The sequence below is a fragment of the Leucobacter sp. UT-8R-CII-1-4 genome, from assembly GCF_030010235.1.
GTDB lineage: Bacteria > Actinomycetota > Actinomycetes > Actinomycetales > Microbacteriaceae > Leucobacter.
In genome coordinates this window covers 171,261-228,931 of sequence record NZ_JASCRS010000001.1, presented here as the reverse complement: position 1 = coordinate 228,931, position 57,671 = coordinate 171,261, and the positions used below count along the sequence as shown (strand labels likewise).

Here is a 57,671-nt window from a genome sequence, read left to right as displayed (position 1 = left end):
GCACCAAGTGCTTTTCCGTCTTCTCCGGTGAGCGTCGCGCTTTCGGAGATTTGCAGGGGCGTGCTTTTTGTGGACGGAGCAGTTGGTTCTGCGGCTGTTGCCCCAGCAGGTGCCGTCAGGAGCGCCAACAGGGTGAGTGATAGCGCTGCGGGGGCCACGGTGGCGAAGCCGCGGCGGGTGGATCTGTGCATGTGTAAAAGCCTTTAGTGAAACATCGATGGGCACACGAATTCGCGCCCCATCAGATCATACTAAGGGTTAGCTAACTTAGATCGGACCAATAGTAAAAAATCTCGAGTTTCTGACCTGTTTTGCTGGACTTCCATTGAGAACTAGAAGGTGGACACTTGTCTCTTTGCGCGTAAAATGAACACAGCTGACTGACTGAAAAGCGTAAGGGGCGCTTCTTCACGAGGGACCATCAGCGGGGGAAGTCGAAACCAGATCATTTAGGTTTGACATGTTTCAAAGTGGTGATTTGACCAGTGCGGGGTCACCTCCGGTGATGCCGGTCTGGAACATGCCGACATTGCCTTCATTGCAGGCTCATGACGAGCCAACACAATTGCTTCAAGAAGCACGCAACTCGGGCACTGCGCTCTATACGGTCATCGGGCCTTCCGGTATCGGCAAGACCGTGTGGACCGAACAACTTCACGCAACCGCACAATCTTGGTCCCGAAATCATCTTGAGCGATGGCGCATCGTGCACGTGAGCGCGCTTGAGCACGAACTTCACACGCCATTTTCACTCGCTGAACGCATCGTGGTGACGGCAGGCAAGAGCACTGATATCGAGATGCTCCAGCCACGAAGTGTGCAAGATCCGCTAGTTCTGAAAAGTGACAATGGCCAAAGCCCTGAGAGCGAAGACGCGCAGGCAGACGGGCGGCCAATGTCTATCTCCCTTCGCTTCGCTAGAGCCAGCTATGCGGCATTGACCAGGGGCCTTTCGAGCCGCCGCAGACTGCTCCTGATCGTCGACGACGCTCAGTGGACCGACGAGCAATCAATGCAGGTATTGCGCTCTGTAGTAGCGCAGCCCTGGCCAACGGGGTGCTGCGTCGTGTTCGCAGGCCGCTCTCCTCGGGTTCCAGAAATCTCCGAAGCTGTTGGCAACGCTGCGAGACATCCTTGGGGTATACGCCGCGAATTGCGGCTACTGCCGCTTGACGCCAGGCAGGTTCGCTCGTATGCCTCCGCCGTGCATCACCTTGAGATCTCGTATGCGCTCTCCAAACGCTTGAGCGAAGCATCGTTTGGGCTACCGTTACTGCTCGATCGAGCAGTGAACTCGCTGCACGACGTGTTGGCGCAGCGAGTGTCTGCCCCGACCCGTGAACGCACCCAGTTCGATGAAGATGTTCCTGACGAAATGATCACTGACGCCTTGGCCGCAGCGACCCCGTTCTCAGGCTGGCTGCAAGACCTCTCCGAACCCGCGCGGGTCGCAGTCGAAATAGTGGCGGTGCTGCGCGTGCCATTGACCTACCAAGAATGCTCTGCCGTGAGCCAACGCCTGGGAGTAACAACCTCGTTCGAACAGGCGATTCAAGCTGGGCTGCTGGCGGCCAGCGACTCCAGTGGCAGGCGAACCCGAAGGGGAATCGGTCCAAGTTTTTCGCTCTTTCACGATCTTTTGGCGGCAGGCATCAGCAGAGAACTCGCGACCGAGTATCGTGCCGCAATCCTCAGGGCCGGTGCTGCCACGATTTCAACGCGGGATCCAGAAGGCCGGTACCGGTCTGTTCGCTGGCGTCTTGAGGCGCATCGGATCGAGCAAACATCACCGACGAAGGTGGTACTCGAACAGCTTGACGAGGTTGTGACTGAGTCTGTTCAAGCGAAACACACTGAACGGGTGTTTCGAATCATGCAGCATGCCATCGACGCGACCGCAGATTCTGCCCCGCTGCTCTCCAATGCACTGATTCTCAAGTTGTATACATTGGGTGCTGCCCTGGCCGTCCTCCCGCGGCTGCTGCCGTTTATTCCTCGCATCGAAGCCTTGCCTTCGTGTCCATTACGCGACCTTGCGCTTTTGCACACTCGTTTTCTTCACGGAGATCACGACTGGGCCTACCGGTTTGGCAGCGAATTACTCGCCAGACTCCCGACCGAGGTGCAGCTACGAGCTGCGAAGGTAAATAGCGAGGGCGAACGAGCGCCTGAGTTTTCCGAGTCAGAAGCGCTCCTTATTCGAGCGCATGTTCATCTTGTTCTCGGAATGATGGCCGCACCAGCTAGTGGTGGGCAAGACTTTGGCATGACCCATTTACGCTTGGCCAGAGAGCTCTCCGCAGTACTTGCCGAGATGCCCGAACTATCTGTCGAAAGGTTCAATTCGGCACTGCGTTGGCTGCCAAGTGCGTACGACATTCTGTTGAGGTCGACCGGGCTCCTGCTCTACGGAGCCAGCTCGCTCGGTGACGCTGGATCGGCGAAGCTCGAGTTCGAGGCGCTGACTCGCTACATCGAGGCGGCGCCGGATGAAACCTCTGCGCTTTTTGATGCTCTGGTATTTCGATCCGGTTATTTCACCGATTACGGCAATATTGCGCTTGCATACAACGATCTTGTTCGCACCCGCGAGATGTTCCTGAGAGGTGCAGCGGGGTGGGCGGAAGGTATGGCTCGTGCGCAGTTCATCTATTGCGGCTACCTGCTCGGGAACATCGCTGAGGTTTCGAAGACATTGCAAACCTCTGAAATGGTGATCCTCGATGTGATGGATGTGGCCAGCCGCCCGGTGTTTTATGCGTTGCTAGCGGTTATCTCTGCCGAGGCTGGCACAGAAGCAGGTTGGGAGTCGAGCATTCAAGCGATGGCTCACACCACGGTCACCGATTACGAAACGGTGGGGTGTGAAATCGAGATGTGGGCGCACATTGCCCTCGCCAGGCTCCATGAAGATCCTGATGCGCAACTCGCAGTCTTCGACCCTGATGGCCCATTTGCGACGAGGTTGTTGCGATCGCCAGACATCAGAGCATTCAAGGTCGATGCCCTTGCGTCGCTTGGGCGCGCTGAGGAAGCGGATCGCGAATTGGAATTGTTGCGAAACTGCGCAGCACCAGGGTTTTCAGAAGTGCACGGTTCGCTCAGGTGGCTCGAGGGGCGAGTTTTTGAGGCCTATGGCTACCACCGCGAAGCCATCCGGGCCTACACCGAAGACGTTCTGCGCCCGGCTTCATCTGGCCAATACCCTGCGGCAAAAGCCCGAGCTGCAGCGGATGCCGGCCGTGTCATGCTCCTTGCGGGATCTGACCGGCGTCGAGCTCGAAGGTATCTCAGAATTGCTCTAGATATTTATACGCGAATGGGCATGAAGCCCGACGCGGTTCGTGTGGGGCAACTGCTAGATGCGGCACGAACCGGCCTTGATAGCGCGCCCGGCGCTTCGACTTCGTCGAAGGAAATTCTTTTCACCTCGATCCGCGGAGTTGAACTCTTGACCCCTCGGGAACGCGACGTGGTCATTTTTGCGACTCGGGGTGCATCAAATGCGGAAATCGCTGCGAGTTGTGGAATCAGCGTATCGACCGTCTGTTTTCATATGTCAAACATTTTGAAGAAGCTCGGATTGTCATCGCGGCGTGAGCTTTTGAGCCCCCACCTCTACGCGGATCTTCAATACGCAGCAATGTCGAGTCAACCTCGAAAGAATGCACGACTGACCGCTCGCGAGCGACAGGTCGTTTCGCTCGCGAGGGCAGACCGCAGCAACGCAGAGATCGCAGATGAACTGCGGATCAGCTACAGCACGGTTGCTTTTCATCTGGAAAATGCGCTCCGAAAGCTGGGCCTTGCTAGCCGCAGGCAACTCCTGAGCTAGGTGGCTGCAATTGGCAAGATATTGCCTTCACCTGCGATGCGCTACCGCGCTCAACTCTGCTCGCTCCGAGAAACCTAGAAACGACTAACGGGATTTGGCGCATGCGATAAATCCAGGTGTCCAGAAACCTACTGTTTCCGCATAAGCGGCCCAACAAAACGTTGATTGGCCGTGGAAACAAGGAGGTTTCTGATGCTTATCCACTCACGAAGGTTGTCGCACAGACAATCGGGGTCGAAACAGAGCGTAGCAAGATGGGGCGTTGCTCGCGGCTTCGGTGCGATCACCCTTGTGGCCGCACTTACCTTTGCTCCAGCCGCCGTCGCATTTGCCGATGACGCGCCTGTCGAGAGTTCACTGCCCGCTGCTTCGGAAGCCCTTGAGCCCACTGCTTCTGCACCCAAAGCTGAGCCAATTGCGCCGGTCGAAGTTGTGCCGGAGGCTGCTCCCGAGGCGCCTCCCGAGGCGACACCCGCCGCAGGGGTCACTGAGGAAGCAGTTGTTCCAGAGCAAGCTGGAAGCGAAGCCGCAGATTCTGTTCCTGCTGAGACGCCAGCTTCCGTAACTGTTGCATCCGCTCCGATCGGTGCGACTGCGGCTTCAAACGCACGCGCCCAAGCTCCATCTGGTGACAATGCAAAGAAAGATGATCAGCCTCTCGACCACGTGTGGATCTGTCACGCCCTCGGCAAAGGCAATGGCGGTTACAACCTCATTTATCCCGCGAATATGGGCGTGCTTGAGGGGCATGTGGGCTCGCATCATCAACAAGGACGAGACATTATTCCGCCCATTCCTCAGTACGGGTTCGCCGGCCAGAATTGGAACTCCGAGACCCAAGCCATCTACGAGAATTCCTGCAACGAGCCCGAGGCTCCCACTCCTGTTGTGTCTGAGGCGAGTGTCGATCAGTGCACGACGGTCAGTGATTCGCTGCCAGCCACGGTCGATGTGTCACTCGCTAGCTTGGTGGAGGGCAACAGCTATCGTGTGACGGTCACCAAAAACAGTGTGCTTGTTGACTCCGAAGATGTTTCTGCGAGCGGGGCCACCGCAATGGTTGAGCTTGGCCTGAACGGTTCGGGGGAGTACCTCGTCACCGTGACTGACCTGGATACACAGCAATCAAGCTCGCTTGAGTTCACGGTCTTCCCATGCCCAACTCCACTTGATTTCCCAACTGCGGGCCTCATCGCTACACCGTGCACGGAAATCGGTCAGGTGGCGCCGACAGCAGCCACTCTTGAGATGCAAGGCCTCATCATTGGTGTCAACTACACCGCAGTGGTAACGAATTCCAGCGAAGAGATAGTTCTGGAATACGAGTTCACGGCAACCGCTGCTGTGGCCTCAGCTCCGGTCACTCTAGATGGCGCGGGAACATATGAGATTACTCTGAGCGACGATACGCATGAAGCAAGTTACGGACCTTTCGAGAGTGAGATCGAGCCTTGCCCGGCATCACTTTTTGATCTTTCGATTGTAAAGACCGCGACAGCTAAGGAAGGCGGAGTTTGGAGCGGAGATACGATTCACTACAGCCTCACCGTTGCGAACGCCGGCCCAGCTGCAGCTCCCGATCCTGTGGTGACTGACCTGCTCCCAGCGGGTCTTACGCTTGGTGACATTGTTGACCTTGACGGTTGGACAGTTCAGAGTAGCGATTCTGGCAGTCTTACCCTCGCCTATGACGGAAACTTCTTGGCGGGATCGAGCTCAACGATTGTCTTCGAGGCATCTGTTGGAATGCCTCTGAACGGAGACGCTGAACCGAGCGAAGTGGTGAACACTGCCTGTGTCGACACAGCCCCGCAAGAAGTCGAATTGCTTCGGGTCGTCACCCCGGCGGATTCAAATTCTGAGAACAATTGTTCGAGCGCGACCACACCAGTCACACCACCAGCGGTCGTGCCGGTTCCGGTGACACCTACGGCCACTCCGGTTCACGTGACAAAGCCAGTTCCAAGCCCATTAGCGGTCACAGGCAATGAGCGAAATGACGATTTGCCTCTGGCTCTCGCCGCGGCCTTCCTCTTCTTGGGGATCGGCGCGACGGCACTCGGACACCGCGAATCAAGGCGCATGAGTAAGAGGAGGTGAGTAACACCAAATTCTCATTGAGGGGGCCACATCATTCATCTCTCCCCATGAATGGTGTGGCCCTTCACCAATCGCGAGCGGGCAGTACTCGACAACGTCCACGCGATCTAAAACAAAGAGGTCTCCACCACAAAAGTGATGGAGACCTCTTTTTTCAACTTGTGCCCCCGGAGGGATTCGAACCCCCGACCGCCTGTACCGGAAACAGGTGCTCTATCCCCTGAGCTACGGAGGCGAGCACAAAGCCAAGAATCAGCCTAGCGCACACAAAGCTGCGTGCGTGCCCCGGCCACACAACTAGCCACGGCAAGTTTCCAAAATCAAGACTTTTGCTGCTGCGAAACTCTTACACAAAGAAACAGTAGAATTGATCCTCGTGACCCCTCAAGAACTCGCAGAACACCTCGCCCGCATTCTCAACGACATCATCGCTGAGCGACGACGTGCTGCCGAAACCGAGGGTGTCGAAGCCGAGGCGATCCTCGTAACCGCAGCAGATGCCAGCCCTGAGCGCCCCAAAAACCGTGAGCACGGTGACTGGGCTTCGAACCTCGCCATGAAATTTGCGAAGCGGATCGGAATGAACCCGCGCGAACTGGCCCAGCAGATCACTGCAAAGGTCGACGAAATCGACGGTGTTGCGAAGACCGAAATTGCTGGCCCAGGATTTATTAACATCACGCTCGACGCGGCAAGTGCTGGCGAGACTGCTCGCCGTGTCGTCGAGCAGGGTGAAAACTACGGCCGCACCGACGTGCTTGCCGGGCAGAAAATCAACCTTGAGTTTGTGAGCGCGAACCCCACCGGGCCGCTACATCTTGGTCACACCCGTTGGGCGGCGCTCGGAGATTCGATTTCTCGGGTGCTTCGCGCAGCTGGCGCTGAGGTATCGAACGAGTACTACATCAACGATGCCGGTTCGCAGATGAATAAATTTGCGCGTTCAGTGTTCGCCGCTGCTCTTGGCGAAGAGGCCCCAGAAGACGCTTACCCGGGCGAATACATTGGTGCGCTGGCCCAGAAGGTGCTTGAGCAGATTCCAAATCTTGCCGAGATTGCTGCGAACGACCGCGAGGCAGCGCTTGAGATGACTCAAGAAGCGGCCTACCAGCAGCAGCTTGCCGAGATCAAAGACTCTCTTGAGCGCTTCAACGTTCACTTCGACCTGTACTTCTCCGAGCGCACCCTGCACGCTGAGGGAGCGAACGGCGAGAAGAGCCCAATTGCTGCAGCGGTGGATCGCCTGCGCGAGCAGGGTCATGTCTTCGAAGCAGACGACGCAATTTGGGTTCGCACCACCGATTTCGGTGATGACAAGGATCGCGTCTTCACTCGCGGCAATGGTATTTACACCTACTTCGCTGCAGATGCTGCCTACTACCTCGACAAAAAAGATCGAGGGTTTGGCGAGAAGATTTACCTGCTCGGTGCCGATCATCACGGTTACATTGGCCGCCTCACCGCTATTGCGGGTGCTGCCGGTGACAACATCGAGACTGATATCACGGTGCTGATCGGGCAGCTGGTCAACCTGAACGGCGCGCGCCTGTCAAAGCGTGCCGGCAACATCGTTGAGCTTGATGACCTGCTCGAGTGGCTTGGTAGCGACGCGCTTCGTTACTGGCTCGCTCGCTACCCGGCTGATTCGCCGCTCTCGCTTGAGGGTGAGAAGCTGCGCAGCCGCACCAACGACAATCCCGTGTTCTATGTGCAGTACGCTCATGCGCGCACTTGCGCCGTCGCTCGCAACGCAGAAGTTGCAGGCGTTCGTCGTGATGACGCCTTCGATCCAGCGTTGTTGACTCATGAAACCGAAACTGAATTGCTCGGAAAGCTGCAGCAGTACCCAGCGATTGTGGCCGGCGCGGCGGAACTGCGAGAACCGCATCGTATCGCGCGTTATCTTGAAGAGTTGGCTGCAGATTTCCATCGCTGGTACGACAGCTGCCGCGTTATTCCACAGGGTGAAGAGCCGATCAGTGATCTGCACCGCACCCGTCTGTGGCTGAATGATGCGGCCGGTCAGGTGATTCGTAACGGTCTTGATCTGCTCGGTGTCACCGCGCCAGAGCGTCTCTAAGTACTGAGAACCGAGACTCAGTGAGCACGGCAGAAGTCACGGTCGAGATGCCCGAGGCGCCTATTTCAGCACCGCGAAAGAAGGCCAAGCTCTGGTTGCGCCTGCTCGTCGCGCTGCTTGCGGTGGCGGCGCTTGCGGGGCTCGCCGAGCTTGCTCTGCGCGCCATCATTCCGACCGTGATCGCTGGTGTGGTGCGCGACAATATGGGTCTGCCGAAAGATCATCCGGTCGAGGTTGATCTGAAGGGATCGGCGCTTTTTCCCGCGCTCACTGGGCATGTCAACAATGTCAGCATGAAGGTTGACAGTGTGAGTGTCTTTGATGGCATCGAGGCAAATCTTTTTGCCTATGCAGAGTCGGTGCCATTTGATCCGAGCAAGGGCGAGATTATTGGCGCGCGAGCGGCAGTGACGATTCCCTCGAAAAGTATGAACTCGGTGATGGCGCTTGTCAGCAATGGCCTGATCGACGAGGGATCGGTGCGGGACGGCGAAATCGAGCTCGGTCGAACCATGCAAATGTTCGGCTACGACGTGCCGCTGAAGGCCACTCTCGCAGTATCGGTAGATCGTGGCGATTTGTTGGTGCGACCAACCTCGGTGAGTGCTGCCGGATTCGACTTAAGTACAGAAGAGTTGCGTCCGCTGCTTGGCGAGTCTGCTGCGACATTCCTTGACACCCATGTTGTGTGTGTGCGCGATCAGTTGCCTGCGGGTATCACGCTGTCTCAGGTGGCTTTTAAGTCAAATGTCTTCGGTGGATCTGCGACTGTCTCGGCCAAGCTTTCGCCCGATCTACTCTCAAACGAGCGGCAGCTGCAACCGGGTACCTGCCCCGCTCCGTAACAAGCCTGCTCAGGTATGCGATTCACACTAGAATTGGCCGAGTGAATGACCTGAATTCAATCGACCAGCGCGTGTTTCCGCCTACGGCCCGTCGCGGCCGCGAATGCGGGCGTCTGAAGATTGCCGATGTGCCTGCGACTGAACTTGCCGAACATTTCGGCACGCCGCTCTACGTGATTGACGAGCAGGCAGCACGCGATCGTGCAGTGCAGACCCGCGAGGCGCTGCAGCGTGAATTCGCGCGTGTGGGCACTGAGGCCACTGTTTATTACGCGGGCAAGGCGTTTTTGTGCGTCGAGGTCGCAAAGTGGATGGTCGAAGAGGGTCTGAACATTGATGTTGCAAGCGGGGGTGAGCTCGCTGTTGCACTTGCGGCTGGAGTAGCTCCGGCTCGAATCGGATTCCACGGCAACAACAAGAGCGAGGCAGAGATTGCCCGCGCTGTTGCAGCAGGTGTCGGCACCTTGATTATCGATAGCGAACAAGAGATTACGAGGATCGCCGAAGCTGCGGCTGCTGCCGGTACAAGGCAGCGCGTTCGTCTTCGTATCAACAGCGGTGTGCACGCTGGCGCGCACGACTTTCTTGCGACGGCGCACGAAGATCAAAAATTCGGTTTGCCACTCGCGCGCGCGGTTGAACTCTCGACCAACATTGCGTCATACGACTCACTCGATTTCGCCGGCCTGCACTGCCACATCGGTTCTCAAATCTTCTCAAGCGAAGCTTTCCGCGAGTCTGCTCGCCGCATGCTTGGGGTGTATGCAGAACTTGAATCGGTGCTTGGTGCTCCGGTTCCAGAGCTGAACCTGGGTGGCGGTTTTGGTATCGCCTACACCCCGGATCAGGCCGCGGAAGCGCCAGACATTGAGCTGCTCGCAGCTCAGTTGGCTGACATCGCTGCTGCCACGAGCGCCGAACTCGGTATCGCACTGCCTAAGGTCGCTTTTGAGCCGGGGCGCAGCGTGATCGGTCAGTCCGGTGTTACTCTCTACACGGTTGGCACCACAAAGTCGGTGCAACTTGCTGATTCCGACGCTGCCGGCGACCCCGCAGACCTCGGATTCAGTTCACGTCTCTACGTGAGCGTCGATGGCGGTATGAGCGACAACGCTCGACCAGCTCTCTACGGTTCTGACTACCATGTTCGGCTTGCAAACCGGGCCAGCGAAGCAGAGGCTCAGCTCGTGCGTGTGGTTGGCAAACACTGCGAATCCGGAGATATTGTTGTGCCCCGCGATGTGCTGCCCGCCGATGTAGCACCCGGCGATTTGCTTGCCGTGGCAGCAACGGGCGCCTACTGCTGGTCGCTTTCGAACAACTACAACTACTTGCCGCGTCCTGCGGTAGTCGCGATTCGTAACGGCGAAGCCCGCGTCATTGTGCGTGGCGAAACCGAAGAAGAACTTCTCGCACGTTCGGTCTTTTGATCCTTCGCTGCGAAAACCTCACCCCCCTTCACCTGAAATGAATGGAGATATCCACGTGAACGCATATCGCGACCTCCGCGTCGCGCTGCTCGGAAGTGGTTCGGTTGGCTCACAGGTAGCTCGATTGCTGCTTGACCAAGGCGATGAACTCGCTGCCCGAATTGGCGCTCGTCTGCAGCTGATCGGTATTGCCGTGCGTGATCTTGATGCGAAGCGCGATGTTGAGCTTCCACGAGAGCTTTTCACCACTGACGCTGAGCAGCTGGTGCTTGGGGCAGACATTGTGATTGAGCTGATGGGCGGCATTGAGCCAGCGCGCAGCCTGATCCTGCGTGCCATCGAAGGCGGCGCTGATGTCATCACCGGCAACAAAGCTCTGATCGCGGCACACGGCCCTGAGCTTGCGCAGGCAGCTGAGCAGGTCGGCGCGCAGCTGTCGTATGAGGCTGCTGTTGCTGGCGCTATTCCTATCATCCGGCCGCTGCGTGAGAGCCTCGCTGGCGATCATATTGTGCGCGTCATGGGTATCGTGAATGGCTCAACGAACTACATTCTCGACCGCATGGATCGTTTTGGCGATTCGGCTGAAGAAGCAATGCGAGTGGCTAGTGAACTCGGTTACCTTGAGGCAGACCCAACTCTCGATGTTGAGGGCTACGACGCTGCGCAGAAGGCAACTATTCTTGCGCGTATCGCCTTCCACACCGATGTGCCGGTTGATTCAGTGCACCGTGAGGGCATCACGAAGGTAACGCTGGATCAGATCGAGGCTGCTTCGCGAGCCGGATATGTGATCAAGCTGCTTGCTATCGCTGAGCGTCTCACCACTGCTGATGGTCTTGAAGGCGTTTCGGCTCGTGTCTACCCGGCCCTGATTAGCCGCGAACACCCACTGGCAGCTGTGCACGGTGGTAAGAACGCGGTGTTTGTTGAGGCAGAAGCCGCTGGGGAACTGATGTTCTACGGTGCCGGTGCCGGCGGTGTCGAGACTGCTTCGGCCGTGATGGGTGACCTGGTGACAGCGGCTCGCCGTCACGTCGCCGGTGGCCCGGGCATCCCTGGCTCAGCGCACGCGGAGTTGCCACTTTTGCCGGTGCAAGAGGTCACCACGCGCTACCAGGTGATGCTGCGCGTGCACGACGAGCCTGGTGTGCTTGCCACGATCGCTGGTCTGCTCGCTGACCACGGGGTGTCGGCTGCAAGTGTTGAACAGGCGGTGCCTGAAGACGAGGCCGCTGGCCACGCCTCGCTGGTCATCGGTACTCACAGCGCACGCGAAGCTGAACTTGCGGCAACTGTTGATGCTCTGCGCGCCAACGACGCTGTCGTTGCTGTGACGAGCGTGCTCCGACTCGAAGGAAACTCATGACTCAGCTGCGCGTTCGCGTTCCCGCCACGAGTGCCAACCTTGGTCCCGGCTTTGACACCCTCGGTATCGCTCTCGCTTATGGCGACGAGCTCACCGTTCGCACCATCGAGAGCGGTGTGCGCGTGAGCGTCACCGGTATTGGCGAGGGCGAAGTGCCTACCGACGAGACCAATCTGGTTGCTCGCTCTGCGGCGTACGTCTTCGAGCAGCTTGGTCGTGCCATGCCTGGTATCGAGATTGAGACGCACAACCGAATTCCGCATGGTCGGGGTATGGGTTCTTCGGGTTCCGCAATCGTTTCTGGTGTGATGCTTGCAGCCGGTTTGCTCGCTGCTGATACCGACCCGATTGAACTCAGCGAAGACGACCTTTTGCGTTTCGCTACCGACCTCGAGGGGCACCCTGACAATGTGGCGCCAGCCCTGTTTGGTGGGCTGACCATTGCCTGGGTGAACGCCGAGGGCACCCCTCGCTTCAAGCGGCTCAATGTGCACCGTGGTGTATCGCCTCTCGTGTTTGTGCCGAACTTCACGATGTCTACCGAGTTTGCGCGCAGTCTGCAGCCGAAGCAGGTTCCGCACGAAGACGCCGTGTTTAACGTGTCGCGTTCTGCTTTGCTTGTTGCCGCACTGACGCAGAGTCCGGAGTTGCTTTTTGAAGCAACCGAGGATCGCCTGCACCAGAACTATCGAGGCGAAGCTATGCCGGCCACTCGTGATCTGATCAGCGCATTGCGTGAAGCAGGATACGCCGCGGTCGTTTCTGGTGCCGGCCCGTCGGTGCTGGTGCTTGCCGAGGATCCGGGGGAGCGCATCGCTGCTGCCGAGCTCGCTGCACAGGTTTCTGCGGATTGGTCACCGCTTTTCCTGGCTGTTGACATCAAGGGTGCTACAGTAGAGGTGATCCCCGCGTAGTGGCTTTCGCTCGCACGCGTCGTGGATTCTTCCCTCACCGTCTCGGTGATTGAAACTTTTTGTTGTGCGTATTGCGTGCCGCGTTTGCGGTGGTAGCACACGCGCACCATTGTCGAAAGGACGACCGTGGAGCAGAACTCCATTTCGGAAGAGAGCCAGGAGCAGAACACTGCGCCTCAGGTAGCTTCCAGCGAAGCAGCGCCAGCCGCTGACCAGAATCCAGCAGCAGAAACCGCTGCACCGGTACGCCGACGCGCATCGCGTCGTGTTACCGCCGCTTCGACCGATGAGGCGCCAGCCGCTGCCGTCGAAGCACCTGCAGTTGAGGCACCCGCAGCTGAGGCTCCCGCAGTCGCAGCTGAGGCTGACGCCGCCGAGCCAGCTGCGCCAAAAAAGCGCGTCTCTCGTGCGCGCAAGAAGGCTGAGTCGGTCGAAGATGAAGCCGCAGTAGCAGCTCCCGAGGCCGTAGCTGCTGAGGCCGAGAAGGCCGCTGAATCAGCTGCGGAGGCTCCCGAAGACGCAGCACCAAAGAAAGCTCCGGCAACTCGCCGTCGCCGTCAGGCCAGCGCAGCTTCTGAAAACGCTGACTCTGCCAAGAATGAGCAGCCAGCTGCCGACGCAGGCGACGATGCTCAGGCAGGCGCGGCAAAGGCAGGCGCGGCTAAGGCAGGCGCGGCAAAGGGTGACGCAACTGAGGCTCCAGCCGCAGAGAACGCCGAAGAAGCGGCTGAGAGCACCCCACGCAAACGCAACACCCGCACGCGTAGCCGCAAGGCCAACACCGACAATGCCGAGCAGGCTGCAGATCAGAATGATCAGAAGGCCACCGACGCTGAGTCAGCTGAAAAGCCAGCCGAAAGCGAAGAGCAGAGCGACAAGGCTGAGTCGAACGGCAACAACAGCAATAACGGCAATAATGGCCGTAATAACAACGGCAATAACGACGGCCAGACCCGATCGAGCCGTACGCGCCAGCGTGACCGCAAGCGTCGTGGCGGCAGCGACGACGAGCCAGAGATCACCGAAGACGATGTGCTGCTGCCAATCGCAGGCATCCTCGACGTGCTCGACAACTACGCATTTGTACGTACCAGCGGCTACCTGCCCGGTACGGGTGACGTCTACGTTTCCCTCGGCCAGGTCAAAAAGTACGGCCTGCGCAAGGGCGACGCCGTTGTTGGCGCAATTCGCCAGCCACGTGAAAACGAGGGCAGTGGCCGCCAGAAATACAATGCAATCGTCAAGGTTGATTCGATCAACTCGAAGCCAGTCGAAGAAAACCAGACTCGCCCAGAGTTCGCCGACTTCACTCCGATTCACCCGAATGAGCGTATCCGGCTTGAGACTGATGCCACCGAGCTCGGCTCACGCGTAATCGACCTCTTTGCGCCAATCGGCAAGGGCCAGCGCGGCCTGATCGTTGGCCCACACGAGTCCGGCAAGAGCACAGCGCTTCGCCAGGTTGCTCAGGCAGTTGCGCAGAACCAGCCTGATGCCCACCTCATGCTTGTGGTTATTGATGAGCGACCAGAAGAGGTTACCGAGCTGCAGCGCACCATCAACGGTGAAGTGATCGCTTCGACCTTTGATCGCCCCGCTGAAGACCACGCCACGATCGTTGAGCTCGCCGTAGAGCGCGCAAAGCGTCTCGTGGAACTGGGCCACGATGTTGTCGTGCTGATCGACTCGCTGACCAGCCTCGCCCGTGCATACAACTTGGCAGCACCGGCAGCTGTTCGTGTGCCTGCAGGCAGCCTTGATGCTGCAGCTGTCTACCCAGTGAAGCGACTGCTGAGCGCAGCCCGCAACATTGAAAACGGCGGCTCACTGACTCTGATCGCGACTGTCTCCGCCCAGCCAGAGTCGAAGCTTGACGAGGCGCTGCTGAGCGAACTTGAGGGAGTTGCAAACATGCAGCTTCGTCTGAGCGGTGACGCTGCAGATCGCCGTATTTTCCCAGCCGTCGACCTTGCGCACTCGTCAACTCGCAACGAGGCCCGCCTCACAAGCGATGCTGAAGCGCGCGTTATGAACCGGATTCGCCGAGCACAGCAGGGTCTTCACCCGGCTGCAGAGCTTGAGCAGCTGCTGAGTCAGCTCGAAAGCACTTCGTCGAATGTTGAGTTCCTGGCGGTGACTCAGCGTCAGCTCGACGCCTAACCCCCCGGAGCCTCACATGTTTGAACAGGTAGCTGGACTGCTCGCTGAACACGAGCAGTTGCAAGAAGACCTCGCCGATCCAGCGCTGCACGCAGATGCTGCTCGCGCGAAAAAAGTAAATCGTCGCTATGCCGAACTCAGCAAGATCAAGGCCGCGCACGAAAACTGGATTCAGTTGCAAGACGATCTTGAGGCTGCGCGCGAACTCGCAAAAGAAGACGACGCGTTTGCCGAAGAGGTGCCAGTGCTCGAAGAGCAGCTCGCCGAAGCGCAAGAGCGGGTTCGTCGACTGCTGATCCCGCGTGATCCCGACGACGCTCGTGACGTGATCCTTGAAATCAAGGGTGGCGAAGGCGGTGCTGAGTCGGCGCTTTTCGGTGCTGATCTGCTGCGTATGTACATGCACTACGCAGAGAGTAAGGGCTGGAAGACCGAGATGATTGAAGCCGACGAGAGTGATCTCGGTGGCTACAAGAACGTGCAGATCGCGATCAAATCGAACGCAACCGACCCCTCACAGGGTGTCTGGGCTCATCTGAAGTATGAGGGTGGTGTGCACCGCGTGCAGCGTGTGCCCGTCACTGAGTCTCAGGGGCGCATTCACACCTCAACCACCGGTGTGCTTGTTTACCCCGAGGTAGACGAGCCAGAAGAGGTTGAGATTAGCCAGAACGATCTGAAGATTGACGTCTATCGCTCATCTGGCCCTGGCGGTCAGTCGGTGAACACGACCGACTCGGCGGTGCGTATTACGCACGTGCCTACGGGGATTGTGGTGTCGATGCAGAACGAGAAGTCGCAGTTGCAGAACCGTGAAGCGGCGATGCGTGTGTTGCGTGCCCGCTTGCTTGCGCGTCAGCAGGAAGAAGCTGCTGCCGAGGCTTCGGCGCACCGCTCTAGCCAGATCCGCACGATGGATCGCTCGGAGCGCATTCGCACCTACAATTTCCCCGAGAACCGTATTGCCGATCACCGTACCGGGTTCAAGGCGTACAACCTTGACCAGGTGATGAACGGCGCTATGGAAGCTGTTATCGAGTCGTGCATTCGCATGGACGAAGAAGATCGCCTCGCCGCGTTGAACGGCTAGGGGAGCGTAGCTCTTTACGAGGGGCGTTGGATCGGCAGTGCTGATCCAACGCCCCTCTTGTATGCCAGTGAGCTAGAAATAGTGCAGCGCGTCGAAGCTTGCGGTGCCAGCAGTCTGCGCGACAATGGCGAGCACCTGGAACCCGCTCGCGCCAAATGCGGCAATGGCTGCCCAGCGGCCACGCGCCGGCGATGATGGACGAAGCGCGAGCCCGGCCAGAACTGCGGTAACAATGGCGACGCAGAGCATGGGGGCGTTGATTGCCAGGTCTATCGCAGCGATGCTGTTTGTGTTGACGAGTACGTCGATAATGAACGGGACGAAGAAGTTGAAGAGCGCGCCGAGCGCGGCCACGAGCAGAGCGCACACCGCGGGCACGTTGAGGCGAGGATCCGAAATTGAGGTCGGTGCAGAGTGGCCCGCCTGGCCGGCTGGGACTGCACCTGCTGGGGTCGCTGCCGTGGTTTCTACTGCCTGTTGAGGCAGTGCTGGCACATAGTTCGGATGCGCGCTAATCGTGGGCAGAAACTCTGGGTAGAGGCCGGCGAGGTAATTGAGCTCTTGTGTGCTCACGCCAGTCTCGTGGATCCGCGCCCACGCCTGCTGTCGTTGTGCCTCGTTCATGGTGCTCTCCGTTTCGTTGATGCTGCCTATAAGCTAGCAAATCCTCCGTGGGCTTCCGGTCGGCTCACCCGTCGCCGGGAATGGGTGAGCGGTACGCAAAAGGCCCGCCCGGTGAACACCGGAGCGGGCCTTTTGGGCATCTAGAAGATTAGATCTTCGACGAAGCGTCCTTCAGAACGCTGCGCAGGATGCCACCGATCTCAGCGAACTCAGCTGGACCAATGGTCAGCGGAGGTGCGAGCTGGATAACGGGGTCTCCACGGTCGTCAGCGCGGCAGTAGAGGCCGGCGTCCCACAGGGCTGGTGAGAGGTAGTCGCGCAGCAGGCGATCGCTCTCAGCCTCGTTGAAGGTCTCCTTGGTTGCCTTGTCCTTGACAAGCTCAATGCCGAAGAAGTAGCCCTCGCCGCGAACGTCACCAACGATGTCGATGTCGAGCAGCTTCTCGAGCTCTGCACGGAACAGTGGGCTGTTCTCGCGAACGCGACCGTTGAGATCCTCTTCCTCGAAGATGTCGAGGTTCTCAAGCGCGGCAGCAGCTGCAGCTGGGTGACCAGCGAAGGTGAAGCCGTGGTAGAAGGTGTTGTCGGTTGAGTTGAATGGCTCCGAAACCTTGTCCGAAACGATCATTGCACCCAGTGGGACGTAGCCCGAGGTGATGCCCTTGGCCGAGGTGATGATGTCTGGCTCGTAGCCGAGTGCCTTCGAAGCGAAGAAATCGCCAACGCGGCCGTATGCACAGATGACCTCATCGCTGACGAGCAGTACGTCGTACTGGTCGCAGATCTCGCGCACGCGCTTGAAGTATCCGGGGGGAGGTGGGAAGCAGCCGCCCGAGTTCTGTACTGGCTCGAGGAAGACAGCAGCAACAGTCTCTGGACCCTCGAAGAGGATTGCCTCTTCGATGCGGTTTGCAGCCCACTGGCCGAATGCCTCGAGATCGGTAGGAGCACCCATCTCTTCAGCGCGGTAGTGGTTGGTGTTCGGAACGCGGTGACCACCTGGGGTCAGCGGCTCGTAGAACTTCTTCATGTCGGGGATACCGGTGATCGCCAGGGCGCCCTGAGGGGTGCCGTGGTACGCGACCGAACGCGAGATCACCTTGTGCTTCATTGGCTGACCCTTGATCTTCCAGAAGTGCTTAGCCAGCTTGAACGCTGACTCAACAGCTTCGCCACCACCGGTGGTGAAGAAGACCTTGTTCATCTCGCCTGGAGCGTACGAAGCGAGACGCTCCGAGAGCTCGACGGCGGCTGGGTGCGCGTACGACCAGATTGGCATGAAGTCGAGCTGCTTCATCTGCTTCGCGGCAGCCTGAACGATGCGGTCACGGCCGTGGCCAGCGTTCACAACGAAGAGACCTGCGAGGCCATCGATGTACTGCTTGCCAGCAGCATCGTAGATGTGGTGACCCTCAGCACGGGTGATGACAGGAATGCCATCGTTGAGGACCTTGCGGTTAGTGAAGTGCGGCCACATGTGCTTCCGGGCCGAAGCCTGGAGAGCTGCGGTGTCGACCGCTGCAGTTGGATCGAAAGACATGGTTATCGTGTTCCCCAGTCGTATTTCTGTTTCTTGAGTTGCAGGTAGACGAACGTTTCCGTGCGTGCAACGCCCTCGACGAGCCGAATCTTTTCATTCAGCACTTCAATAAGCGCTTCGTCGTCTTCGCAGACGAGCTCCGCGAGAATGTCGAAGGAGCCGGCGCTAAGCACCACATAGGCAACCTCTGGCATATCGCTGAGACGGTCGGCGACGACCCTGGTGTCGCCGGAAACGCGAACGCCGATCATGGCCTGGCGTGTGAAACCAAGGCTCATCGGGTCGGTCACTGCCACTATCTGCATGACCCCGGCGTCGGTGAGTTTCTGTACCCGCTGGCGAACGGCAGCCTCGCTGAGACCGACCGCTTTGCCGATTTCGGCATACGAACGGCGACCATCAAGCTGAAGTTGCTCAATGATTGCTTTTGACGTCGCGTCGAGTGACGGACGGGTTCGTTTACTCACAAACCGATCATCTCATTGAAACAAGATGGCCGCAACTGCTGATTCCGAAGCAAACCCCGTGAAACAGCTGCGAAATCCGTAGCAGGCCCTTCCCTTATGTAACTGTTTCGTCAAGAATGCGCTGAAATTACAGCAATGTATTGCCGGGGAGGAAGAGCTGTGGGATAGTCAAAGCGACCAATTAGGCGACGATGCCTGAGGAAGCTCGTCGCTTAAGTGAACCCACTCGACTATTTCGAAGGAGTCCATTGTGGCGAGCCGTATGTCTGAAGACCCCGTTGTACGCAACATTGTGAACATGGTGCGTCAGCAGCAGTTCAATCGACGTCAACTTCTCAAAGGCGCCGGTGCTGTCGGCGCAACCGCTGGCGTTGCTGGCCTCGCTGCCTGCGCCCCAGGCGGAGGCGGTGGCGGTGGCGGCGGTGAAGCTGGCAACATCATCTGGGGCAACTGGACCTATTACCTCGATTTCAACGAAGAAACTGGTAGCTGGGATTCACTCGACAACTTCACAGCAGAGACCGGCATTGGTGTCCAGTACATCGAAGACATCGACGACAACAACACTTTCTACGGAAAGATCAAAGATCAGCTCGCGCAAGATCAGTCGGTCGGCTACGACGTCATCACTTTCACTGACTGGATGAACGCACGTCTGATTCAGGCCAACCAGGTTCAAGAATTTGACTACGCGAATCTGCCGAATGTGAAGGCCAACCTGGTCGATGCTCAGTGGGACGCACTCGATGTTGATCCGGGTCGCAAATTCACCATTCCTTGGCAGCTGCCAGCTTCGGGCTACGTCTGGAACACAGAAGCGGTGCCAAACGGCATTAAGACACTCGAAGACTTTATGCGCCCAGAGCTCAAGGGCAAGGTGGGCGTGCTGACCGAGCTGCGCGACACCATGGGGATGATCCTTGCCGGCCTCGGCTACGACCCGGCTGGGGCCTGGGGAGACAAAGAATGGGACGAAGCGCTCGCTTGGCTCGACGACGGTATCAAGAGCGGTCAGATTAAGAACGTTAAGGGCAACTCGTATACGCAGGATCTGCAGCGCGGCGACACGCTGGCCGCTATGGCATGGACCGGCGATGTGATCATGATGAACGCCGAAGAAGGCAATCAGTGGACTATGGAAGTGCCGGAGGCAGGCGGCATGATCGCTGCTGACTCCTTCACCATTCCAAATGGCACCGAGGCAAGCCAGAAGCCGCTCGTTGAAGAGATGATCAACTACTACTACGACCCAGTGGTGATGGCACAGGTGGCCGACTATGTGACCTTTGTGCCACCGGTGAAGGGCACGCAGGAAGCCATGAAGGAGATCAACCCAGAGAACGCAGACAACCCGCTGATCTTCCCTTCCGAAGAAGATTGGACTCGTCTGCACACCTTCCGCACACTCAGTCCAGAAGAAGACAAGAAGTATTCGACTGAGTTCCAGAAGGTGTTGGGGCTCTAATGGCACAGTCGAATCAGGGGTCATTTGCTGAGTCTGGCGCCGACCTAGAACTTGTTGGTATTCAAAAGCGTTTTCCGGGGTTCACTGCGATCGAGCATCTCGACCTGACGATTCCGGCTGGCTCATTTTTTGCGCTACTCGGTCCATCAGGCTGCGGAAAGACCACCACACTGCGTTTGGTTGCTGGGCTTGAAGACCCCACCGAAGGCAAGATTTTGCTCGGTGGGCGTGATGTCACGGCGTTGAAGCCGCACAAGCGGCCAGTGAACACGGTGTTCCAGTCGTACGCGCTTTTCCCGCATATGACGATTCTTGAAAATGTTGCTTTCGGTTTGCGCCGCAGAGCAATCGGGAACCCTGTTGCAAAAGCGCATGAAGCCTTGCAACTGGTGGAGCTGGACCACATCGCCGACCGCAAACCGGCCCAGCTTTCGGGTGGCCAGCAACAGCGTGTCGCACTCGCCCGCGCCGTGGTCAACCGGCCGGCACTGCTGCTGCTTGATGAGCCACTTGGTGCGCTCGATCTGAAGCTGCGCAGGCAGATGCAATTTGAGTTGAAACAGATTCAACAAGAAGTTGGCCTTACCTTCCTGCACGTGACGCACGACCAAGAAGAGGCCATGACTATGGCTGACACCGTGGCCGTGATGAATAAGGGGCGCATTGAGCAGATGGGCGCCCCGGAAGAACTCTACGAACTTCCCAAGACGGTGTTTGTGGCGAACTTCCTTGGTCAATCGAATCTATTCAGTGTTGACGTTGATGGTGGCACCGACCAGGTGATTCACACAGTGTCTGCAGCAGGCCGAATCAGTGTGCCTCGTCGCCGAAGCGAACGCGAAAGCGGTGAAATGACTGTGGGCGTGCGCCCCGAGAAGCTGAGGCTGCACGCGAGTGCGCCAGCTGGTGACGCATCGCAGAATGTGATTGGCCCGGGACAGATCACTGATGTCTCCTTTATTGGCGTCAGTACCCAGTACACGGTTGAGGTGCCGGGTGCGGGGAGTGTGCAGGTCTTTGCGCAGAACGTTGAGGCGGGACCTGCGGCTCACCTCGGTGATCAAGTTTGGCTGAGCTGGCTGGTTGAGCACACCTTTGGGCTTGCCGATGATCGCCTCGAGACGGGCGCGCTCACCGCGGATCTCTCGACGCAGGCTATCGCCGCGCAAGCTGGGCTTGCCGGATAGGGGCGGTCATGGCTTTTACCGCTTTCTCGGCCAGCGCGAAGGTCGTTGAACAGGCGCCAAAAAAGCGTGGGTGGATAGCGCTGCTACTTCTCGCGCCCGGCATCGCCTACATGCTGCTGTTTTTTGTAGCGCCGTTTATCCAACTCGCAATTACCTCTTTGCAGGCTCCAGCGGATTCGGGTGGGATCGGGCAATACGTTGCTGCGGCTCAATTCTCGAACTACTGGGCTGCCATGCAGGAGTACTGGCCCCACATTTTGCGATCCTTCGCATATTCGCTGACTGCAACCATTATTGGCTTGTTGATCAGCTACCCACTGGCGTATTTGATTGGTGTGAAGGTACGGCATCGCCCGATGCTGCAGGGCATTCTGCTTATTCTGGTGATCGCTCCCTTCTTTATTAGCTTCTTGCTGCGAACACTTGCATGGAAGTCAATATTGCCGAGCGAATTGATTGGCACGCACTTCTCGGTGATCTTCGGTCTGGTGTACAACTTCATTCCGTTCATGGTCTTGCCGATGTTTGCGTCATTGCAGGCGTTGGATCTTCGCCTGATTGAAGCCGGGAGTGACCTCTACGCATCACCAGCAACGGTGTTTCGTAAGGTGACGCTGCCGCTTTCGATGCCGGGCATTGTCTCGGGCACTCTGCTCAGCTTTATTCCGATGTCGGGTGACTATGTGAATGCCTCCCGAGAGTTTCTCGGTGGTACCGGAACAGCCATGATCGGCAACGTTATTGAGTCGAACTTTTTGCAGACGCAGAATTACCCGATGGCAGCATCACTCTCGATCATTTTGATGGTGATTATTCTGATCATTGTGGCGACCTATGTGCGTAAGAGCGGGGCGGAGGATTTGCTGTGAAAAACTTCAGCCTTGGCAAAGCCTTTGTGCCGGTGGTTGGCACGATTGCTCTTATCTATTTGCTCTTGCCGATTGTGCACGTTGTGCTCTTCTCGTTCAACGAAAAGCGCGGCCGCAACAACATCATCTGGAATGGCTTCTCGCTTGCGAATTGGCAGAATCCCTGTGGCGCACCGCAGGTGTGTACTGCCTTTGGCAATAGCATCCTGGTTGGCGTGATTGCAACGGTGATTGCGACCGTGCTTGGCACAATGATCGCGATTGCGCTTGTGCGCTACAAGTTCAAGGGGCGCTCCACGGTGAGTCTCCTGCTCTTTACGCCGATGGCGACCCCGGAGGTCGTGCTTGGTGCTGGCCTCGCAGCGCAGTTCTTGCTGGCCGGCGTTGAAAAGGGAATCGGCACGATCATCTTGGCCCACACTATGTTCTGCATCTCGTACGTTGTGGTTGCGGTAAAGGCTCGTGTTGCTTCCCTCGATCCGTCGATCGAAGAGGCAGGCAGGGACTTGTACGCATCACCAGGGCAGGTGTTCTGGCGCGTCACAATGCCAATGTTGATGCCGGGAATCATTGGTGCAGCGCTTCTGAGTTTTGCGCTGTCTTTTGATGACTTCATCATTACGAACTTCAACTCGGGTACTGCAACGACCTTCCCGAAGTTCATCTACGTTTCGGCTTTGAAGGGTGTTCCGGCGCAGGCGAATGTGCTTGCTTCGATTGTGTTCTTCGGTGCCTTGGCGCTTGTCATCATCGTGCAGATGGTGAACATCAATAAACAAAAACGAATGGCACGTTCTTAGTGCGCTAGCGCGAGTGTCTGCTTTTTCTTGGAACTATCTCTTTAGAAAAAGCAGACACTCGTGCTGTTTTTGTGGATAACCGGTGCACGCTATCTCCTGGACGCCTTGTGGGTGTAGTGTGTGGGAGTCTGTCGCTGGAACACCGCGGTTTTTTGGCTGATTGACGAACAAAAGTGGTTCTTAAAGGAGAGAACATGGCAACAACTGCAGCGCCTGGTGTGGCAAAGGGCGCATCGCTGAAACGTAACCTTGGTCTTTGGGCAATTGTCGGTCTTGGCCTTGGTTATATGACACCGACCGTGGTGTTTGACACCTTCGGTATGGTGGCTCGTGACACGAACAACGTCGTGCCGCTCGCATACCTTGTGGCCCTGATTGTGATGATTTTTACCGCGGTCAGCTACGGCAAGATGTCTGGTGCTATTCCAAGCGCTGGATCGGCGTACACCTATGTACGCGAATCTATTCACCCAAATGTAGGCTTCATGGTCGGTTGGACCTCACTGATTGACTACATGCTGTTGCCAATGGTGAACTGCTTGATCATTCGTAGCTACCTTGAGGCTGTCTTCCCCGGGATTCCCGGCTGGATCTGGGTGGTGCTGTACTGCGCGCTCACCACGGGCATCATTTACCTCACGATGCGTGGCACCTCCAACGTGAACATGATTCTGCTGGTGTTCTCGATCGTCGTTATGACCGTGTTTGTTGTCATGGTGTGGGCTCAGCTTGCTGGCGGCGAGGGGGTTGGATCGGTCGCGACGATGCAGCCATTCATTCACGACGGCGTAACCATGGGTGCCGTGCTGATGGGTGCAACTATCGTCTGCTTCTCGTTCATCGGCTTTGACGCTGTCACCATGTACGTCGAAGAGGCACGCACGCCAAAGATTGTGCCGCGCGCACTGATCCTTACCGTGCTGCTCGGTGGCGCCATCTTCTTGATCGCTGGTTACTTCACCCAGGCTCGTTTCACCGATTGGAATTTCTTCGCTCCTGGCGGCGATATGCAGTTCATCGAAGACTCGACACTGCCGATGATCGGTGAGGCTGTTGGTGGCAAGTGGCTGATGGCCGTGCTCACCGCTGCTGGCTTCTGCGCGACGCTCGCATCGGGCCTCGCCTCGCACGCTTCGGTGTCTCGTATGCTGCTCGTGATGGGCCGCAACAACGTGCTGCCAAAGAAGTACTTCGGCTACATCAACCCGAAGACCCACACCCCAACCTTCAACATTGTGTTGACGGGCCTCGTCTGCATGCTCGCGATCGCCTTCACGCTTGAAATGATCGCCGCGTTTATTAACTTCGGTGCACTGATCGCGTTTAGCTTCGTGAATATTTCGGTGATTGCCTGGTTTGCGATTCGTAAGGGCCGCCGCAAGACGTTCAAGGACATCTTCAACTTCATCGTTATGCCGTCAATCGGCGTCGTGATGACGGGTATCCTCTGGGCCAATCTGCACGCCGACGCGCTGATCGGTGGTGTGATCTGGGCAGCAATCGGTTTTGTTTACCTGATCGTGCTGTCACGCGGTTTCAAGCGCAAGGCAGCCTCGTTCGACGAGGATCAGCCGGTCACTGGCTTCAACAAGATTCCAGACGACAGCAACGCTCAGTAACTTCGAGTGGCTACGCGGCCGCCGGATCCTCGCCCAGCATTGGTGCGGAGGTCTGGCGGCTTTCGTGTTTTCTGCGCTGCCAGTGTTGAGGATCAAAAAGTGGCAGCGTGAGATTGCACAGGGGACCGATGAGCAGCGCAAAGGCCACCGTTCCAACGCCGACATTGCCGCCAAGAATCCAGCCGATGACCAGCACTGTCACTTCAACGCCGGTGCGAGCGACCCAGATCGGGGTGCCGTAGCGGGCGTGAATGCCCGTCATCAGACCGTCGCGTGGGCCGGGGCCAAGATGCGCGCCGATATATATTCCGCTTGAGACGGCGAGTAATAACAGGCCAATTGTGAAAAAGACAATGCGCAGCCACAGCGCCTCGGGAGTGGGCAATAGCCAGAGCCCGAGTTCGATGCCGGGGCCGACGAGCAGAATGTTGAGCACGGTGCCCATGCCGGGTTTTTGGCGCAGGGGGATCCACAGTAGCAATACCAGAAGGCCGATGATGTTCGTGAGCAAGCCAATGCTGAGCCCGGTGCGCAGTGAAACACCCTGCGCGAAGACGGTCCAGGAATCCACCCCAATTGCTGCGCGAATCATGAAGGCGTCAGCAATGCCGTAGAGCAGGAGCCCGGGGATGAGGCGAATCAATCGGAACGTCATGAGTACAGTCCACTTTAAATTGGACTGGTAATCAAGAGGCCGATCTGCTTAAAGTGGCCTTATGGTTTCGCAACGACTCACAGCGCGCAGACTCACCAACCTCCTCGGCAACTGGCGAGGGCACGGGCACAGCTATCTCGAACTCGCGGCAAGCATTGAGCTGCTGGTGCGCGACGGAGTGCTTCCTCCGGGCGCCGTCTTGCCCGCTGAACGACCGCTTTCGGAAGAGCTTGGGCTGAGTCGAACCACGGTGAGTGCCTGTTACCAGCGCCTTCGCGAAACCGGTGTCGCCCTCACAAGACAGGGCTCGGGCACGGTCATTCGCGCGCCCCGTGTCGTCGACGCAGGAACTGCAAACGATGAATCCGGTGCAGTGGTTGACCTCACCAGGGCGATCCCAGAACCGTGGTCCGGACTGCCGATGCTTGCCGCCAGGGCAATGAACGAACACCCCGAAACCTTTGAACTCGCAGGCTATGACACACTCGGACGCGCTGAACTGCGCGAACGAATTGCGGCGCGCTACACACAGCGGGGCCTTGCCACCAGTGCGGAGCAGATTATGGTCACAGTGGGTGCGCAACACGCGATCTATTTGATTGCGCGCACGCTGCTCTCCCGGGGCGACCGCAGCCTCATCGAATCACCAAGTTACCCGCACGCCCGCGAAGCGCTCGCCGCAACCGGGGCGCTTGTGGCAGATCTGCCGGTGATGCTCGACGGGCATGATCCAGAACTCACCATCGACACGGTGCGCCGAACCTCACCGACACTCAGTTACCTGATTCCAGATCATCACAACCCCACAGGACTGAGCATGCCGCAAGAGCTGCGCGCACAGATCATCACCGAGCTGAGCGCCAGGGGCGGGTACATCATTGTTGACGAAACCACCGCAGAGTTGACGCTGCGCGAAACACGCACGGTGCTGCCGTTTGCCGCTTCGGCGGCGCTGCCACACGAACAGGATCGAGTGATCACCGTCGGTTCACTCTCAAAAACGGTATGGGGAGGACTTCGGGTTGGGTGGATCCGCGCCGCCCCAGATCTGATCGCTCAGCTCGAGGTCTCTCGCAGGATCGGCGACCTTGGCACGAGCAGTTGGGAGCAAGTGCTGGCCACGCTCGCATTCGACCACTACGACGAAATTCTGCTTGACCGCACCAAGTCACTGACTGCGCAGCACCGAGCGCTGATAGAACAGCTTGGCGCACAATTGCCTTCGTGGCGGGTGTCACAGGCAATCGGGGGAGTCTGCGTTTGGGTGGATCTGGGTGAGCAGCGAAGCTCCGCGCTGAGCCGGGAATGCTCAAAGCTTGGGCTGCAAATCACCCCGGGCCCGAGATTCGGTAGTCCGGGAGTATTCGAGCGCTTCTTGAGGATCCCGTTTTCAGCGAGCGAAGCGGATCTTGGCGACGCAGTGGCCATGCTTGAGGCAGCATGGGCCGCCGGGCCACAGAGTTCTGCACCGCCACAATTGGCCAGTGCGGTGATCTAGGTAGGGCAGCGCGCTCCTCGCGGAGTAAGCTTGAATCCATCATGCTCGATATCGATTTCAATGCACGCATTCGCGCTGTCCGCTCTACCTATGCTGATATTGCGGCGGTGCTTGATTTGGAGCGCCTTGAGCGCGAAATCATTGAGCTCGAAGAACAGGCGGCAGCTCCGGGGCTGTGGGATGACCCAGACTCCGCACAAAAGGTCACCAGCAAGCTGAGTCACCACAAGTCGCGCGTGAATAAGTTGCGCGGCGTTGAGGCTCGTATCGACGACCTTGAAGTGCTCGTCGAATTGGCCCGTGAAGCCGACGACGAAGCTACCGAGGCTGAAGCTGCGCGCGAACTCGGCGATATCGAAGCGATGGTCGCTGAACTTGAAGTGCAGACGATGCTCTCTGGCGAATACGACGAGCGTTCGGCAGTGGTGACTATTCGTTCAGGTGCTGGCGGCGACGACGCAACTGACTTCGCCGAAATGCTCTTGCGTATGTACCTGCGCTGGGCTGAGCAGCACGGCTACACCAGCAAGGTGCTCGACACAAGCTACGCCGAAGGCGCCGGTATTAAGTCAGCCACCTTCGAGATTGACGCGCCGTATGCGTTCGGAACGCTTTCGGTAGAGGCGGGTACGCACCGCCTCGCTCGAATCAGCCCATTCGGTTCTGCTGACAAGCGCCAGACCAGCTTTGCCGGGGTCGAAGTGATCCCACTGCTGGAAGAAGCAACTGCCGTTGACGTGCCCGAAACTGACATTCGTGTTGATGTTTACCGTTCATCGGGCCCCGGTGGTCAGTCGGTGAACACTACTGACTCTGCGGTGCGTATCACGCACATTCCCACCGGAATTGTGGTGTCGATGCAGAACGAAAAGAGCCAGATCCAGAACCGTGCCGCCGCAATGCGCGTCTTGCAGACGAGGCTCTTGCTGCTGCAGCGCGAAGAAGAAGCTGCCAAAAAGAAGGAACTCGCTGGATCTGTCACCGCAAGCTGGGGTGACCAGATTCGCTCGTACTTCCTCTACGGTCAGCAACTCGTCAAAGACCTGCGCACCGGCCACGAAAGCTCACAGCCAGATGCCGTCTTCGACGGTGATCTTGACGGATTTATCGCGGCGGGTATTCGCTGGCGCTCGCTGAACAAGAATTCCTAACTTTCATAGCAACAGTTCAGGTTGAGGCTGGGTTCGGCGTGCCGCACCCGTTCATGCGCATAACGGGCATAGTCTCGTTCGCGTCATGATCCTTTTCGAGAGCGTAAGCAAAAAGTACCGGGGCACCAAGCGCCCCGCACTTGATCGGGTGAGCCTGAATATCGATCGCGGTGAATTTGTCTTCATCGTCGGCGCTTCAGGGTCCGGCAAGTCAAGCTGTCTGCGATTGATCCTGCGCGAAGAACAGCCAAGCACTGGCCGCGTGCACGTGCTTGGTCATGATCTGGGCAAGATTTCTAATCGCAAGGTTCCTTATTTCCGTCGCAACCTCGGCGTGGTCTTCCAGGACTTCCGTTTGCTGACAAACAAGACCGTCTACGACAACGTGGCGTTCTCTTTGCAGGTGATCGGTAAATCCCGTGGCTTTATTCAAGAAGCCGTGCCTGATGTGCTCGAAATGGTGGGACTCGGCGGCAAAGCCAAACGATTCCCGCACGAACTCTCGGGCGGTGAACAACAGCGTGTCGCGATTGCGCGCGCGATTGTGAACAAGCCAGCAATTCTGCTCGCCGACGAGCCAACCGGTAACCTCGATCCAGCTACCAGCCTTGGCATTATGCAATTGCTTCGCGCAATTAACGCCTCGGGTACCACCGTGGTGATGGCGACGCACGAGGCGACCTTCGTTGACATCATGCAGCAGCGTGTGATCGAGCTCTCACAAGGTGTCGTCGTGCGTGACGAGCAGAGCGGTGGCTATGGCGAGACCGCGGCCATTGACCTCGGCAACCTCTCTGAAGCCGGCACGCAGAAGCTTCGCACGAGCGAAGAAGCCCTTCGGGTCGCACTCACCTCTGAAGCTCCAGAACTTGATGCGATCGGTGATCCAGCGGAGCCGGAGCTCGCTGAAATCTTCACCGAAGAGACGCCAAGCGCTGCCGCAGCCGAGCAGGTGGCCGCGTTCGAAGCATTGCTTTCTGACTCTTCAGAGGGCGCGGATCCGGCGGCTCCAGCTGCTCCTGCGCCCACCACTCCCGCAGCCCCTGAGCTTGCAGCTGAGGCGCCAAGCGGCGCTCAGCAGTCGTTGCCAGACGAGCTTGACGAGACCGTTCGCACTGATCGTCCGGGATCGCCCGCATCGCCGGCACCTCAGGCCGCGCCCCCAGGAAGTTACGCGGAGGCCCTTGGTCTCACGCCCGATGATCAGACGGATGTGGGGCCGGTACGATGAGGCTCGGACTTGTGCTCGGCGAGGTATGGAACGGCCTGCGCCGCAACCTCTCCGTTGTGATTTCGGTCATCTTGGTGACCTTCGTTTCGCTCACCTTTGTTGGTGCCGCGATTATTATGCAGCTGCAGGTGCAGCAGATGAAAACCTTCTGGTACGACCGTGCCCAGGTTGCGATTTATCTTTGCACCGACTTTGATCAGAGCGCTACCTGCGACGGCAACGATGTGAATGAAGAGCAAATCGCTGCTGTCGAAGACGCGCTGAACTCAGGTGTACTGCAGCCATACATTGAAGACTTCTTCTTTGTCGATCACGATAAGGCTTACGAGGAGTTCAAGAAACAGTTCGCGGGAAACCCGATTCTTGACATTACAAGGCCAGAGCAGCTCAATCAGACCTTCTGGGTGAAGCTCACTGACCCCTCACGCTCCGCGGTGATCCAAGAGACATTCTCTGGTGTGCCTGGTGTGCAAAGTGTCAGCGACCAGCGAAGTTTGCTTGATCGAATCTTCCTCTTCTTGGCGGTTGCGAGTTACACCGCGATTGCGATCGCGGGCCTCATGCTGGTTGCTGCAGTGCTGTTGATTTCGACGACGATTCGACTTTCTGCCTTCTCGCGCAGGCGTGAAATTGGCATCATGCGACTGGTCGGCGCATCGAATAGGTTCATTCAGACGCCGTTTATTCTCGAGGGTATAGTCGCGGCGCTGATAGGTTCGGTGCTCGCGGGTATTGCCTCGGTAGCTATTGTGAAATTCTTTGTGCAAGATTTCCTCGTTGCCAATGTGCCTTTTACGAGTTACATCACGGTCGAACAATCGTTGATTGTGCCGCCGATATTGATTGGCCTTGGCGTGGTGCTCAGCGCACTCGCCGCGAAGGTTGCAATCAGCAGGTATCTGCGGGTTTAACTGAAGCACGAAGCCACGAAGGCCGTTCTCGCAATGCGGGGGCGGCCTTCGGCGCGCTATGCTGGTGGGTATGCCTAAAGAGACGGGTCAGAAACTGATCGCCTCGAACAAAAAGGCGCGGCACGATTACCTGATCCTCGATACCTACGAGGCAGGTCTTGTGCTTACCGGCAGCGAGGTGAAGTCGCTGCGAATGGGCCGCGCTTCATTGGTCGACGGATATGTGTTCATCGAGAACGGTGAAGCGTGGCTTGATGCTGCCTACATTCCCGAATACTTGAATGGTTCTTGGACCAACCACGCGCCGCGTCGCAAGCGTAAATTGCTGCTGCACCGTCAGCAGATTGACAAGCTGTACCAGAAGACCCGAGAGGGTGGCATGACGATTGTGCCGTTGCAGCTGTACTTCCTCGATGGCCGCGCGAAGGTAGAGATCGCGCTTGCCAAGGGTAAGAAGGAGTACGACAAGCGCCAGACCCTTCGGGAGAAGCAGGATCGCCGTGAGGCTGATCGTGCGATTTCTGCGCGCAAGCGTCTCGGTGAGTAGCGTCTAGCGATCCCACGCAAGCCAAAACTTTGCGGAGTATTTGGCTTGGCTTTTGCGTGCCTGCCATTTATGCTGATTGTGCAATAGTTAGAACTGGTGTTCATATAGTGAACACAAGTGACGGATAGTATCCGCTCACGGCGCAGTGAGGAGAAATCGTGCAGTTTCACCACCATGGGTACGTATCAACCGACCCGAGGGTGCTCCCGGCTGCTGGAGTTGGGCTTGACCGCCCAGAAGAGTTGCCCGGCGAAATTGATGTACTCATCGTTGGATCCGGCCCAGCCGGTATCGCCGCGCACGCTCAGCTCGCAATGTTCCCCGGAGTAACCACCCGCATTATCGAACGCCGCGACGGCCGCCTCGTGCTAGGCCAGGCCGACGGAATTCAAGCGCGAAGCGTAGAAACGTTCCAAGCATTCGGGTTCGCGCCACAGATTATTCAAGAGGCCTACCAGATCACCGAGACCGCATTCTGGAACCCCAACCCAGAAAATCCCTCGGAGATTATTCGCACTGGCACCACCGATGACGACCCGCAGGGCATCAGCGAGTTTCCCCACCTGATCGTGAACCAGGCTCGCGTGATCGACTACTTCGCAGAGTATGCGCGACGCGCGCCGGCTCGCGGCGACGTCGACTACGGTTGGGAATTTGTTGACCTCGAAGTTACCGGCGAAGGGGAGTACCCGGTCGCAGTTACACTGCGCCAAGTCTCAGGGCACAGCGGTGCAGGCATCAACGCGAATGCTGAGGCCGCAAGCGCAGGCGAAACTCGTGTCGTGCGCGCGAAGTACGTTATCGGTGCAGACGGCGCCCGCTCGGCGGTGCGCTCGGCCATCGGCGGCTCACTGCGCGGCAACCAGTCGTTCCATGCCTGGGGCGTGATGGATGTACTGCCGGTGACCGACTTCCCAGACATTCGCAAGAAGTGCATCATCCACAGCGAAGCCGGCAGCATCCTGCACATCCCGCGCGAGGGAAATCACCTCTGCCGAATCTACGTTGACCTCGGAGAAACCGATGAAAACGGTGGCCACGAGGTGCGCAAGACTCCCGTTGCAGAAGTCATCGCGCGAGCCAACGCCATTTTGCATCCCTACGAGCTTGATGTGCGCAATGTCGCCTGGAGCAGCGTCTACGAAGTAGCACACCGCCTCACCGACCGCTTTGACGACGCAGCAACTTCGCCAGACGGCAAGCCACGCGTCTTCTTGATGGGCGATGCTTGCCATACACACAGCGCCAAAGCAGGCCAGGGCATGAACGTCTCCATGCAGGATGGCTGGAACCTGGCCTGGAAGCTCGGATATGTGCTGAGCGGCATGGCCGGCGAAGAGTTGCTCGGCACCTACAGCGACGAGCGTCAGGTGACCGCACAGAACCTCATTGATTTTGACCTTGAGTGGTCAACATTGATGGCTAAAAAGCCCGAAGAATTTGATTCGCCGTCAGAGGTCGCAGACTTCTATGTGCGTACCGCCGAATTCCCCGCAGGGTTCATGACCGAATACGAAGCATCGAGCATCGTCTCAGACACCGCGGTGCAGGAGCTTGCCACCGGATTCCCTCTTGGCAAACGATTCAAGTCAGTGAACACAGTGCGAGTTGCAGACGCCGTGCAGGTGCACCTCGGGCACCACCACCGCGCCGACGGCCGATACCGGGTATACGCCTTCGCAGACACCGATCGCTCCGCCCTGAACGAGTGGGCAGAGTGGATGCTGAACAGCGATACGTCGCCGATTGCTCGGTTCACGCCAGCAGGAAGCGACCTTGACAGCGTGTTCGACGTCAAAGCCGTGTACCAGCAGGCACATCACGACGTAGCCATTGAGACGGTGCCGAAGGTGTTCCTGCCATCAAGCGGTCCGTACGGTCTGCCCGACTACGAGAAGATCTACGCTGCAATTGCCAACGACGATATCTTCGAGCAGCGAGGCATCTCACGCGAGGGAGCAATCGTCGTGGTTCGCCCAGACCACTACGTAGCGCACATTCTGCCGTTGAGCGCTCGCGAAGAGCTGAGCGAGTACTTCGCAGGCTTCATGAAACCCCAGGCGTAAAACGCGGATCTCGCTGGGTGATCCAGCGCCGTTGTCAGCGGGTGCAAAATGGTACCCGCTGACAACTCTGCCCGGCGCTTCTCGTGCGCGAGTACGAACCCGATATCGACACCTGCAGATATTCTGCGACTATGACGAATCAGAATTCTGACCTCACAGATCTTCCTGTCCATGCAGAGATTGCTGCCGCTGCCGAAGCTGTCGGCGCATCAGTTTTTGCGCACGCTATCGATCTGGAGACTGGTCGCCAGGTAGGGTTTGGATCTGATGATCCCACCGTGATGGCGTCAGTATTCAAGGTTCCGGTTCTGGTCGAGTATGCGCGCCAGGTTGTTGCTGGCGAGCTTTCGCCGACCGAGCGAGTATCTTTTGATCCAGCGAATGCCACTCTGGGCCCTACCGGGTTGAGCGTATTCAGCGATGCTGCTGAATGGTCGCTTCGCGATATGGCAACCTCGATGATTACGGTGAGCGACAACGCAGCTACCGATATCGTGATGGCGAAGGTTGGCCGTGACCGTATCAACAGCACGATGCGTGAGCTCGGTCTGCCCGAGACGTTCTTGCTCGGCGACTGCAACCTGATTTTTGAGATGATGGCCGAAGACTTGGGCGTCGATATTAGCCTGCGCAAGGAACTGAACGAAGCTGATTCAGATCGGGTTGCGGAATTCTCGGTGTGCACTCCCGCATCCACCAATCGCAGCACGCCGCGTGAGGCTGCTCAATTGCTACGCCTGATCTGGAACGATCAAGCTGGCTCTGTCGAGGCCTGCGCTGAGGTGCGCAGAATTCTCGGCCTACAGGTGTGGCCACATCGACTGCGTTCTGGCTTCCCGAGCGACGATATCCAGGTGAGCGGCAAGACCGGCACCATCGGTATTGTGCGCAATGAAATTGGAATGGTTGAGTTCCCTGATGGTCGCAAGCATGCAATTGCTGTGTTTATTCGTACCAATGAGTTCCGTTCGAATAACCCAGATGCAGACCGGTTGATCGGAACTGTTGGCCGTTTGCTGTCTGACGCGCTCAGCGTTCAGTAGCGTCAACCGATAGAGCACAAAACAAAGAGAGCGTACGCGGGGGCAGCCGCGATACGCCCTCTTTGAGGTTTATTTAGCGATTCGCCAGGAGGAATAGGTTCTTCAGTGCTGTCGATGCGAACTGGTAGCAGACCTGAACAAAGGCGATTGCTTCTGCTGGAGTTTTTGCCTCAAGCTTGACGGTGCGTGGGCCGACCCGCTCGGCGTGCGGAATGAGTGAGGCCTGCTCTGCTGCTTGCATGTTTGGCAGGTCGATCTCAATGTTCAGCATTTCTGGGATCGCTGGCAGTGTGTATGACTTTGCTTTGCGGACGACATTTGCGGCGGCTTCGCGGATCAGGCGCTGCGCTTCGGTCGGTGAGAGCGAGTTTGCAGCGTGGTAGCCGTGCGCGCGCTTGACGGTGACTGTCTCGATGCCCGGCAGAGTCTTCTGGATCGCGGCGCAGATCTGGTCGTCGCCGGTGAGCAGGCCTACTGGTACGCCGACGGCTGCGGCCTGCAGTGCATTCACGTCTGCTTCTGAGACTGGCTCGCCGTTTACGCGAACTTCGGTGAAGGTCGATGAGTAGGTGTGGGCCATTACGCCCTCAGAGCCGGCGGCTGCGTGATAGCCGATAAACAGCGCCACATCGTGATTGGAATCGATGCCCTCTGCCATGCAATCGAGCTTTGGGCTGCCGAAGATGATGCGTGCGCGCTGGTCGAGCTCGGCGTGGATCAGGTTGTCCATGGTGCCGTGACTGTCGTTAATCAGTACTTCGGTTGCGCCGCCGTCGAATGCGCCGGCGATTGCTGCGTTCGCTTCGCCGGTCATGAGTTCTTGCGCGCGCGGGTAGCCGTGTCCGCCTCGTACCACCTGGTCAAAGGTTGCGACGCCTGCGACGCCCTCCATATCGATTGAGATGTAAACGCGCATGCCGCACCTTTCTAGTGAGAGGTCTCGACACTGCGGTGTGGGGAGACCGATGACAGTACTCTTCGAAGCTTATGACTAATCGAAATCGCATTCTTGGTGAACTCGACAGTTATCGCCCATAACCCTTGGCGTGTTGAACAATGCAGCTAGGAGTTCTCCTTCGCCATACTTAAAAAGCGTCAGACCCCAAGGACGAGGAGAGCGCATGCCAGCAACTTCTGTGAGCCCCAGAAAGGTGTCAGCTGTGCCTCAAAAGCAACAGCGTGATTCCTTTCTCGTGAGAAATCCATGGGCTTCGTACCTGCTACGAAGGAGCGGCTACTTCGTAGTTTCGCTCTTTGTGCTGGTTACGATCTCATTCCTTCTGGTGCAGTTGATCCCCGGTGATCCTGCCAGAATGTCGGCCGGCGAAAACGCCACCTTCGAGGTCGTTGAAGCCCGTCGTGCAGAACTCGGCCTCGACCGGCCACTAATCGTGCAGTACTTCTCCTTCTGGGGTGGCCTACTCACTGGCAACATGGGCGATTCGATCAGCTCGCGCATGCCGGTGATTGACGTCATTTTGAAGCGCGCACCCGCGACTCTCGAGATCGCTTTCATGGCAGTTGCTATCTCTCTCGTTCTCGCAATCAGCCTGGGTCTCGCTTTCGGCGCACTCACCAAGAACGGCCGACGCCGCGGAGTTGAAGCCGGGTTTACCGGTGTCTCTGCAGTCGTAGCAGTGATCCCAGAATTTCTCGCGGGAATTCTGCTGGTTTACGTATTCGCGGTAAGCCTCGGTTGGGTGCCGGTGGCCGGACGAGGAGACTGGACCTCATATATCCTTCCGGTTGCGGCCCTCTCGATCGGGCCCACAGCCTCACTCTCTCGAATCGTTCGAGCCGAGACACTCAACGTTCTGCAGCAGGACTACGTACGTACCGCGCGTGCCAGACGAATGCCGTCGTTCAGGCTCTATCGCAAGCATGTGCTGCCAAACCTATTGACCTCGACACTTACCATCTCTGGTCTGCTGCTCGGTGGCATGATCGCCGGCACCGTGCTGGTCGAGAACATTTTCGCCTGGCCTGGCCTCGGGGGAGTGATTGTTCAGTCGATTCAGGGCAAAGACTTCCCGCTGGTGCAGGGCATCATCGTTTTCTATGGCGCAACAGTGCTGTTGATCAACCTGATCGTTGATATCGCCCTCATCCTGCTGGACCCACGGACTGCATTGGACAAGTCATGACCACGAGACAACGCCTCCTCACGGTACTTCGCACCCCGCTCGGGATCCTCGCGCTCTTTTCGCTCGCAGCGCTCCTCTTTTTCACAATTTTTGCGCCAGCGATCTGGGGCGAACAAGCCTCAGTGACAAACTCCGCTCTGATTGCACAATCGCCAAGCCCAGAGCACATCTTCGGCACCGACGGCAGCGGTCGTGACATTCTGCTGCGAACACTCGTCGCTACCCAGCTCTCAGTCGTGATGGCGCTCACAGCCACCGTGATCGGTGTCTGCGCAGGTGTGCTCCTCGGTCTCGTGCCGCTCGTGCTCGGCGGTACCGGAGGTCGACTGATCGTTGCCGGTGTCAACATCGGCGTCGCGTTCCCCGGCCTGCTGCTTGCGATTGCCTTCTCCGTGATCCTTGGACAGAGTGGCCTCGCAGCAAGTATGGCTATCGCCATTGCGATGATGCCCGCCTACGCTCGACTGACACACAACCTCGCGGCTTCCGTCTGGGGTCGTGACTATGTCTCGGCGGCTCTTGTGCTCGGCATTCCGAAGTCACGAATTGTGCTTCGCCACGTGCTGCCAAACGTTCGCGATCCTCTGATGGTGAACGCAACGCTTACCGCGGGCGGCACACTCGTTGCGTTTGCCGGTCTCTCCTTTCTTGGTCTCGGTATTCAGGTGCCACAGTATGACTGGGGACGCATGCTCAACGAGGGCATGCAACGCATCTTCGTGACACCCACCGCCGCGGTAGTGCCAGGTATCGCGATTATTTTGGCCGGCCTCACCTTTGTTTTGATCGGTGAAGTACTCAGCAAAGCGATCACGCCGAGCGCTCAGCGCGGCCCAACCCGTCGCATGCTCGCAAAGCTCACCTCTCGCCAGGAGAAAACTCGCGCCGTAACCACTGGCACGATTTCAACCGCAGACGGCAACCCAGACCTCGTGCTCTCGGTGCGGAATCTTCGAGTCTTCGCCCCAGAGAGCGATACCAAACTGCGCTCGCTCGTAAGCGGTGTCTCGTTCGACGTCGCCAGGGGAGAAATCGTCGGCGTCGTCGGCGAATCTGGCTCGGGCAAGAGTCTCACCCTGATGTCTGTGGCGGGCCTGCTTGAAGCCCCACTGCACGTCAAGGCCGATCGCGCCGAGTTTGACGGCGAATCGGTCGAGCTGAGTGAAGACGGCTTCCCGAAGTCGCTTGATCATCACTTCGGTCGACGCCTGGCAATGGTGTTCCAAGACCCAATGTCTTCGCTGAACCCCGCGCTTCATGTTGGTGTGCAAGTGGCTGAGACCGGTCTGCTGCACCTCGACATGAATCACACCGAAGCGAAGGCTGCTGCCATTGATCGCCTCAACGCTGTGCGTATTCCAGACGCTGAGCGTCGCTACAAGCAGTATCCGCACGAGTACTCGGGCGGTATGCGACAGCGCGCCATGATCGCAGCGGGACTGATGGGTACACCATCGTTGATCCTCGCTGATGAACCAACCACAGCGCTCGACGTGACCGTGCAGGCAGGCATTCTTGATCTGCTCAAGAAAATCAACGAAGAAGACGGCACCGCGATCATGTTTGTATCGCACGATATCGCCGTGGTCACTTCGCTCTGCACCCGCGTGCTCGTGATGTACCGTGGCCGCCTGGTCGAAGACATCAGTTCCGAAGATCTGAAGGCAGGCAATGCCGCCCACCCATACACGCGGGCGCTGATGGCGACCGTGCCGAGCATGTCCTCGCCACGAGGTGAAGCAATGGCATCGATCCCTGATGACGCTGATTTCTCTGGCACCTCACCGATCGAGGTTATTGAAGAGGTCAAGCCGGTCACTGCGGCAGTGCGCCTGCTCGAGTTTGAAGGAGATCCCCGATGAACGACCGCCTTTCCTTTGACTCGGTAAGCGTCACCTACGGCCACGGCTCATCCGCGTTCACCGCGGTTGATTCGGTCAGCCTCGCGCTTGAGCCAGGCGAGATTCTCGGCCTAGTGGGAGAGTCTGGCTCTGGAAAGTCGACGCTTGCTCGCGCGGCTGTGGGCCTTGCTGAGCCGACCAACGGCTCGATTCTGCTGGGCGACACAGAAATCTCGCACGCAAAACGTGGCGCACTTCGCGACCGCCGCAGGGTGCAGATGGTGTTCCAAGATCCGCAGTCGTGTTTTAACCCGCGGCGCACTATCGGCCAGTCAATTGATGAGGCATTGCAGGCGGCCCATCGACGCGATGGCACTGCCACTCCGAATGCGCGTGCTCGAAAAGCAGAAATTCAGAATCTGCTCGGTGCGGTTGCCCTGCCAGGCGATACCGCGCTGCGGATGCCGGCTCAGCTCTCGGGCGGTCAGCGGCAGCGAGTCGCTCTGGCTCGTGCAATCGCCGCAAAACCTTCGGTCATTTTGGCTGATGAGATCACCTCTGCGCTTGATGTTTCGGTGCAGGGCGCAGTGCTTAACCTGCTTCGTGCTCTGCAGCGCGAGCTTGGTTTTTCGGTGCTGTTTATTAGCCACAACCTCGCAGTGGTGCGTATCGTCTGCGATCGGGTGGCGGTGATGCGTCACGGCAAGCTGATCGAAGTGGGCGACACCGTTTCTGTGATGGAACAGCCTGCCCAGGAATACACCCGCGACCTGATCGCAGCGGTACCCACTCTTTAACCCTGCTGCTTGCGTAGCGATTCAGCGATTCAGCGATTCAGCGATTCAACGGCTCGGCGGCTCAGCGACCCGCCGGTGCAAATTTTACTGACCCCCCAAACATGTCACACATGGAGGAACACTAATGAATAAACACTTGATCGTCGCGGTTGCGGCTATCGGTGCCCTGGCACTCACTTCCTGCAGCGGCGGAGGAAGCGGTGCCGGAAATGGCGACGGTGAGCCCGTGATCGACGGCACAATGCGTTATGGCTTGCAGGAAGATCCCGGAAACCTCTTCCGCCTGACCAACGCAAACGCCTCGCTCTCAAACGTTTACCCGTGGGCTTACGAGAGCCCGATCTACTACAACAGCAAGGGTGAGGCTTCGGCTTGGCTCGCTACCGATTGGGAAGAGACTCCGAGCTCGCTCAAGCTGACTATCCGCGACGATGCGGTCTGCAGCGATGGCACCAAGCTCACGGCAGAAACAGTCGCGAACAACTATCGCTGGATCGCCGATCCAGCGAACGGATCAGCCTTTATCGACATGGTCATCCCCTCTGACGCAGTCGTAGAAAACGATGAGAACACGGTGACGGTCACCACCGGCACCGCGAACTCGTTCCTGCTTACCGCGATCGGAACCTTCCCGATTTACTGCCAGGCTGCTCTCGATGATCCAAGCACCGTTGCTTCGGCAACCAATGGCACCGGCCTGTACCAGCTCACTGAGGCCGTGCCCGGTGATCACTACACTCTTGAACGTCGCGATGACTACACCTGGGCTCCAGAGAATGGCCCGATCGGCAGCACTCCTGGTGTGCCGAAGGAAGTAGTGATCAGCGTCATTGAAAACGCGAGTACCCGCGCAAATCTGCTGCTCTCGGGCGACCTAAACATTGCTTCGGTGCCGGGCCCAGATGGTGAACGTGTGGCAGAGACAATGATGTCGTTCGGTGCTTCACAGATCAACAGCGCTGGCCTGCTCTACACCCAGTTCGATGGGAAGCCAACCGCCGATATCAAGGTGCGTACCGCCCTCACCCAGGCACTCGATCTTGATTCTCTGATGCAGGTTGCTACCTCTGGCAAGGGTGAGCGCGCTCAGCGTCTCGCGGTCGTTCAGCCACAGGTTTGCATTTACGATGCTGCAACGCCAAACCTGCCGAAGACTGATGTCGCCGCGGCCGAGGCGCTGCTTGACGAGGCTGGCTGGAAGAAGGGCAGCGATGGCATGCGTGCGAAAGACGGCAAGCCACTCGTGCTGAACTTCGGTTGGTCGACCCGCTGGGCTGAAAATGCCGCAACTGCTGAGCAGATCGGCGACCAGTGGACCAAGATCGGCATCAAGGTAAATCACGTCGGTAGCGACGCTGGTGCCTTCAACGAAAAGCTCTTCACCGAGGGATCGGGCGAAGAATTTGACGTGATGTGGATTGCGCCGAACTACCCAGTACCAACTGTGCTCGGCTACTACTTCATGGGTGCAACCCCTCCGCAGGGCAACAACTTTGCGGGTATCAATAACGAGAAGTTCAACGAGCTTGTCGCCGCTACCAGTGAATATGCGGGCGCAGAGGCCTGCGACGCGTGGGAGAAGGCTGAAGCCGAGATGTACTCATCAGTCGACTATGTGCCATTCGCGATGCGTACTGAGTCGGCCTACGGCAACGGCGTGAAGGGTGTCATTGACCCATACGGTCAGGACACCATGGTCACCGGTCTGATCCTCGTCGACTAGCGACAGAGTCGGGCCCTGCCGCACACCGCGGTGGGGCCCTCTTTTCATCCAGATTTTCAATGTAGAAACGGAGTTCGCCCAATGTCCAAGACCTATAGCCCACTGCAGTTCGACGCAGCACGTTGGCAGCCAATCCTCGCTGACATCGCTCGCCGCCACCACGTTCCCGGCATTGTTGCTGGCGTGCTCTCCTACGACAAGACCACCGGCCTCTCGCAGCGCTTCGCAGCGAGCACCGGTGTAACGAGTCTGAGTACAGGCGTCGAGAACACTCCTGACACGCTCTGCCAGATCGGTTCGATCTCGAAGGTCGTTACCGGCACCATGATTATGCAGCTGCGTGAAGAGGGCAAGCTTGATCTGGACACCCCGGTCACCGACATTCTTCCTGACTTGAAGCTCGCTGATGTTGACCCCTCAACGATCACCATTCATCATTTGCTCACGCACACCTCGGGTATTGACGGTGACGTGTTCACCGATACTGGCCGAGGTGACAACGCGGTCGAGATCTACGTTGATCAGCTGGCCGAGGTGCACTCGCTCTTCGCCCCAGGTGAGGGCTGGTCGTACAGCAACTCGGGTTGGGTGCTGCTTGGCCGCGTGATTGAGGTGCTTGACGGCTGCACCTGGGATGAAGCGCTGCAGAATCGCATTTCGAAGCGTCTCGGCTTGCAGAAGTTCCTGACTTTGCCTGAGCACGTGATGATGCATCGCAACCAGCAGGGGCATGTGCGTGCTCCGAAAGACACCCAGTGGCGACTGGCGCCGGTCAGTACGCTGCCGCGTTCGGTTGGCCCCGCAGGAATCATCACCAGTAGCGTTGACGACCTGTTGAGCTTCGCTGGATCATTCCTTGCCGGTGGCAAGGGGAGCGACGGCCAGCCGCTTCTGAGCGAAGAGTCAGTGAAGATGATGACCGATACTCAGGTCAAACTGGCGCCGGGTGCTGCCGTTATGGTGCCACGCTGGGGCCTTGGCTGGATGCTGAACGATTGGGAAGGTCATCCTGTGTTTGCACACGGTGGCACCACCATCGGCAACAAGGCTTGGCTTGAGGTGCTGCCAGAAGACGGCATCGCACTTGTGGTGTTCTGCAACGGTGGTGTGGCTGAGTTGGCTGGTCCAGAGGTGCTTGCCGCATTCTCAAGCGAATTTTTGGGTATTACGGCAAAAGCGCCGGATCGCCCAATCGCTGCCAAAACTGAAGCAAAGATCGCCCCGTCGCTGCTCGGTACCTACGCAGACTTCTCGTCTTCGATTGAGGTTCACCTGAGTGAAGACGGTCAGCTGCAGGGAAAGGTTGAGCGCAAGGGCGTTGGCTCGGGAGACGAGAGCGCAATTATTGAGTTCTTCCCAAGCGAGACAGCAAACCAGTACCTCGGCCGACTCGACACCCTTGCGGGATGGAGTCACTTCACCTTCGACGAGGTTGACGGCGAGCAGTGCCTCTACGCGGACATTCGTTGCCTGCGTAAGGTCGAGGCAGAGAAAGCCTAATAATGAGCACAGTGCTCTTGCGTGGTGGCCGGGTGATTGACCCGGCCACCGGCGCCGACCAGATCGCTGATGTATTGATTCGCGACGGCAAAATTGCTGCAATCGGCAAGGACCTTGTTGCCGAGGGTGCAGACGTTGTTGACGTTGCGGGAAAAATCGTTGGCCCGGGTTTCATCGACTTGCACAGCCATGTGAATTCGATCGCCGGTCAGCGGCTCCAAGCCATGGATGGCGTGACCACCGCGCTCGAACTTGAAGCGGGTTTGTTGCCGGTCGAACTTGCCTACCAGAATGCGGCGAACGAGGGGCGGCCAATTAACTTTGGTTTCTCGGCGTCGTGGGGCATGGCTCGAGCCGCAGTGCTTTCGGGGTGGGAACCCAAAGCGGATTTTGCTGCAGGACTCTCGGTGCTTGGCGATCCAGCGTGGCAGAAAGACTCTTCGTCGACGCAGTTGAACGATTGGCTCGGCCTGCTTGAGCGCGAAATTAGTGACGGCGCCCTTGGGATCGGGATTTTGCAAGGGTACGCGCCGCGCACTGACCCTCGCGAGTATCGGGCAGTGAACAAACTTGCTGCAACGATGGGTGTACCAACGTTCACGCATGTGCGCGAGATCGTTGAGTCTGATCCGAGCACACCGATTGATGGCACCGAAGAGGCTGCTCAGGTCGCGATGGAGTTTGGTGGACAGGTGCACCACTGTCACGTGAATAGCACTTCGCGTAGGCACATTGATCGCACGCTCGGTGTGATTGATCGGGCTCGTGCTGGCGGGGCGACGATGACAGTCGAGACCTACCCATATGGTGCGGGGAGCACGGGCATCGGTGCGGCATTTTTAGCCCCAGAACGTTTGCCGGCGTGGGATCTGAAACCATCAAATCTGGTAATCGTGAGCACAGGGGAGCGGATTCGCGACGAAGCGCACCTGCGTCATGTGCGTGAGACTGATCCGGGAGCAACCTGCATTGTCGAGTACCTCGACGACTCGAGTGAACGGGACCGCGAATTGCTTGCCCGTTCGCTTGCCTACCCGGACAGTATCGTCGCTTCAGACGCGATGCCGGTGACCTGGCCCAACGGCAGCATTGAGACAAGGGAGTGGCCTTTGCCTCCCGGCGGTATGACGCACCCGAGAACGGCTGGCACCTTTGCGCGTTCGATTCGCATGATGGTTCGCGAGTACGGTGTCTGGGATTGGGTCGAAGTGTATCGTCGCTGCAGCTACCTGCCGGCGCGGGTGATGGATTCAACCACACCAGCATTCGAAGCGAAGGGTCACCTGGGTATCGGCGCCGACGCAGATATTACGGTGATCGATCCAACGCGCGTGACCGATCAAGCGAACTACGTTGATGGCACGAAACCGTCTATCGGATTTGACGAGGTGCTGGTTGCCGGTCAATTTGTGGTTCGCGGTGGCGACATTGTGATTGACGCCTACCCGGGTAAGGGTCTGCGCGGGCATCTGCGCTAGTGCGGTAGCGGTGCCGGGCGAGAGTCTGCTGATGTTTGCCCGGTGCCGCATCTGCACAGGTAGACCAAAAGATCAGATGAATTCGATTGTTCTGCGCACCAAAGCGCAACCGGTGAATGTGTTGTAGCGAACGAGACGACACACGGCGCAGTAGCGAATAGTTGAAGTTGCGAGAGTGAAGATGCTCTCGCGAAAACGAAAGGGACCTCAAGATCATGGCCAAGTCAATTCAACTTGATGGCATCTTGCAGACCATCAAGGAACTGGTCGAGTGCGAGTCGCCATCTGCCGACCTCGCCGCTGTCGCACGCTCCGCAGATCTTGTTGCCGAGCTGGGCGAAAACCTGCTCGGTGTGGCCCCAGAACGTATCGTTGTGAACGGGGTGAACCATCTCAAATGGCAGTTCGGCGCTGAACGCAAAGTTGTGGTTCTTGCGCATCACGACACCGTTTGGCCAACTGGAACTCTTGAGCGCCTGCCCTACGCGATTCAAGACGGCGTGATGACGGGCCCCGGCTGCTTCGACATGAAAACCGGCCTCGCGATGGCGATGCACGCAATCGCATCGCTCGAGAACCGTGACGGCGTGACCCTGCTCGTCACGGGAGACGAAGAAGTTGGATCGCCAAACTCCCGCGCACTCATCGAAGAAACGGCAGCGGGAGCACGCGCCGCTCTCGTCCTTGAAGCCTCAGCCGACGGCGGCGCAATCAAGGTGGAGCGCAAGGGAGTGTCGCTCTACGACGTCACTCTCACCGGTGTCTCGGCCCACGCCGGGCTCGAACCTGAAAAGGGCGTGAACACCTCGATCGAGCTGGCGCACCAGGTGCTCGCAATCACCGCAATCGCAAACGCAGAGCTTGGCACCACCGTGACCCCAACGAAAGCGCACTCCGGCGTAACCAGTAACACTGTGCCGGCAGAGGCACAACTGCGGGTAGATGTTCGCGCGCGCACCGCCGCTGAACAGCAGCGCGTAGATGCTGCTATGCGGGCGCTCACTCCCGTGCTGCCCGGCGCTGGTATCAGCATTGCCGGCGGCCCAAACCGTCCACCGCTCGAGCGCGCTGGATCAACCGAACTTTTTGCTCTTGCGACATCAGTTGTCGCAAAACTTGGGCTCGATCCCATCGAGGGTGTCGCTGTCGGCGGCGCAAGCGATGGCAACTACACGGCTGGCATCGGCGTGCCTACCCTTGACGGCCTCGGTGCCGTTGGCGGGGGTGCGCACGCAGAAAGCGAGCACGTCATTGTTGCCGAGATCGAACCCCGAACCCAGTTGTTGAAGCAGCTTATTGTCGAGCTCGCTGAACACCCAGAAGTAGCTGCATGATGGGAGCTCACATGACCGAAGACGCAATGCTGCAACAAGCGATTATTGATGCAGAACGCGCCGCTGAACTATCTTCAGCGACGATTCGCGAGATGCAGGGGAGCGCCGAAGAGGTGCAGGTGCTTGACCTGCTCAACCGAATCTGGGGTCGTGGCCAAGACAACTCCGTGCTTCCAAAAGACTTTCTGCGAGTCCTTGGAAAAACTGGCAACTACATCAGCGGCGCGTTTGTGAACGGTGAACTGGTCGGCGCATCGCTCGGCCTGCACTCAAGCCCTGAACGATTGACATTGCACAGCCACATCTCGGGCGTGCAGCCACAGTTGATCGGCAACTCAATCGGCTATGCGCTGAAACTGCACCAGCGAGCGTGGGCACTTGGCCGCGGCATCGAGCGCATCGAGTGGACCTTTGATCCGCTGATCTCTCGAAACGCGAACTTCAACATTCAAAAGCTTGGTGCTGTGCCAGTTGAATACCTCGAAAACTTTTATGGGCCAATGTCCGATGCGATTAACGCCGGAGATTCAAGCGATCGACTGCTTGTTCGCTGGCACCTGCGCGACCCAGCCGTGGCTGCACTGCTCGCCGAAGGCACCCGACTTGCAATGATCGACGGCAGCGGTGTGGTCGCAGTGCCAGACGACATCGAGACGCTTCGAATCGCAGACCCTGAAAAAGCCCGCGAGTGGCGTCAGCAGGTTCGCCAAGAACTCGGCGCCCGTCTGGCAGGCGGGGAGCGAATCGTAGGCTTCACCCGCGGCGCCGGATACATCTTGGATCAAACTTCAGAAAAGGGAGAGAAATAACCATGAAGATTGAAGGCTTCGAGCTGCGCCGCATCGCGCTGCCGATTGTCACCCCGTTCCGAACCTCGTTTGGCACGCAGACTTCGCGTGACATTCTGCTGGTGAAAGCCATCACCGATGGCGCTGAGGGTTGGGGCGAGTGCGTATCACTGCCGCAGCCGGTCTACTCACCCGAGTACACCGAGGGCGCAGTCGACATGCTCAAGCGCTACTTCATTCCGGGTGTTGCGGGTGTGAAGACTGCGACTGATGTGGCACCGGCGCTGCATAAGTACAAGGGTCATCCAATGGCGAAGGCCGTAATCGAGACCGCGATCCTCGACGCAGAGCTGCGCACCGAGGGCCGTTCGTTCGCGCGTGAGCTCGGGTCGGTGAACGAGCGCGTGCCGTGCGGTGTCTCGGTTGGCATCATGGATTCGATCCCTGAGCTACTCGACGCTGTTGGCGGATACATTGATGAGGGCTACGTTCGCATCAAGCTCAAGATCGAACCGGGCTGGGACATCGAGGCAGTGCGCGCGGTACGCGAACGTTTCGGTGATGAGGTGCTGCTGCAGGTTGACGCGAACACTGCTTACACACTGCGTGACGCACGCCACCTCGCAAAGCTTGATGACTTCGACCTGCTGCTGATCGAGCAGCCACTTGAAGAAGAAGACATCGTCGGCCACGCTGACCTCGCCAAAATGCTGAAGACTCCAATCTGCCTTGACGAGTCAGTGACTTCGGCTCAGACTGCGGCAGCCGCGATTCGCCTCGGCGCAACCAGCGTCATCAACATCAAGCCAGGCCGCGTTGGTGGATACCTCGAAGCCCGCCGTATTCACGACCTCGCAGCAGCAGCTGGTATTCCAGTGTGGTGCGGTGGCATGCTCGAAACCGGCCTCGGTCGCGCCGCAAACATTGCGCTCGCGTCGCTGCCAGGTTTCACCCTGCCGGGTGACGTATCGGCAAGCGATCGTTTCTACAAGACCGACATCACCGAGCCTTGGGTGATGGAAGACGGACACCTGACCGTGCCTACCGGCCCCGGTCTCGGCGTCGCACCGATTCCTGAACTGCTTGAAGAGTTCACGACCTCGGTCGAGTGGGTCACGCTGTAGCGATATGCTTCCATTCATGAGTGCTGCCCAAGAGCCAAGGTTTACCAGATTCAGCCTTGGCAGGGTACTTGATGACCTTGGCATGACGCTGCTTGAGATTACTCACGGCCGTGTCGGTGACACTCAGAATATTGGCGGTGTCATGATCTATGACGCCGTTGACGAGCCCATCTACCCCGAGCACGCAATTGTGCTCGGGGTAGGGGTGCACGATAGCGAAGCGCTGCTCGCCATGATTGATCGGCTTGCGCGTGAGACGCCAGCAGCGATCGTGGTGCGATCGCCCATCGAGCTAGACGACGAAGCGCGCCTCGCACTCGATGCAAACAACATTGTGTTGCTGGGCCTGGCACGTGGTGCCACCTGGACTCAGCTTGCCGCTCTGCTCCGTGTGTTGCTGGCTGAAGATGACTTTGGTGAGGCGCGCGTCGATTCAATCGGCGGCATTCCGTCCGGCGATCTTTTCGCCGTCGCCAATGCCATTTCTTCGCTGCTTATTGCCCCGGTGACGATCGAGGATCGCTCCTCGCGAGTGCTCGCGTTCTCAGAAGGGCAGGAAGCAGCCGACCCGGGTCGAGCCGAAACGATTATTGGCCGCAGGGTGCCAGCGAGATACTTGCAGACCCTGACAGAACGTGGCGTGTTTCGAGACCTATATCGGAGCGTTGATCCGGTTCTGGTTGAAGAAATCGATCTTGGCGATGAATCGACGACTCAGCGAGTCGCCATTGGTGTTCGCGCTGGCGACGAAGTGCTTGGCTCAATTTGGGCCGCGATGGACGGCCCGCTCACGAGGGAACGCACCGAGACTCTCAAAGACGCCGCGAAACTGGTTGCTCTGCACTTGCTGCGGGTGCGGGCTGGCGCCGACGTGCAGCGCAGACTGCGCACCGAGCTGGTGAGCACCGCACTCGAGGGTGGCACCGGAGCGCGCGAAGCTTTGGCACGTCTCAACCTTGCTGGTCAGGCGGTGTGTGTCGTGGCGGCGGTGGTGACTGCTGATCCGGAGCGTGGCGCTGAACTCGACGAGCAGGGCCTTACCGCTGAGCGGGAGCGATTCGCTGACGCTTTTGCGGTGCATCTATCTGCTCTGCGTCCCGGATCCGCTGTTGCGCTACTCGGCGATACCGTGTTCGGTATTCTGCCCTCGCCCAATGACCTGCACGGTGATCGCGCTGTGCAAACCATGGAAGACTTTCTCGACCGCATCGGCGGCCGCACCACTGCTTCGATTGCGGTGGGTCCGATTGCCGAAGACCTCACGAGTCTCGCGAAGTCACGCGAGACAGTGCGACGAGTTTTGAGTGCGTTGCCGGCTCGTATGCTCGATGCGGCAGCCGCTGCGAACGCTCCGCGGGTCGCGCGCCTCTCAGACGTGCATGCCCAGGTGCTTACGCTCGAATTGAAAGAGCTGATGACGGTTCGCGGTGACGAGATTAGCGGCCCGATCGCGGTGCTGCGTGCCCATGATTTGAAGCACAAGGGTCACCTCGTTGAAACACTTCGTGCTTGGTTTGATCACTTCGGTGATGTTGGCCAGGCGGCAAGCGCGCTGTATGTTCACCCGAATACCTTCCGCTACCGCTTGCGCAGAGCAACCGAAATCGGCGGGATTCGTCTTGGCGATGCCGATGAACGGTTCTCGGCAATGCTGCAATTGCGTTTGCTTGGTGACTAGCGTTCATTCGGCTGGGGGAGCACCCCGCGCAAGATGACGCTCAAACGCAAGAGGGTCCCTGGCGATGCCAGGGACCCTCTTGCGTTGCTGCGAGAATTAGCCAGCGAAGCGGAAGAGCTTCTTGTTCGCGAACTCCAGCATGCCGCCCTTGCCGAGCTCACGGCCGTAGCCCGACTTCTTTACGCCACCGAATGGTACGTCTGCACCTTCGAGGCCAGCGCCGCCGATGAAGACCATGCCAACATCGAGCTGGTTGCCAACGCGCTCTGCACGCTCAAGGTCATCGCAGATCACTACCGAGCCGAGGCCGTATGGTGAGCTGTTTGCGAGGTCGATTGCTTCCTCGTCGCTCGATACCTTGTAGAGCTGGGCAACTGGGCCGAAGAGCTCCTGGCTGTACACGGCCATTTCTGGGGTGATGCCACCGAGCACGGTTGGGGTGTAGAAGTTGCCGTCGGGGGTGTTGTTACCCACGAGCACCTCTGCGCCCTGATCGATTGCGCTCTGCACCTGTGCGGTGAGGCCCTCGGTTGCCTTTGCCGAAGACATTGGGCCGTAGTTGCCCGCCTCAAGCGACTGCGCAGCAATTGCTGCCTCGAACTTGGCCTTGAACTCGTCGTAGATGTTGTCCATTACAACGATTCGCTTCGAGCCGTTGCATGCCTGGCCGGTGTTCTCCATGCGGCCGCCGACGGCGTGCTCAACTGCGTGATCAAGATCTGCGGTGTCGAGCACCAGGAAGACATCGCTGCCGCCGAGCTCGAGTACGCACTTCTTGAGGTGGCGACCGGCCTGCTCGGCAACGATAGCGCCAGCGCGCTCCGAACCGGTCAGCGAGATGCCCTGTACGCGGTCATCAGCGATGATCGTCGAGATCTGGTCGTGGGTTGCGAATACGTTGACGTATGCGCCCTTCGGGAAGCCTGCGTCGAGGAAGATCTGCTCGAGTGCGAGTGCCGATTCTGGGCACTGCTCGGCGTGCTTGAGCACGACGGTGTTACCAAGAATCAGGTTTGGCACTGCGAAGCGTGCAACCTGGTAGTAAGGGTAGTTCCACGGCATGATGCCGAGGATCACGCCGATTCCCTGGAAACGGAAGAAGGTCTTCAGGCCGTCTTCGACCTCAAGCTCCTCGTCGGCGAGCCACTTTTCAGCGTTCTTTGCGAAGGCTGCGGTGATTGCGCCTGAGAACTCTGCTTCACCAATGGCCTGGTCGAGGGGCTTGCCCATCTCACGGTTGATGATTGCGCCGAGTTCTTCCTGACGCTCTTCGAAGAGTTCAGCTGCGCGCATTGCCAGAGCTGCACGCTCAGCAACGGTAGTCTTGCGCGCCCAGTCGGTGTATGCCTGCTGAGTCGCGGCGAGTGCAGCTTCGATGTCAGCTGCGGTCGCATCCGGGTATTCCTTGATGGTTTCACCGGTTGCCGGGTTGATGACGGCGTACTTGCCCATAAGTAGATCACTCCTCTTTAGGTGAACTTCGTTGTTGGGGTGCAAGAGTCAGTCTGACACATTGAACCCGAACACTCCATTATTTCGGAAAAGTCGCACCTGTTGCTCAGGCGCGGATGATTTCGTTAATAAAAGTGGTGGTTTGCTACGAAATCCGTAGCGATTGCGCCTCGAAATAAGGCTCTTGTGGGGCCTATCCCTTGTGCGGCAGCTGGATTGGTGCGGTGTCCGGAATCGGGCTCGCGTCTTTTCCGCGTAGATCTGGCATCCAGCGAACACTGATTCCGGCCGAGATGATTGTTGCGACCAAAAACAGTACCGAAACTAGAATGCCACCGAAGCCACCTGAGGCGTCAATTGCGACACCCGCAATCGCCGAGCCGAGGGCAACTCCGACGAGTTGTCCGGTGCCTACCCAGCCATAGGCTTCTGCGGTTTCAGAGAAACGCACGGTGGAACTCACCACGGTAAAGAGTGCGGCGAACATCGGTGCGACGCCAAAACCAGCGAAGAACAGCATGATGCCGAGCCAGAAGGGGTTCAGGCTGACGAGGCAAATTGCGGTGCCAACCATCACGATTGTTGCTCGCAGCACCATCGACCACGGCGAGACATCGCGGTGGCCAAACAGCAGGCCGCCAATAATTGAGCCAATCGAGAACACCGCCAAGATAAAGCCTGACTCGATGCCGCCATGACCGAATGCACCCACTACGCCGGCCTCAAGGGAGGCGAACGATGCGACGAAAAAGAAGCCAATAATGCTTGATGCGAGCACGGTAGGGCGAGCGAGGATCGCTCCGAAGCGCTGCCTCGCTGGTGGGATCTGCACGGTGCCAAGCTGCGGGCTTGAAATGAACCAGATGCCGCCACCGATCAAGAAGGCTGCCGCGATCAGCAGACCCCACACGGTGCTCACCTGGGTTGAGATGAAGACAGCGGCCACAGGGCCAATGATCCAGATGATCTCTTGAGCCGAAGCATCAAGCGAGAACAGTGCGGAAATCTGATTGCCTGGAACCAGCTTCGGGTAGATCGTGCGAACCGCTGGGGTGACTGGCGGGGTGCTTAGGCCAATCACAAATGCGAGCGCAGTGACGACCGCGATCGGGAACACCGTAACCGCGACGAGAATTAGCAGAGCTGCGCAAATAGCGCTCGTGATGATCAGCACTCGTCGGGTGCCAAAGGTGCCCATCATTCGACTCGTCATTGGACCGGCGATTGCCTGACCGACGCTCTGCGCAGCGAGCACAACGCCAGCGGCGGTGTAATTGCCGTAGAGCGCTTGGATATGCAGCAGCATCGTGATCGACAGCATGCCCCACGGGAAGCGAGCTGTCAGCTGCGAAAGGAGGATGCGGAAGACTCCCGGCGTACGCGCCAAATCACGATAAATACCCACCACAGGAGTCTAGTGTCCGGCGGGTGACTAAAAATGCCAAAGTTGCTGATTTAGCAGGTCAATTTTTGTAGAAAAACTACGCTCCGCTGATCACTTTCTGCACCCGCTGCAGTGATACAGGTTCTGCGGTGCGCAATTGCTGTGCAAAGAGACTCACCCGCAATTCCTCGATAAGCCAGCGCGCCCGCTGCAGGTGCTCTGACGCGTCGGGGGCAAGTGGAATCTCACCGCCGGCATCGCGGAACAGCTCAAGCGCGCGATCAATGTCGTTTTGCCAGGCGCGATCGCGACCGGGGTTCTCGCCAAGACCCTTCATTCGAAGCTGGATCGCCTGCAAATAAACGACCACTCGTTCGAGGCGATCTAGACCCGTGTGCGAGACAAATCCGCCACCACCGTTGGTGCCGTAAACGAGACCGTTCAGTTGCGTTTTGGCGTCGCTCACTTGCGGCAGCACGTGCAAGCTTTTCGCGGCCTCAATCGACTTGTTCGCGAGTCTTGCCTCGTTTAGTACCCGAGCAGTGAGCGCGATTCCACCGTAGATGTCATCAATCAGTGCCCTGGCATAGTCGTTGGCGATGGCCTCAAAATCGGCGGCGTACCAGACCAGGCCATTTGCCGCGGTCTGGCGAATGGCGCGATCCGCGACAGCCAGTGAGACATCGGCAATCGCGTCGTCAAGCGAGCGATAGGGGCCCGCGCTCAGCAGCAGTTTTTCTTGGTTCGAGAGATGCTCGCGCACATAGCTGGCGGGGCTTGGCGAACTCAGCACCAGCAAACGCCTGATGCCGCGCCTGGTGAGTCTTGCCTGTTCTGCTTCATCAGCCACTAGGCGCAATTCAACCGAGGTGCGCCGGTCGACAAGTGCGGGGTAAGCCCGAACCGTGCCGGTGCCGCTTCTGCCGCCTGCATATGCAGTATCGACATACTTCGGCAGATCGCCGAAGCTCCAAGCGGTGAGGCCAGTCTGTTCGAGGTCACTCTTTGGGAGAGCCGCCTGAGCAACCCGGGCGACACCCTTGGTTGCTTGATCACGGTGGGTGTGCTGCAACTCGCGAAGGTTTTTGCCGCTGCCAATTGTGCGTCCGCGCGAGTCAATGACGCGGAACGTTGGCGTGAGGTGCGCGGGAAGCTTCTCAGTGTCAAAGTCGGCCGCCGTGACTTGCATGCTTGTTCGCCTACGAATTTCGTCTGCCAGCAACTCGGTCAGCGAGCCTGCACCGGCTTCAAGCTTTGGTTCGGTTGCGGCCAGCAGGGTGCGTGCCCAATCCGCGGCGGGCACTACGTGTTTCCGAATTGCTTTTGGCAGAGAGCGAATCAGCGCGGTTATCAGTTCTTCGCGAAGTCCAGGCACGAGCTTTTCGAATTCTGCACCCTGCACCCGGGGGAGCAGTGGCAGCGGTACCGCAACCGTTACGCCGTCGTCGTCTGCACCCGGTTCGAATCGGTATCGCAGTTTCAAGGTCTGATCGCCGTGGCGCCATTCGCGGGGAAACTCTGTTTCGTTTGCGGCCTTCGGATCCTCGTCTTGTAGCAAATCTTCGCGACGCATTGTGAGCAGTTTGGGCTGCTTGCGCTGAGCTTGCTTCCACCAGCCTTCGAAATCTCGGGTGCTGGTCACATCTGCCGGAATTTTTGCGTCGTAGAACTCAAACACGGCGTCGTCATCGCCGACGAGATCGCGGCGTCGGGTGCGCTCTTCGAGCTGCTGCAATTCTCGACGCAATTGCCGGTTTGCCCGGTCGAAAGCCTGGGGCGAATCCCAATCGCCTTCGACGAGCGCGTGCCGAATGAACAGTTCGCGGGCCTGTTCGCGATCAAATCGAGACAGTTGTACGCGTCGTCGCGCGACAATCGGGACGCCATACAGTGTGACCCGCTCGTAAGCGACTGCCGCTCCCTGCTTCTTCTCCCAGTGTGGTTCGCTCAATTGGCGTTTGGCGAGTGGCCCGGCGAGGTCTTCTGCCCACGCTGGATCAACCGAAGCATTGCCGCGCGCAAACAATCGGCTTGTTTCGACGAGCTCGACGCTCATCACAACTTCCGGTGGTCGTTTTGAGAGCACTGATCCGGGGTGCAGTGCGAAACGGGTGCCGCGTGCGCCGAGATATTCCTGCGCTGGCTTGCGCTTGGGCGTGCCACCTGCGGTGCCGCGGCCACCGGGGGCTCTGCGATCTTGCAGTTCATCTCTCACGCCAAGGTGTGAGAGCAGGCCAGCGAGCACAGACTTATGAATCGCGTCCGCGTTGCCGCCCTCGCTGGCTTTCTCTGAGCCCCTGTTGATGCCTGCTGTTCGCGAGACCTGGCGGTACAGATCCATCCACTCGCGTACGCGCAAGAAGTTCAAAAACTCAGCTTTGCAGAGTCGTCTGAACGCGCTTGAGGAGAGCTCTCGCTGCTGTTTCTGCAGGTAGTTCCAGAGGTTCAAGAGCGTCATGAGGTCGCCGAGTGGATCGGCAAAACGTGCGTGCAGCTCATCTGCTTTGCCGCGCTGCTCGTTTGGTCGCTCGCGTACGTCTTGCACTGTGAGGCCCGCCACGATGGCAACGACCTGGGCAGTGACCTCGTGCTCGCGTGAGGCGATCACCATACGCGCAAATCGAGGTTCGATTGGAAGCCGCGACAGTTCCCGACCAATCTTGGTGATGCGCGGTGGCGACTGCTTGGTGCGTACCGCGCCGAGCTCTTCGAGCAGGGCCAGACCATCGCGAATATCTCGTTTGTCTGGGGGAGTGAGGAATGGGAACTCGGAGATTTCACCGAGGCCAAGCGAGAGCATCTGCAAAATAACGCTGGCGAGTCCGGTGCGCAGAATCTCGGGTTCGGTGAACTCGGGCCGACTGGTGAAGTCTTCTTCGCTGTACAGCCTGATCGCGATACCGGGGCTGGTGCGACCGGAACGACCGGAGCGCTGATTCGCGCTTGCCTGCGAGATGGCTTCGATTGGCAATCGCTGCACTTTGCTGCGTGAACTGTATCGAGAGATACGCGCGGTGCCCGCGTCGACAACGTAACGAATGCCAGGCACCGTGAGGCTCGTCTCGGCGACGTTCGTGGCAAGCACAATACGTCTTGCACCGCTGCTGTTCCGCTCAAACACTCGATGCTGTTCAGCCGCACTCAAGCGGCCGTAGAGGGGCAAAATCTCGGTCTGCTTGTTCGAACCTCGAAACCTGCCGTTGAGCGCATCGGCGGCATCGCGAATCTCGGCTTCGCCACTCAGAAATACCAGCACATCGCCCGGAGCTTCTTTGCTCAGTTCGCCGCAGGCATCGCCGATCGCATCAAAAAGGTCACGCTCGGTTTTGCGTACTTTGAGTTGCTTGGTTTTCGGATCCTCGATTGCAGTTTCTTCAACGAGCGGTCGGTAACGAAGCTCGACTGGATACGTCCGCCCTGAGACCTCGATCACCGGGGCAGCTTCGCCCTTCGCGTTTGCAAAGTGTTTCGCGAACGACGCAGGATCGATGGTTGCCGAGGTGATGATGACTTTGAGGTCGGGGCGACGAGGCAGCAGGGTCTTGAGGTAGCCAAGCAGAAAGTCAATGTTTAGCGAGCGCTCGTGGGCCTCATCAATGATGATCGTGTCGTATTGCTTGAGATCGCGATCACGATGAATGGCGTTCAGCAAGATACCGTCGGTCATGAGTCGAATCTTGGTATCTGCACCAACTTTGTCGGTGAATCGCACCTGATAGCCGACCACACCACCTAGCTCGCTGCCGAGTTCATCGGCGATTCGTTCAGCGATGGTGCGTGCGGCGATTCGGCGCGGTTGCGTGTGGGCGATCCGCTCTCTGCCAAGAGCAAGTGCGATTTTTGGCAGCTGGGTTGTTTTGCCCGAACCGGTCTCGCCGGCAACAATCACCACTTGGTGGTCGCGAATTGCAGCCTCAATCTCACCTCGCATTTGCGAAACGGGGAGGTCTTTTGGAAAGTCAATTCGTGGCGTGGCCTGCATAACCCTTCCATTATGGGGCTACACTAAAGCGAATATATTGACGGAGGTGCACAAAATGGGTGAACTGCCAGTCCCTTTTCTGGAACTGAATGACGGAAACCTCATTCCACAGCTCGGCCTTGGCGTGTGGCGCCTCCCCGCTGAAGACACCGAACGGGTAGTCAGTGAGGCGCTCGAGCTCGGTTACCGGCATTTTGATACCGCTCGTATCTACGACAACGAAGCAGCTGTCGGTCGTGCGCTCGCCGCAAGCGGATTGCCTCGCGAAGAACTCTTCGTGACCACCAAGCTGTGGAACACCGATCAAGAAGATCCGCACGGTGCGTTTGAAGCAAGTCTTGATCGCCTCGGGCTTGAGAAAGTTGATCTTTACCTCGTGCACTGGCCGGTGCCTCAGCGCAAGACAGCTGTCGGAGCTTGGCGTGGTCTTGTTGAAATCGTCGGTTCGAACCAGTGCGATTCAATCGGCGTCTCAAACTTTGAGATTGCGCACTTGAACGAGCTCATCTCCGAGACCGGTGTGGTGCCTGCGGTAAACCAGGTCGAGTTGCATCCGCTGCACCAGCGCCGTGAATTGCGCGCGTTCTGTGCCGAACGCGGGATCGCGGTTGAGGCATGGGGTCCACTGAGCCAGGGCAAGAGCGACCTGCTTGAACGGCCAGAAACCGTTGCTGCCGCTGCAGCGCACGGTAAGACTCCAGCCCAGGTGGTCATCCGTTGGCATCTGCAGCACGGCACCGTTGTCTTCCCGAAAACATCAAGCCGAGAGCGTCTTGCTGAGAACGCCGACGTTTTCGACTTTGAGTTGACGAGCGCCGAAATGGCAAGCATCGACGCGATGGACGAACAGCGAAACTTCGGACCGGATCCGGCCTCGTTTAACGAGTAAGTGCCCTCAGGCAATAGGATAGAAACTATGTCTAAGGTTCTGTCTTCTCTGCCTATTGGCGAGCGCGTCGGTATTGCATTTTCCGGCGGCCTCGATACCTCGTGCGCTGTTGCATGGATGCGTGAGAAGGGTGCGGTGCCTTGCACCTATACCGCCGATATTGGTCAGTACGATGAACCTGATATCGACGGCGTCGCTGACCGCGCGAAAGAGTACGGCGCCGAGATTGCGCGTCACGTAGACGCGAAGCTTCCGCTGGTTGAAGAGGGCCTCGTTGCGCTGCAGTGTGGCGCGTTCAACGTGCGTTCGGGTGGCAAGACCTACTTCAACACCACACCACTTGGTCGCGCTGTGACCGGCACTTTGCTGGTTCGTGCGATGAAGGAAGATGGCGTCGACATTTGGGGCGACGGCTCGACCTACAAGGGCAACGACATCGAGCGTTTCTACCGCTACGGCCTGATGGCGAACCCAAGCCTTCGTATCTACAAGCCTTGGCTCGACAGCCAGTTTGTTGAAGAGCTCGGTGGCCGCCACGAGATGAGCGAGTGGCTTGTCGCAAACGGCTACCCATACCGCGACGCCACCGAAAAGGCTTACTCGACCGATGCAAACATTTGGGGTGCAACGCACGAGGCCAAGACGCTTGAGTTCTTGAACGCTGGTCTCGACATTGTTGAACCGATCATGGGTGTTGCTGCGTGGCGTGAAGACGTCGAGGTGGCGACTGAAGAGGTTTCGGTTCGTTTCGAAGCGGGTCGCCCGGTTGCCATCAACGGCGTCGAGTATTCAAACCCGGTTGAGCTTGTATTTGCTGCGAACGAAATCGGTGGCCGCCACGGCCTTGGCGTGAGTGACCAGATCGAGAACCGTATTATCGAGGCGAAGTCGCGCGGTATTTACGAGGCTCCTGGTATGGCATTGCTGCACATTACCTACGAACGCCTGGTCAACGCGATTCACAACGAAGATACCCTTGCCTCGTACCACAACGATGGTCGCAAGCTTGGCCGTCTGATGTACGAAGGTCGCTGGCTTGATCCTCAGTCGCTGATGCTGCGCGAGGCGCTGCAGCGCTGGGTGGGCTCCGCTATCACCGGTGAGGTGACCCTTCGCCTGCGTCGCGGTGATGATTACACCATCTTGAACACCACGGGCCCGAACCTGAGTTACCACCCAGAGAAGCTTTCGATGGAGCGCACGGTTGGTGCTGCGTTTGGTCCAGAGGATCGTATCGGCCAGCTGACCATGCGTAACCTTGACATTGCTGATTCGCGTCAGCGTCTTGAGCACTACGCGGCAATCGGTCTTGTTGGTGGCGCGACCGCTGAACTTGTTGGTGAGCTTGAGCGCGGTGGCGCTGCCGAAATTGCTGATGCAGTTGGCGGTATCGACGAAGATGCTGACGAGCTTGGGCTCTCGGCTGCCTTTGACTCTGGCACCGACTAATAGTTGAGCGAAAGAACCCCGCATTTCATCTGCATGATGATTTGCGGGGTTCTTTTGCTCTCAGCCACTCTAGAACGCGATATGAGCGACTTTCGCCAGCAGTATCGGGTTCATGTGTGTTATTCGCCTAAACGTGCGTCAAATTGCTTGCTGGGAGCCGCTCGATGTGGACCTCTGGCGGATAGAGAGCAAAAAAGAGCCCGGACCAAGCGGTCCGGGCTCTTTTGCAAGTCGTGTTGCGAGTTAGCTCGCGCGGCGGGCGCGGGCTGCGCGGCGCTTAAGCGCGCGGCGCTCATCTTCGCTCAGGCCACCCCAAACGCCAGAATCCTGGCCGGTGTCCATCGCGTACTGAAGGCACATCTCGGTGACGGTGCAACGTGCACACACGGCCTTTGCGCGCTCAATCTGGTCGACAGCCGGACCGGTGTTGCCTACCGGGAAAAAGAGCTCCGGGTCAACGGTCAGACATGCAGCCTGCTCGCGCCAATCCATGTGATTCCTCCTGTGTGATGGTTTGCGCGCGCGATAAACTTAGATCTGGCTGGTAGCCCGATTCGCGCGGCGGTTGTCGTTTGGGACTGAGAATGCCCACCACGACGTGCGCGAACTCAT

The 57,671-nt window shown here is 58.3% G+C and carries 43 protein-coding genes and 1 tRNA gene (1 of these 44 only partly in view); 33 read left to right on the top strand and 11 right to left on the bottom strand.

Features of this window, described 5'->3' with window-relative positions; translation table 11 throughout:
- Positions 1-191: the 5' portion of a VCBS repeat-containing protein gene (locus QBL02_RS01045; protein ID WP_282724494.1), read on the bottom strand. 1,633 nt of this gene lie to the left of the window's left edge; only the first 191 of its 1,824 coding nucleotides appear in the window; the start codon lies at positions 189-191; its stop codon lies beyond the left edge, outside the window.
- Positions 192-460: 269 nt separating this feature from the next.
- Here QBL02_RS01045 and QBL02_RS01040 point away from each other — a divergent pair, with 269 nt between their 5' ends.
- The gene (locus QBL02_RS01040; protein ID WP_282724493.1) at positions 461-3,835 is read left to right on the top strand and encodes a LuxR family transcriptional regulator; all 3,375 of its coding nucleotides are present in this window, start codon (positions 461-463) and stop codon (positions 3,833-3,835) included.
- 192 nt (positions 3,836-4,027) lie between these two features.
- Positions 4,028-5,935: a hypothetical protein gene (locus tag QBL02_RS01035; RefSeq protein ID WP_282724492.1), complete on the top strand. Its 1,908-nt coding sequence runs from the start codon at positions 4,028-4,030 to the stop codon at positions 5,933-5,935.
- 162 nt (positions 5,936-6,097) lie between these two features.
- On the opposite strand, the gene QBL02_RS01030 is transcribed toward QBL02_RS01035, so the two are convergent.
- Positions 6,098-6,170: transfer RNA gene (locus tag QBL02_RS01030), tRNA-Arg, on the bottom strand.
- Positions 6,171-6,311: 141 nt separating this feature from the next.
- On the opposite strand from QBL02_RS01030, the gene argS reads away from it, so the two are divergent.
- The 7 genes from argS to prfA all read left to right on the top strand — a co-directional run bounded on the left by argS (position 6,312) and on the right by prfA (position 15,823).
- Positions 6,312-8,015 carry an arginine--tRNA ligase gene (gene argS, locus QBL02_RS01025; protein ID WP_282724491.1) on the top strand — a complete coding sequence of 568 codons (1,704 nt, stop codon included), beginning with the start codon at positions 6,312-6,314 and terminating at the stop codon, positions 8,013-8,015.
- Positions 8,016-8,035: 20 nt separating this feature from the next.
- Positions 8,036-8,860: an LmeA family phospholipid-binding protein gene (locus tag QBL02_RS01020; protein WP_282724490.1), complete on the top strand. Its 825-nt coding sequence runs from the start codon at positions 8,036-8,038 to the stop codon at positions 8,858-8,860.
- A 41-nt stretch (positions 8,861-8,901) separates the two neighbouring features.
- Positions 8,902-10,290, top strand: a complete 1,389-nt coding sequence (lysA, locus tag QBL02_RS01015; protein ID WP_282724489.1) for a diaminopimelate decarboxylase — start codon at positions 8,902-8,904, stop codon at positions 10,288-10,290.
- Between the two features lie 55 nt (positions 10,291-10,345).
- Entirely contained in the window at positions 10,346-11,659 is a 1,314-nt protein-coding gene (locus QBL02_RS01010) for a homoserine dehydrogenase (protein ID WP_282724488.1), read from the top strand.
- Positions 11,656-12,573, top strand: a complete 918-nt coding sequence (thrB, locus tag QBL02_RS01005) for a homoserine kinase (RefSeq protein WP_282724487.1) — start codon at positions 11,656-11,658, stop codon at positions 12,571-12,573. The genes QBL02_RS01010 and thrB overlap by 4 nt, the downstream gene beginning before the upstream one ends.
- Positions 12,574-12,699: 126 nt before the next feature.
- Complete coding sequence (rho, locus tag QBL02_RS01000; RefSeq protein ID WP_282724486.1) at positions 12,700-14,733, top strand: transcription termination factor Rho; 2,034 nt, start codon at positions 12,700-12,702, stop codon at positions 14,731-14,733.
- 16 nt (positions 14,734-14,749) lie between these two features.
- Positions 14,750-15,823, top strand: a complete 1,074-nt coding sequence (gene prfA / locus QBL02_RS00995) for a peptide chain release factor 1 (protein ID WP_282724485.1) — start codon at positions 14,750-14,752, stop codon at positions 15,821-15,823.
- 72 nt (positions 15,824-15,895) lie between these two features.
- On the opposite strand, the gene QBL02_RS00990 is transcribed toward prfA, so the two are convergent.
- The 3 genes from QBL02_RS00990 to QBL02_RS00980 all read right to left on the bottom strand — a co-directional run bounded on the left by QBL02_RS00990 (position 15,896) and on the right by QBL02_RS00980 (position 18,454).
- Positions 15,896-16,447 carry a hypothetical protein gene (locus QBL02_RS00990; protein WP_282724484.1) on the bottom strand — a complete coding sequence of 184 codons (552 nt, stop codon included), beginning with the start codon at positions 16,445-16,447 and terminating at the stop codon, positions 15,896-15,898.
- A gap of 148 nt (positions 16,448-16,595) precedes the next feature.
- The gene (locus tag QBL02_RS00985; RefSeq protein WP_282724483.1) at positions 16,596-17,987 is read right to left on the bottom strand and encodes an aspartate aminotransferase family protein; all 1,392 of its coding nucleotides are present in this window, start codon (positions 17,985-17,987) and stop codon (positions 16,596-16,598) included.
- A gap of 2 nt (positions 17,988-17,989) precedes the next feature.
- Entirely contained in the window at positions 17,990-18,454 is a 465-nt protein-coding gene (locus QBL02_RS00980; RefSeq protein ID WP_282724482.1) for an Lrp/AsnC family transcriptional regulator, read from the bottom strand.
- A gap of 250 nt (positions 18,455-18,704) precedes the next feature.
- Between QBL02_RS00980 and QBL02_RS00975 the strand changes: the two genes are divergently transcribed.
- The 5 genes from QBL02_RS00975 to QBL02_RS00955 all read left to right on the top strand — a co-directional run bounded on the left by QBL02_RS00975 (position 18,705) and on the right by QBL02_RS00955 (position 24,394).
- On the top strand, positions 18,705-19,919 hold the full coding sequence (locus tag QBL02_RS00975; protein ID WP_282724481.1) for a spermidine/putrescine ABC transporter substrate-binding protein: 1,215 nt from the start codon (positions 18,705-18,707) through the stop codon (positions 19,917-19,919).
- A complete protein-coding gene (locus QBL02_RS00970) occupies positions 19,919-21,106 on the top strand; it encodes an ABC transporter ATP-binding protein (RefSeq protein ID WP_282724480.1) in 1,188 nt (395 codons plus the stop codon). Before QBL02_RS00975 ends, QBL02_RS00970 begins: the two co-directional genes overlap by 1 nt.
- Before the next feature lie 8 nt (positions 21,107-21,114).
- The gene (locus QBL02_RS00965; protein WP_282724479.1) at positions 21,115-21,975 is read left to right on the top strand and encodes an ABC transporter permease; all 861 of its coding nucleotides are present in this window, start codon (positions 21,115-21,117) and stop codon (positions 21,973-21,975) included.
- Complete coding sequence (locus QBL02_RS00960) at positions 21,972-22,775, top strand: ABC transporter permease (protein ID WP_282724478.1); 804 nt, start codon at positions 21,972-21,974, stop codon at positions 22,773-22,775. The genes QBL02_RS00965 and QBL02_RS00960 overlap by 4 nt, the downstream gene beginning before the upstream one ends.
- Positions 22,776-22,969: 194 nt before the next feature.
- The gene (locus tag QBL02_RS00955; RefSeq protein WP_282724477.1) at positions 22,970-24,394 is read left to right on the top strand and encodes an APC family permease; all 1,425 of its coding nucleotides are present in this window, start codon (positions 22,970-22,972) and stop codon (positions 24,392-24,394) included.
- 10 nt (positions 24,395-24,404) lie between these two features.
- Here the strand turns inward: QBL02_RS00955 and QBL02_RS00950 are convergent, their stop codons facing one another.
- A complete protein-coding gene (locus QBL02_RS00950; RefSeq protein WP_282724476.1) occupies positions 24,405-25,049 on the bottom strand; it encodes a hypothetical protein in 645 nt (214 codons plus the stop codon).
- Between the two features lie 61 nt (positions 25,050-25,110).
- Here QBL02_RS00950 and QBL02_RS00945 point away from each other — a divergent pair, with 61 nt between their 5' ends.
- The 7 genes from QBL02_RS00945 (at position 25,111) to QBL02_RS00915 (ending at position 33,496) form a co-directional block, all read left to right on the top strand.
- Positions 25,111-26,547 carry a PLP-dependent aminotransferase family protein gene (locus QBL02_RS00945; RefSeq protein WP_282724475.1) on the top strand — a complete coding sequence of 479 codons (1,437 nt, stop codon included), beginning with the start codon at positions 25,111-25,113 and terminating at the stop codon, positions 26,545-26,547.
- A 41-nt stretch (positions 26,548-26,588) separates the two neighbouring features.
- Positions 26,589-27,698 carry a peptide chain release factor 2 gene (gene prfB, locus QBL02_RS00940; RefSeq protein ID WP_282724474.1) on the top strand — a complete coding sequence of 370 codons (1,110 nt, stop codon included), beginning with the start codon at positions 26,589-26,591 and terminating at the stop codon, positions 27,696-27,698.
- Between the two features lie 85 nt (positions 27,699-27,783).
- Positions 27,784-28,929 carry a cell division ATP-binding protein FtsE gene (gene ftsE, locus QBL02_RS00935; protein WP_282724473.1) on the top strand — a complete coding sequence of 382 codons (1,146 nt, stop codon included), beginning with the start codon at positions 27,784-27,786 and terminating at the stop codon, positions 28,927-28,929.
- Positions 28,926-29,840 (top strand): permease-like cell division protein FtsX, encoded by a 915-nt coding sequence (gene ftsX / locus QBL02_RS00930; protein WP_282724472.1) that lies wholly within the window; start codon positions 28,926-28,928, stop codon positions 29,838-29,840. The genes ftsE and ftsX overlap by 4 nt, the downstream gene beginning before the upstream one ends.
- 70 nt (positions 29,841-29,910) lie before the next feature.
- Complete coding sequence (smpB, locus tag QBL02_RS00925; RefSeq protein ID WP_282724471.1) at positions 29,911-30,387, top strand: SsrA-binding protein SmpB; 477 nt, start codon at positions 29,911-29,913, stop codon at positions 30,385-30,387.
- 158 nt (positions 30,388-30,545) lie between these two features.
- Positions 30,546-32,453, top strand: coding sequence for an FAD-dependent monooxygenase (locus QBL02_RS00920; RefSeq protein ID WP_282724470.1), 1,908 nt, complete (start codon positions 30,546-30,548; stop codon positions 32,451-32,453).
- 131 nt (positions 32,454-32,584) lie between these two features.
- Complete coding sequence (locus tag QBL02_RS00915; protein WP_282724469.1) at positions 32,585-33,496, top strand: serine hydrolase; 912 nt, start codon at positions 32,585-32,587, stop codon at positions 33,494-33,496.
- 73 nt (positions 33,497-33,569) lie between these two features.
- Here QBL02_RS00915 and QBL02_RS00910 read toward each other — a convergent pair whose 3' ends face one another.
- The gene (locus QBL02_RS00910) at positions 33,570-34,412 is read right to left on the bottom strand and encodes a M55 family metallopeptidase (RefSeq protein WP_282724468.1); all 843 of its coding nucleotides are present in this window, start codon (positions 34,410-34,412) and stop codon (positions 33,570-33,572) included.
- 244 nt (positions 34,413-34,656) lie between these two features.
- Between QBL02_RS00910 and QBL02_RS00905 the strand changes: the two genes are divergently transcribed.
- The 10 genes from QBL02_RS00905 (at position 34,657) to QBL02_RS00860 (ending at position 47,903) form a co-directional block, all read left to right on the top strand.
- Positions 34,657-35,640 (top strand): ABC transporter permease, encoded by a 984-nt coding sequence (locus QBL02_RS00905; RefSeq protein ID WP_282724467.1) that lies wholly within the window; start codon positions 34,657-34,659, stop codon positions 35,638-35,640.
- Positions 35,637-37,502 (top strand): dipeptide/oligopeptide/nickel ABC transporter permease/ATP-binding protein, encoded by a 1,866-nt coding sequence (locus QBL02_RS00900; protein ID WP_282724466.1) that lies wholly within the window; start codon positions 35,637-35,639, stop codon positions 37,500-37,502. The genes QBL02_RS00905 and QBL02_RS00900 overlap by 4 nt, the downstream gene beginning before the upstream one ends.
- Positions 37,499-38,278, top strand: coding sequence for a dipeptide/oligopeptide/nickel ABC transporter ATP-binding protein (locus QBL02_RS00895; protein WP_282724465.1), 780 nt, complete (start codon positions 37,499-37,501; stop codon positions 38,276-38,278). Before QBL02_RS00900 ends, QBL02_RS00895 begins: the two co-directional genes overlap by 4 nt.
- Before the next feature lie 124 nt (positions 38,279-38,402).
- A complete protein-coding gene (locus tag QBL02_RS00890) occupies positions 38,403-40,001 on the top strand; it encodes an ABC transporter substrate-binding protein (protein ID WP_282724464.1) in 1,599 nt (532 codons plus the stop codon).
- Positions 40,002-40,082: 81 nt separating this feature from the next.
- Positions 40,083-41,501 (top strand): serine hydrolase domain-containing protein, encoded by a 1,419-nt coding sequence (locus QBL02_RS00885; RefSeq protein WP_282724463.1) that lies wholly within the window; start codon positions 40,083-40,085, stop codon positions 41,499-41,501.
- A gap of 2 nt (positions 41,502-41,503) precedes the next feature.
- Positions 41,504-42,979, top strand: a complete 1,476-nt coding sequence (locus QBL02_RS00880; RefSeq protein ID WP_282724462.1) for an amidohydrolase family protein — start codon at positions 41,504-41,506, stop codon at positions 42,977-42,979.
- A 215-nt stretch (positions 42,980-43,194) separates the two neighbouring features.
- The gene (locus tag QBL02_RS00875; protein WP_282724461.1) at positions 43,195-44,313 is read left to right on the top strand and encodes a M20 family metallopeptidase; all 1,119 of its coding nucleotides are present in this window, start codon (positions 43,195-43,197) and stop codon (positions 44,311-44,313) included.
- Positions 44,314-44,324: 11 nt separating this feature from the next.
- The gene (locus QBL02_RS00870; RefSeq protein WP_282724460.1) at positions 44,325-45,122 is read left to right on the top strand and encodes a GNAT family N-acetyltransferase; all 798 of its coding nucleotides are present in this window, start codon (positions 44,325-44,327) and stop codon (positions 45,120-45,122) included.
- Positions 45,123-45,124: 2 nt separating this feature from the next.
- A complete protein-coding gene (gene menC / locus QBL02_RS00865) occupies positions 45,125-46,225 on the top strand; it encodes an o-succinylbenzoate synthase (RefSeq protein WP_282724459.1) in 1,101 nt (366 codons plus the stop codon).
- A 16-nt stretch (positions 46,226-46,241) separates the two neighbouring features.
- The gene (locus QBL02_RS00860; RefSeq protein WP_282724458.1) at positions 46,242-47,903 is read left to right on the top strand and encodes a helix-turn-helix domain-containing protein; all 1,662 of its coding nucleotides are present in this window, start codon (positions 46,242-46,244) and stop codon (positions 47,901-47,903) included.
- A 96-nt stretch (positions 47,904-47,999) separates the two neighbouring features.
- On the opposite strand, the gene QBL02_RS00855 is transcribed toward QBL02_RS00860, so the two are convergent.
- From QBL02_RS00855 to hrpA, 3 genes are all read right to left on the bottom strand, one after another.
- Entirely contained in the window at positions 48,000-49,355 is a 1,356-nt protein-coding gene (locus QBL02_RS00855; RefSeq protein ID WP_282724457.1) for an NAD-dependent succinate-semialdehyde dehydrogenase, read from the bottom strand.
- Between the two features lie 193 nt (positions 49,356-49,548).
- Positions 49,549-50,760: an MFS transporter gene (locus QBL02_RS00850; RefSeq protein ID WP_282724456.1), complete on the bottom strand. Its 1,212-nt coding sequence runs from the start codon at positions 50,758-50,760 to the stop codon at positions 49,549-49,551.
- Between the two features lie 76 nt (positions 50,761-50,836).
- Positions 50,837-54,721 (bottom strand): ATP-dependent RNA helicase HrpA, encoded by a 3,885-nt coding sequence (gene hrpA, locus QBL02_RS00845; RefSeq protein WP_282724455.1) that lies wholly within the window; start codon positions 54,719-54,721, stop codon positions 50,837-50,839.
- Between the two features lie 55 nt (positions 54,722-54,776).
- Here hrpA and QBL02_RS00840 point away from each other — a divergent pair, with 55 nt between their 5' ends.
- Positions 54,777-55,610, top strand: coding sequence for an aldo/keto reductase (locus QBL02_RS00840; protein WP_282724454.1), 834 nt, complete (start codon positions 54,777-54,779; stop codon positions 55,608-55,610).
- A gap of 27 nt (positions 55,611-55,637) precedes the next feature.
- The gene (gene argG / locus QBL02_RS00835; protein ID WP_282724453.1) at positions 55,638-57,059 is read left to right on the top strand and encodes an argininosuccinate synthase; all 1,422 of its coding nucleotides are present in this window, start codon (positions 55,638-55,640) and stop codon (positions 57,057-57,059) included.
- 243 nt (positions 57,060-57,302) lie between these two features.
- On the opposite strand, the gene QBL02_RS00830 is transcribed toward argG, so the two are convergent.
- Positions 57,303-57,551, bottom strand: a complete 249-nt coding sequence (locus QBL02_RS00830) for a WhiB family transcriptional regulator (protein ID WP_282724452.1) — start codon at positions 57,549-57,551, stop codon at positions 57,303-57,305.
- Positions 57,552-57,671: the final 120 nt, after the last annotated feature.

What these genes read in the sequence shown, in the direction of transcription:
- QBL02_RS00945 (WP_282724475.1), top strand. Translation starts at nt 25,111, where the DNA reads ATGGTTTCGCAACGACTCACAGCGCGCAGACTCACCAACCTCCTCGGC.
- QBL02_RS00840 (WP_282724454.1), top strand. Translation starts at nt 54,777, where the DNA reads ATGGGTGAACTGCCAGTCCCTTTTCTGGAACTGAATGACGGAAACCTC.
- QBL02_RS00910 (WP_282724468.1), bottom strand. Translation starts at nt 34,412, where the DNA reads ATGCGCGTTTACATCTCAATCGATATGGAGGGCGTCGCAGGCGTCGCA.
- QBL02_RS01040 (WP_282724493.1), top strand. Translation starts at nt 461, where the DNA reads ATGTTTCAAAGTGGTGATTTGACCAGTGCGGGGTCACCTCCGGTGATG.
- QBL02_RS00965 (WP_282724479.1), top strand. Translation starts at nt 21,115, where the DNA reads ATGGCTTTTACCGCTTTCTCGGCCAGCGCGAAGGTCGTTGAACAGGCG.
- thrB (WP_282724487.1), top strand. Translation starts at nt 11,656, where the DNA reads ATGACTCAGCTGCGCGTTCGCGTTCCCGCCACGAGTGCCAACCTTGGT.
- QBL02_RS00900 (WP_282724466.1), top strand. Translation starts at nt 35,637, where the DNA reads ATGACCACGAGACAACGCCTCCTCACGGTACTTCGCACCCCGCTCGGG.
- QBL02_RS01035 (WP_282724492.1), top strand. Translation starts at nt 4,028, where the DNA reads ATGCTTATCCACTCACGAAGGTTGTCGCACAGACAATCGGGGTCGAAA.
- QBL02_RS00990 (WP_282724484.1), bottom strand. Translation starts at nt 16,447, where the DNA reads ATGAACGAGGCACAACGACAGCAGGCGTGGGCGCGGATCCACGAGACT.
- menC (WP_282724459.1), top strand. Translation starts at nt 45,125, where the DNA reads ATGAAGATTGAAGGCTTCGAGCTGCGCCGCATCGCGCTGCCGATTGTC.
- QBL02_RS00830 (WP_282724452.1), bottom strand. Translation starts at nt 57,551, where the DNA reads ATGGATTGGCGCGAGCAGGCTGCATGTCTGACCGTTGACCCGGAGCTC.
- prfB (WP_282724474.1), top strand. Translation starts at nt 26,589, where the DNA reads ATGCTCGATATCGATTTCAATGCACGCATTCGCGCTGTCCGCTCTACC.
- QBL02_RS00985 (WP_282724483.1), bottom strand. Translation starts at nt 17,987, where the DNA reads ATGTCTTTCGATCCAACTGCAGCGGTCGACACCGCAGCTCTCCAGGCT.
- smpB (WP_282724471.1), top strand. Translation starts at nt 29,911, where the DNA reads ATGCCTAAAGAGACGGGTCAGAAACTGATCGCCTCGAACAAAAAGGCG.
- QBL02_RS00970 (WP_282724480.1), top strand. Translation starts at nt 19,919, where the DNA reads ATGGCACAGTCGAATCAGGGGTCATTTGCTGAGTCTGGCGCCGACCTA.
- hrpA (WP_282724455.1), bottom strand. Translation starts at nt 54,721, where the DNA reads ATGCAGGCCACGCCACGAATTGACTTTCCAAAAGACCTCCCCGTTTCG.
- QBL02_RS00860 (WP_282724458.1), top strand. Translation starts at nt 46,242, where the DNA reads ATGAGTGCTGCCCAAGAGCCAAGGTTTACCAGATTCAGCCTTGGCAGG.
- QBL02_RS00875 (WP_282724461.1), top strand. Translation starts at nt 43,195, where the DNA reads ATGGCCAAGTCAATTCAACTTGATGGCATCTTGCAGACCATCAAGGAA.
- ftsX (WP_282724472.1), top strand. Translation starts at nt 28,926, where the DNA reads ATGAGGCTCGGACTTGTGCTCGGCGAGGTATGGAACGGCCTGCGCCGC.
- QBL02_RS00955 (WP_282724477.1), top strand. Translation starts at nt 22,970, where the DNA reads ATGGCAACAACTGCAGCGCCTGGTGTGGCAAAGGGCGCATCGCTGAAA.
- QBL02_RS00890 (WP_282724464.1), top strand. Translation starts at nt 38,403, where the DNA reads ATGAATAAACACTTGATCGTCGCGGTTGCGGCTATCGGTGCCCTGGCA.
- argG (WP_282724453.1), top strand. Translation starts at nt 55,638, where the DNA reads ATGTCTAAGGTTCTGTCTTCTCTGCCTATTGGCGAGCGCGTCGGTATT.
- QBL02_RS00880 (WP_282724462.1), top strand. Translation starts at nt 41,504, where the DNA reads ATGAGCACAGTGCTCTTGCGTGGTGGCCGGGTGATTGACCCGGCCACC.
- prfA (WP_282724485.1), top strand. Translation starts at nt 14,750, where the DNA reads ATGTTTGAACAGGTAGCTGGACTGCTCGCTGAACACGAGCAGTTGCAA.
- QBL02_RS00855 (WP_282724457.1), bottom strand. Translation starts at nt 49,355, where the DNA reads ATGGGCAAGTACGCCGTCATCAACCCGGCAACCGGTGAAACCATCAAG.
- QBL02_RS00870 (WP_282724460.1), top strand. Translation starts at nt 44,325, where the DNA reads ATGACCGAAGACGCAATGCTGCAACAAGCGATTATTGATGCAGAACGC.
- ftsE (WP_282724473.1), top strand. Translation starts at nt 27,784, where the DNA reads ATGATCCTTTTCGAGAGCGTAAGCAAAAAGTACCGGGGCACCAAGCGC.
- QBL02_RS00915 (WP_282724469.1), top strand. Translation starts at nt 32,585, where the DNA reads ATGACGAATCAGAATTCTGACCTCACAGATCTTCCTGTCCATGCAGAG.
- QBL02_RS00895 (WP_282724465.1), top strand. Translation starts at nt 37,499, where the DNA reads ATGAACGACCGCCTTTCCTTTGACTCGGTAAGCGTCACCTACGGCCAC.
- QBL02_RS00950 (WP_282724476.1), bottom strand. Translation starts at nt 25,049, where the DNA reads ATGACGTTCCGATTGATTCGCCTCATCCCCGGGCTCCTGCTCTACGGC.
- QBL02_RS00885 (WP_282724463.1), top strand. Translation starts at nt 40,083, where the DNA reads ATGTCCAAGACCTATAGCCCACTGCAGTTCGACGCAGCACGTTGGCAG.